Origin of the sequence: Aquimarina sp. MAR_2010_214 (assembly GCF_002846555.1) — a bacterium.
Classification (GTDB): domain Bacteria; phylum Bacteroidota; class Bacteroidia; order Flavobacteriales; family Flavobacteriaceae; genus Aquimarina.
The window spans coordinates 4493187-4550857 of sequence record NZ_PJMS01000001.1; the positions used below are offsets into that span (position 1 = coordinate 4493187).

At 30.7% G+C, this 57671-nt stretch carries 52 protein-coding genes (3 of these 52 running past the window's edge); 46 read left to right on the forward strand and 6 right to left on the reverse strand.

The genetic code is table 11. The features are described 5' to 3' along the window. Positions 1-18, forward strand: the 3' end of a protein-coding gene (locus ATE84_RS19265) for a toprim domain-containing protein (RefSeq protein WP_101449511.1). Its footprint begins 843 nt before the window's first position; the window shows 18 of its 861 coding nt (coding positions 844-861); its start codon lies beyond the left edge, outside the window; its stop codon occupies positions 16-18. Beyond that, positions 1-508: the 3' portion of a mobilization protein MbpA gene (gene mbpA / locus ATE84_RS26640; RefSeq protein ID WP_233195849.1), read on the forward strand. 5 nt of this gene lie to the left of the window's left edge; 508 of the gene's 513 nt are visible here — the last part of the coding sequence; the start codon falls outside the window, past its left edge; the stop codon is at positions 506-508. The genes ATE84_RS19265 and mbpA overlap by 23 nt, the downstream gene beginning before the upstream one ends. Next, the gene (locus ATE84_RS19275; RefSeq protein WP_101449512.1) at positions 508-1365 is read left to right on the forward strand and encodes a relaxase/mobilization nuclease domain-containing protein; all 858 of its coding nucleotides are present in this window, start codon (positions 508-510) and stop codon (positions 1363-1365) included. Before mbpA ends, ATE84_RS19275 begins: the two co-directional genes overlap by 1 nt. 16 nt (positions 1366-1381) lie before the next feature. After that, complete coding sequence (locus tag ATE84_RS19280) at positions 1382-1696, forward strand: DUF6730 family protein (RefSeq protein WP_101449513.1); 315 nt, start codon at positions 1382-1384, stop codon at positions 1694-1696. A gap of 460 nt (positions 1697-2156) precedes the next feature. Then, positions 2157-4868: a DNA methyltransferase gene (locus ATE84_RS19285; RefSeq protein WP_101449514.1), complete on the forward strand. Its 2712-nt coding sequence runs from the start codon at positions 2157-2159 to the stop codon at positions 4866-4868. Positions 4869-4871: 3 nt separating this feature from the next. After that, a complete protein-coding gene (locus ATE84_RS19290; protein ID WP_101449515.1) occupies positions 4872-6815 on the forward strand; it encodes a DEAD/DEAH box helicase in 1944 nt (647 codons plus the stop codon). Then, complete coding sequence (locus ATE84_RS19295) at positions 6808-7998, forward strand: GIY-YIG nuclease family protein (RefSeq protein ID WP_101449516.1); 1191 nt, start codon at positions 6808-6810, stop codon at positions 7996-7998. Before ATE84_RS19290 ends, ATE84_RS19295 begins: the two co-directional genes overlap by 8 nt. A gap of 201 nt (positions 7999-8199) precedes the next feature. Then, complete coding sequence (locus tag ATE84_RS19300) at positions 8200-8493, forward strand: hypothetical protein (protein WP_101449517.1); 294 nt, start codon at positions 8200-8202, stop codon at positions 8491-8493. Positions 8494-8506: 13 nt separating this feature from the next. Beyond that, on the forward strand, positions 8507-8944 hold the full coding sequence (locus ATE84_RS19305) for a hypothetical protein (protein ID WP_101449518.1): 438 nt from the start codon (positions 8507-8509) through the stop codon (positions 8942-8944). Between the two features lie 9 nt (positions 8945-8953). Continuing rightward, complete coding sequence (locus tag ATE84_RS19310) at positions 8954-9679, forward strand: AbiV family abortive infection protein (protein ID WP_101449519.1); 726 nt, start codon at positions 8954-8956, stop codon at positions 9677-9679. Then, positions 9676-11991 carry an ATP-binding protein gene (locus ATE84_RS19315; protein WP_101449520.1) on the forward strand — a complete coding sequence of 772 codons (2316 nt, stop codon included), beginning with the start codon at positions 9676-9678 and terminating at the stop codon, positions 11989-11991. The genes ATE84_RS19310 and ATE84_RS19315 overlap by 4 nt, the downstream gene beginning before the upstream one ends. Beyond that, complete coding sequence (locus ATE84_RS19320; RefSeq protein WP_101449521.1) at positions 11978-12979, forward strand: hypothetical protein; 1002 nt, start codon at positions 11978-11980, stop codon at positions 12977-12979. Before ATE84_RS19315 ends, ATE84_RS19320 begins: the two co-directional genes overlap by 14 nt. A gap of 190 nt (positions 12980-13169) precedes the next feature. Then, complete coding sequence (locus ATE84_RS19325) at positions 13170-13550, forward strand: hypothetical protein (RefSeq protein ID WP_101449522.1); 381 nt, start codon at positions 13170-13172, stop codon at positions 13548-13550. Positions 13551-13577: 27 nt separating this feature from the next. Then, entirely contained in the window at positions 13578-16358 is a 2781-nt protein-coding gene (locus ATE84_RS19330; protein ID WP_101449523.1) for an McrB family protein, read from the forward strand. Next, positions 16351-17712, forward strand: a complete 1362-nt coding sequence (locus ATE84_RS19335) for an McrC family protein (RefSeq protein WP_101449524.1) — start codon at positions 16351-16353, stop codon at positions 17710-17712. Before ATE84_RS19330 ends, ATE84_RS19335 begins: the two co-directional genes overlap by 8 nt. A gap of 67 nt (positions 17713-17779) precedes the next feature. Then, positions 17780-18928, forward strand: a complete 1149-nt coding sequence (locus tag ATE84_RS19340) for a hypothetical protein (RefSeq protein ID WP_101449525.1) — start codon at positions 17780-17782, stop codon at positions 18926-18928. 136 nt (positions 18929-19064) lie between these two features. Next, complete coding sequence (locus tag ATE84_RS19345; protein ID WP_101449526.1) at positions 19065-21980, forward strand: hypothetical protein; 2916 nt, start codon at positions 19065-19067, stop codon at positions 21978-21980. A gap of 2 nt (positions 21981-21982) precedes the next feature. Beyond that, positions 21983-23185 carry a serine protease gene (locus ATE84_RS19350; protein ID WP_101449527.1) on the forward strand — a complete coding sequence of 401 codons (1203 nt, stop codon included), beginning with the start codon at positions 21983-21985 and terminating at the stop codon, positions 23183-23185. 18 nt (positions 23186-23203) lie between these two features. Beyond that, complete coding sequence (locus ATE84_RS19355; RefSeq protein WP_101449528.1) at positions 23204-23986, forward strand: serine protease; 783 nt, start codon at positions 23204-23206, stop codon at positions 23984-23986. A 356-nt stretch (positions 23987-24342) separates the two neighbouring features. Then, entirely contained in the window at positions 24343-24654 is a 312-nt protein-coding gene (locus tag ATE84_RS19360; protein WP_101449529.1) for a helix-turn-helix domain-containing protein, read from the forward strand. 172 nt (positions 24655-24826) lie between these two features. Further along, entirely contained in the window at positions 24827-25525 is a 699-nt protein-coding gene (tssD, locus tag ATE84_RS19365) for a type VI secretion system tube protein TssD (RefSeq protein WP_101449530.1), read from the forward strand. 5 nt (positions 25526-25530) lie between these two features. Further along, positions 25531-26670 carry a hypothetical protein gene (locus tag ATE84_RS19370; protein WP_101449531.1) on the forward strand — a complete coding sequence of 380 codons (1140 nt, stop codon included), beginning with the start codon at positions 25531-25533 and terminating at the stop codon, positions 26668-26670. A gap of 1 nt (position 26671) precedes the next feature. Then, on the forward strand, positions 26672-26956 hold the full coding sequence (locus ATE84_RS19375) for a hypothetical protein (RefSeq protein WP_101449532.1): 285 nt from the start codon (positions 26672-26674) through the stop codon (positions 26954-26956). Here the strand turns inward: ATE84_RS19375 and ATE84_RS19380 are convergent. After that, on the reverse strand, positions 26953-27513 hold the full coding sequence (locus ATE84_RS19380) for a hypothetical protein (RefSeq protein WP_101449533.1): 561 nt from the start codon (positions 27511-27513) through the stop codon (positions 26953-26955). The two genes, ATE84_RS19375 and ATE84_RS19380, sit on opposite strands and share 4 nt — an antisense overlap. Positions 27514-27618: 105 nt before the next feature. Here ATE84_RS19380 and ATE84_RS19385 point away from each other — a divergent pair, with 105 nt between their 5' ends. Both ATE84_RS19385 and ATE84_RS19390 read left to right on the forward strand, forming a co-directional pair. After that, positions 27619-28413: an HNH endonuclease gene (locus tag ATE84_RS19385; protein WP_101449534.1), complete on the forward strand. Its 795-nt coding sequence runs from the start codon at positions 27619-27621 to the stop codon at positions 28411-28413. An 18-nt stretch (positions 28414-28431) separates the two neighbouring features. After that, positions 28432-29259, forward strand: a complete 828-nt coding sequence (locus tag ATE84_RS19390) for a hypothetical protein (RefSeq protein WP_101449535.1) — start codon at positions 28432-28434, stop codon at positions 29257-29259. A 382-nt stretch (positions 29260-29641) separates the two neighbouring features. Here the strand turns inward: ATE84_RS19390 and ATE84_RS19395 are convergent, their stop codons facing one another. Next, positions 29642-30448, reverse strand: a complete 807-nt coding sequence (locus ATE84_RS19395) for a Fic family protein (protein WP_101449536.1) — start codon at positions 30446-30448, stop codon at positions 29642-29644. Between the two features lie 710 nt (positions 30449-31158). On the opposite strand from ATE84_RS19395, the gene ATE84_RS19400 reads away from it, so the two are divergent. The 21 genes from ATE84_RS19400 to ATE84_RS19500 all read left to right on the forward strand — a co-directional run bounded on the left by ATE84_RS19400 (position 31159) and on the right by ATE84_RS19500 (position 53240). After that, positions 31159-33480: a TonB-dependent receptor domain-containing protein gene (locus tag ATE84_RS19400; RefSeq protein ID WP_101449537.1), complete on the forward strand. Its 2322-nt coding sequence runs from the start codon at positions 31159-31161 to the stop codon at positions 33478-33480. 18 nt (positions 33481-33498) lie between these two features. Then, positions 33499-34191: a family 16 glycoside hydrolase gene (locus tag ATE84_RS19405; RefSeq protein WP_101449538.1), complete on the forward strand. Its 693-nt coding sequence runs from the start codon at positions 33499-33501 to the stop codon at positions 34189-34191. Positions 34192-34306: 115 nt separating this feature from the next. Beyond that, a complete protein-coding gene (locus tag ATE84_RS19410; RefSeq protein ID WP_158237303.1) occupies positions 34307-35227 on the forward strand; it encodes a sensor histidine kinase in 921 nt (306 codons plus the stop codon). Further along, complete coding sequence (locus ATE84_RS19415; RefSeq protein ID WP_101449540.1) at positions 35224-35913, forward strand: LytTR family DNA-binding domain-containing protein; 690 nt, start codon at positions 35224-35226, stop codon at positions 35911-35913. The genes ATE84_RS19410 and ATE84_RS19415 overlap by 4 nt, the downstream gene beginning before the upstream one ends. Positions 35914-36037: 124 nt before the next feature. Beyond that, positions 36038-36904 (forward strand): M48 family metallopeptidase, encoded by an 867-nt coding sequence (locus ATE84_RS19420; protein ID WP_101449541.1) that lies wholly within the window; start codon positions 36038-36040, stop codon positions 36902-36904. A gap of 158 nt (positions 36905-37062) precedes the next feature. Continuing rightward, positions 37063-38076 carry an AraC family transcriptional regulator gene (locus ATE84_RS19425; protein WP_101449542.1) on the forward strand — a complete coding sequence of 338 codons (1014 nt, stop codon included), beginning with the start codon at positions 37063-37065 and terminating at the stop codon, positions 38074-38076. A gap of 91 nt (positions 38077-38167) precedes the next feature. Then, a complete protein-coding gene (locus ATE84_RS19430) occupies positions 38168-39319 on the forward strand; it encodes a histidinol-phosphate transaminase (RefSeq protein WP_101449543.1) in 1152 nt (383 codons plus the stop codon). A 389-nt stretch (positions 39320-39708) separates the two neighbouring features. Continuing rightward, a complete protein-coding gene (locus ATE84_RS19435; protein ID WP_101449544.1) occupies positions 39709-40305 on the forward strand; it encodes a Crp/Fnr family transcriptional regulator in 597 nt (198 codons plus the stop codon). A 77-nt stretch (positions 40306-40382) separates the two neighbouring features. Beyond that, a complete protein-coding gene (locus tag ATE84_RS19440) occupies positions 40383-40667 on the forward strand; it encodes a hypothetical protein (RefSeq protein ID WP_101449545.1) in 285 nt (94 codons plus the stop codon). A 12-nt stretch (positions 40668-40679) separates the two neighbouring features. After that, positions 40680-41189 carry a hypothetical protein gene (locus tag ATE84_RS19445; RefSeq protein ID WP_143273672.1) on the forward strand — a complete coding sequence of 170 codons (510 nt, stop codon included), beginning with the start codon at positions 40680-40682 and terminating at the stop codon, positions 41187-41189. Between the two features lie 764 nt (positions 41190-41953). Beyond that, positions 41954-44137, forward strand: a complete 2184-nt coding sequence (locus ATE84_RS19450) for an Ig-like domain-containing protein (RefSeq protein WP_101449547.1) — start codon at positions 41954-41956, stop codon at positions 44135-44137. 119 nt (positions 44138-44256) lie between these two features. Then, a complete protein-coding gene (locus ATE84_RS19455; protein WP_101449548.1) occupies positions 44257-45195 on the forward strand; it encodes a leucine-rich repeat domain-containing protein in 939 nt (312 codons plus the stop codon). Positions 45196-45213: 18 nt separating this feature from the next. Beyond that, entirely contained in the window at positions 45214-46146 is a 933-nt protein-coding gene (locus tag ATE84_RS19460) for a M43 family zinc metalloprotease (protein WP_101449549.1), read from the forward strand. A 4-nt stretch (positions 46147-46150) separates the two neighbouring features. Continuing rightward, a complete protein-coding gene (locus tag ATE84_RS19465) occupies positions 46151-46717 on the forward strand; it encodes a GNAT family N-acetyltransferase (protein ID WP_101451107.1) in 567 nt (188 codons plus the stop codon). Positions 46718-46970: 253 nt separating this feature from the next. Further along, entirely contained in the window at positions 46971-47570 is a 600-nt protein-coding gene (locus ATE84_RS19470) for a Crp/Fnr family transcriptional regulator (RefSeq protein WP_101449550.1), read from the forward strand. A 66-nt stretch (positions 47571-47636) separates the two neighbouring features. Next, positions 47637-48005 (forward strand): SnoaL-like domain-containing protein, encoded by a 369-nt coding sequence (locus ATE84_RS19475; RefSeq protein ID WP_101449551.1) that lies wholly within the window; start codon positions 47637-47639, stop codon positions 48003-48005. A gap of 25 nt (positions 48006-48030) precedes the next feature. Continuing rightward, positions 48031-48630 carry a YceI family protein gene (locus tag ATE84_RS19480; RefSeq protein ID WP_101449552.1) on the forward strand — a complete coding sequence of 200 codons (600 nt, stop codon included), beginning with the start codon at positions 48031-48033 and terminating at the stop codon, positions 48628-48630. A 55-nt stretch (positions 48631-48685) separates the two neighbouring features. Next, on the forward strand, positions 48686-49126 hold the full coding sequence (locus ATE84_RS19485; protein ID WP_101449553.1) for a carboxymuconolactone decarboxylase family protein: 441 nt from the start codon (positions 48686-48688) through the stop codon (positions 49124-49126). A gap of 383 nt (positions 49127-49509) precedes the next feature. Next, positions 49510-51276, forward strand: a complete 1767-nt coding sequence (locus ATE84_RS19490) for a CocE/NonD family hydrolase (RefSeq protein ID WP_158237304.1) — start codon at positions 49510-49512, stop codon at positions 51274-51276. A gap of 169 nt (positions 51277-51445) precedes the next feature. Then, positions 51446-52468 (forward strand): sensor histidine kinase, encoded by a 1023-nt coding sequence (locus ATE84_RS19495; RefSeq protein ID WP_101449555.1) that lies wholly within the window; start codon positions 51446-51448, stop codon positions 52466-52468. A 4-nt stretch (positions 52469-52472) separates the two neighbouring features. Then, entirely contained in the window at positions 52473-53240 is a 768-nt protein-coding gene (locus tag ATE84_RS19500) for a LytTR family DNA-binding domain-containing protein (RefSeq protein WP_101449556.1), read from the forward strand. 112 nt (positions 53241-53352) lie between these two features. Here ATE84_RS19500 and ATE84_RS19505 read toward each other — a convergent pair whose 3' ends face one another. From ATE84_RS19505 to ATE84_RS19520, 4 genes are all read right to left on the reverse strand, one after another. Continuing rightward, positions 53353-53976, reverse strand: a complete 624-nt coding sequence (locus ATE84_RS19505) for a hypothetical protein (protein WP_143273673.1) — start codon at positions 53974-53976, stop codon at positions 53353-53355. Between the two features lie 438 nt (positions 53977-54414). Further along, the gene (locus tag ATE84_RS19510; protein WP_101449558.1) at positions 54415-55263 is read right to left on the reverse strand and encodes a cadherin repeat domain-containing protein; all 849 of its coding nucleotides are present in this window, start codon (positions 55261-55263) and stop codon (positions 54415-54417) included. A gap of 1264 nt (positions 55264-56527) precedes the next feature. After that, a complete protein-coding gene (locus ATE84_RS19515; protein WP_101449559.1) occupies positions 56528-57082 on the reverse strand; it encodes a hypothetical protein in 555 nt (184 codons plus the stop codon). Between the two features lie 7 nt (positions 57083-57089). After that, on the reverse strand, positions 57090-57671 hold the 3' portion of the coding sequence (locus ATE84_RS19520; protein WP_101449560.1) for an RHS repeat-associated core domain-containing protein. Its footprint extends 10146 nt past the window's final position; 582 of the gene's 10728 nt are visible here — the last part of the coding sequence; its start codon lies off the right edge, out of view; it ends in the stop codon at positions 57090-57092.

Below are 57671 nucleotides of genomic sequence, written 5' to 3' on the forward strand. Positions count from 1 at the left end.
AAAAGAAAAACCACTTAATTTTAGATCAAAAGATAAAAAGGAGCAGTATCTAAAGATTCCTACTGATTTACTAAATCATTCGGATAGTGTGGAATTGGATTTTAACGAAACTTCATCTGAAATGAAAATGGTCTTGAGTAGGAATTCAAGATGTGTGTCTGTGGACACATTCTTGTTTACTCCCCTTGGTCGCAAAGAAAAAAGAGTGTTTAAGGGGAAGGATGATCTCGTTAAGTTTCGATGTTCTGTTTATGAAAAGAAGCTTCTAAAAGTTAAAGCATTAAGAAGTGGATTAACCTTAAGTGAATATATACGGCGTAGTCTATTTGAAAAAGAAATTACAGAGCGCTTTACCGATGAACATATAGAACTTTATAAAATGCTGATTAAATATCACAATAATTTTAAATCCATTGGTAACATGTACAGAAAGCGAAATCCTAAATTGACTGAAACGATATATGATCTAGCCAATGACATTAAATCTCATCTTAAAAAATTTCAGTGATGATAGGGAAAGGAAAAAGTATATCACATACCAGAGCTTCCATGTCCTACGGATGGAATCAGGAAAAAGATGCAGAAATTGTATTAAAAGAATTCTTGCATGGCGATTCGCCAGCTGAAATAACCAAAGAATTTGAAATGCTCCAGGATCAAAATTACCACTGTAAAAAGAATACCCTCTCATTTGTTATAAGTCCAACGATTGAAGATGGTAAAAGTCTAAATAAAAAAGAATTAGAAGCTATAACAAGACTATTTATAAAAGAGATGCAATTAAAGGAACGACAAGCCATAGCTTTTGTGCACCAAGACAAAGAACACAAACACATCCATTTGTATGTCAATCGGATCGACTTTAAAGGCGTTGCTTATAACGATAGTTTTATTGGGAAACGGAGTCAGCTTGCAGCAGAAAAAATCGCTGAAAGCATGGGACTCACAACCGTTAAACAAGTACAATTTGAAAAGGAATTTAACCTAAGGGAAATACGCTCAGAAATCAAACGACGTCATGATCTGACCATGAAACAATTTCAGCCCAAATCCTTTGATGATTATGTAAAGACGATGCAAGTAAATGGCGTTAAGGTGATACCAACTATAAACAATCAAAATAAATTACAAGGCTTTCGGTTTGAATTTGATGGTCACAACCTTAAAGGCAGTGAGGTGCACCGCAATATGTCACTCGGGAATATTGGCAAACAAATGTCTGGAATGAATGAAGCAAGCATATTGAAAGGAAATAAAGTAAGTATTAATCTAGCTGGGAAATTAGTCGACTTGACGCCAAACTTAGCCTTAAAAATAACCAAGTTCATTATTAAAAAAGCAATCGATAAAGGAATCGGTTATTAAATTAAATAGAAAAATCATGACAAAATTAGAAGAATTAACAGCCTTACTAGTAAATGAAATTGATGACTTTAAAAATGGTGTTGAGAAACTAGAGAAAATCAATGACCAATTAAATGAAACCAAAGTCAAGATGGATTTATCAGAATATAAAACTATGTTTTTTTCACACCAAAAAGAAATGGTATCTCACTTAAAAGCTATTGAACGTTTTGAAAATCGATTTAATAATAAAATTAGCCAAGCTAAAATTTATCCTAATTGGGCGGTGGTGGTTTTTATAGCTGCATTATTATTTGGGGTGATTTCTGTTTTGTATGTTTTTATAAACTAGCATATTATTTCGAAAGAAATTTTAGTAATCAAAACCGTTACGTTTATAAAAACTCATAAGGGCTGGGAACTTTACGATTAAAATAGGTCTTAAAAAAAAGAATACCCAAATAAATTTTATCAAAAGACACCTTAGGTGTTAAATTTAAAAATACTAACTTTTATACTAAATAACGCTTTCCTTTTTCTGCTAGGACTTATTTTTAAAACCTTCCATTATTTCAATTAAAAAAATAGTTTTAATACTAGTTATTAGTGAACTCTTAGAGCTTAAAAATCTTTAAGCTTGAGGTGATTTATTTAATTTGATAATTGAGGAAAAAAATTTGATAAGTTTTTCTCGTAAAAGTAATTTTATGTGAGAAAGGATTTATATTTTAGAGTTCTCCTAAGAATTAATTAGCAATTTTATTGAATTAACCAAACCCAAGAGGATTCATTGTATTTGAATCTGTTAATATATGAACGCATCCCAAATAGAAAAAAACGTAACAGAATTAGTTGAGAATTTCAATAAAGAAGAATTTGTATTCGACTTACTGAAAGCCTACGGTATCTCTAAAACATCTATAACACGTTTAAAGAAAGGGGATTTTAATTTATCTAAAGTTGAAGGAGAAGTACTTTATAAAAGTAAAATGCTTTTTAAAGAAGTAGCATCTGGTACACTTTTAAATACTATTGATGAATTAACAAAAGATACAGATTCATTAAAACACAATCCACGCTTTGTAATTGTAACAGATTATATAACCTTATTAGCAAAAGATATAAGAACAGGCTTAGCGTTAGATACGCCTATTCTCGAAATACATAAACATTTTGGTTTCTTTTTACCTTGGGCAGGACAAGAAAAATACGCTCAAAAAAACGAGAATTATGCAGATAGAAAAGCGTCATACAAAATGGCGAAGCTTTATGATATTTTAGTTACAGAAAATCCAAAGATCTATGATGATGGTGGGCATAACTTAAATATTTTTCTGTCTCGTTTACTATTTTGTTTTTTTGCAGAAGATACCGACATATTTCCTGTTGAGGGTATGTTTACAGATACATTAGAGCAACATACTCAAAAGGATGGAAGGGATACACATGCATTTTTAGATAGACTTTTCAAAGTTCTAAATACAGAAGACAATAGTAATGAAGCATCACATTTTAAGGAGTTTCCATATGTAAACGGTGGTTTATTTAGAGATACTATTGTATCACCAAAGTTTACTAAAGAAGCACGTAAAATAATTATCGAGTGTGGTGATTTAGATTGGAGCGAAATCAATCCAGATATTTTTGGTTCTATGATACAGGCGGTAGTAAATCCTGCATATCGTAGTGGTTTAGGTATGCATTATACGTCTGTGCCTAATATTATGAAGGTTATTGAACCTTTATTTTTAAACGAATTAAATGAGGGATTTGAGAAGAATCTAAATGATGTTGGTAAACTTAAAAAGCTTATTAATCGTATAGCAAAAATTAAAATTTTTGATCCTGCTTGTGGTAGCGGTAATTTTTTAATTATTGCTTATAAACAATTGCGACGTTTAGAAATAAAGATTTTATCAAGAATCTATGAAATTAACCATCAACTTAATTTAGGTTTTCCAGATGTGTACACCAAAATTAAATTATCTCAATTTTATGGTATAGAGTTAGATGATTTTGCACACGAAATGGCAATCTTATCTTTATGGTTGGCAGAACATCAAATGAATAAAGAGTTTATTAGTGAGCTTCACGATTACGGTAAAGCTGAAGATATTTTACCTTTAAAAGAAGCTGGTAATATTACACAAGGCAACGCGACGCGCTTAAATTGGGAAGATACTTGTCCTAAAAATGAAAACGATGAAATCTATATTTTAGGAAATCCACCCTATTTGGGCTCATTCCTTCAAACTAAAGAACAAAAATCAGATTTAGCACTTGTTTGTAGTGGTTTTAAATCGTATAAAGATTTAGACTATATCTCCTGTTGGTTTATTAAATCGGCTCGTTTTGTTCAAAAAGATAATGTGAAGTGTGCGTATGTAACAACCAATTCAATTTGTCAAGGAGAACAAGTTTCATTATTGTGGCCATTTATATTATCAAAAAATCTTGAAATATTTTTTGCTTATAATTCATTTAAATGGACGAATAATGCAAAAGGCAATGCGGGAGTTTATTGCACAATAATTGGTATTCAGAAGAAGTCTAATACAAAAAAGAAAATATTCAATCAGACTTCCTTTGAAGTAGTAGATAATATTAACCCCTATTTAACGTCAGGTAGCAGTGTAGTTCTTAAAAAAAGGACTAAGCCTCTTTCAGTAATACCTCCTATGAATTATGGTAGTAAAATTGTAGATAGCGGTCATTTAATATTTTCAACTGAAGAGAAGAATAAACTTATAACAATCCATCCAAAAGTTGAAGTGCTTTTTAAAAGATTACTTGGGTCAGCAGAATTCATCCGAGGGAAACAAAGGTGGTGTCTATATATAAAAGATGACCAATTAGAATTTGCTCAATCTATTCCACAAATAGCAGAAAGGTTTGAAAAGGTAAAAGAATTTAGAAATAAGAGTACTGAACCTAGCACTAGGGAGATGTCCAAACAACCGCATAAGTTCTATTACTCAGTACATAATAATTCAAATTCCATTATTATCCCAAGAACTTCTTCTCAAAGGCGTGAATATATTCCTATGGGATTTTTGGATGGAGATACTATTGTTTCCGATGCTGCAAGTGTAATCTTTAATGCTACTATTTGGAATTTCGGGATTATCACTTCTAAAATGCATATGAGGTGGGTTCAGGCCGTTGGAGGGAGATTAAAAACAGATTATAGATATTCATCTCAATTATGTTATAATACATTTCCATTTCCAGAAATTTCTCAAAAACAAAAAGAACAAATTAACTTGCATGTTTTTGAAATACTAGAAGAAAGAGAAAAACACTCAGGTAAAACTATGGCACAACTTTACGACCCCGACAAAATGCCTAAAGGTTTAAAAGAAGCGCATCATCAATTAGATTTAGCTATTGAACGTTGTTATCGTTTAAAACCATTTGAGAGTGATACAGAGCGTTTAGAATATCTTTTTAAGGAGTATGAAAAGATGATAAATAAAAATACCTTGTTAGAAAAACCAAAAAGAACACGTAAAAAGAAAGCCTAATATATGCCAGATATAGTACACGTAAAATACCAACAAACAGGTAAAAGTAAAAGCACCAACGAATATGGTATGCGAGAAATGCAACAAAAGGCATTTGAGGCTCGTACTGCTCAATACTTATTAATTAAAGCACCACCAGCTTCTGGTAAATCTCGTGCATTAATGTTTATTGGATTAGATAAACTGGTAAATCAAGATATAAAAAAAGTAATTGTTGCAGTTCCTGAACGGTCTATTGGTAGCTCGTTTGCTAAAACAGAATTAAAGAAGTTTGGGTTTTTTACAGACTGGGAGCCTAATCCAAGATATAATTTATGTACGCCTGGTGTTGAAAAAAGCAAAGTAACTGCATTTCTAAACTTTTTAGAAAGTGATGAAAAAATACTAATCTGTACACACGCTACGTTGCGTTTTGCTTTTGAAGCCATAGACGAAAAACAACTAAATGATTGTCTATTGGCAATAGATGAATTTCATCACGTATCTGTAGATGGAGATAATAAGTTAGGTATTGTGTTAAGTAGTGTAATGGAAAAATCTACTGCTCACGTAGTGGCAATGACAGGTTCTTTTTTTAGAGGTGATTCTGTGCCAATTTTATTACCAGACGATGAAGAAAAATTTATTAAAGTAAAATATGATTACTACCAACAATTAAATGGGTATAATTATTTAAAGTCATTAGGTATTGGTTATCATTTTTATCAAGGAAGATATACATCTGCAATTCACGAGGTTTTAGACGAGGATAAAAAAACAATTATTCATATTCCAAGTGTTAACTCTGGTGAATCTACAAAAGATAAATATGAAGAAGTTAATAGAATTATTGATGGTTTAGGGGAGTTAGATTATCAAGACCCAGATACAGGTGTTTTATATGTTATAAGTAAAACAACAGGAAAGACTTTAAAGATTGCTGATTTAGTTCACGATAATCAAAAGGATAGGGATAAAATACAAGAGTATCTGCGCAATGTAACAAGTGTAGATGATATAGATATTATCATAGCATTGGGTATGGCTAAAGAAGGGTTTGATTGGCCATATTGTGAACATGCTTTAACTGTTGGTTATAGGGGTTCATTAACGGAAATTATTCAAATTATCGGTAGAGCAACAAGAGATAGCGAGAATAAATCACATTCACAGTTTACCAATTTAATTGCACAACCAGATGCAGAAGACGATTTGGTCAAATTATCTGTAAATAATATGCTAAAGGCAATTACAGCATCTTTATTGATGGAGCAAGTATTAGCGCCAAATTTTAAGTTTAAACCTAAATTTCCAGAAGAAGATGAAATAGATGGCGTTGAGGAAGAGGGAGAAGATTACATAGCTATAAGAGGTTTCAAGTTACCAAGTTCACAAAGAGCAAAAGATATTATTGAAAGTGATATTAATGACTTGAAAGCAAAAATAATGCAAGATGATACAATGCTAAAGGCAATGCCTGGTAATGTAGATCCCGAAGTAATTAATAAAGTATTGATACCTAAAATTATTAAAGAAACCTATCCAGACTTATCAGATGAGGAAGTAGAAGCTGTACGTCAACATATTGTGGTAGATTCTGTAATAAAAAATGGTACTATTGAAGAAGTAGGTGATAAACGCTTTATTCGTATGGCAGATAGTTTTGTGAATATTGATGATATTAATATTGATTTAATAGATACAATCAACCCATTTCAAAAAGCATTTGAAATATTATCTAAATCAGTAACTGCATCAGTATTTAAAGCCATTCAAGAAACTATTGATGCTACAAGAATAACAATGACTGACGAAGAAGCAATTATATTATGGCCTAAAATAAAAAACTGGATAGCAAAAACAGGCGAACAACCAAGTATTCAGTCTTTTGATCCGCAAGAAAGACGTTTAGCAGAAGCTATTATATTTTTAAAAGAACAAAAGCGTAAAGCAGCATCTAATGAGTAAAAAGAAAACATTAGAAGATATATTTAATGATGATGAGTTTGGAATTTTAGATTCTAAACCCAAAAATTCTAATGTAAAAACTGAGGATGAACGACTAATTGAATCGTTCCAAGAAATTAATGCCTTTTTCGAAAAAAATAATCGTGAACCAGAAGCAACGAATGTAGCCGAATTTAAACTTCTATCAAGATTAAAAGCTTTAAGAAAAGATGCTAAAAAAGTAGAGATTCTTAAATCATATGATACGCACAATCTTTTAAATTCTAAAGAAGAAGTGAAATCGGTAGGAGATATTTTAAATGATGATGATTTAGGCATATTAGACACAGAAGAAACCTTATCTATTTTTAAATTAAAGAACGTACCAAGTTCAACAGAAAGAGCGGAATCTGATTTTACTGCAAGAAGAAAGGCAATGAAAGACAAAGATTTTGAGCATTATGAAATACAATTTAAAAAAGTACATAAAGAATTACGTGAGGGTAAACGTAAATTAAAAGAATTTAAAGATGTAGAGAAAAACCTTGAAGAGGGTAAATACTATGTCTTAGATGGTGTATTATTGTTTTTAGAAAAAGATGGTTTAGAGGATAGACAAATAGGTGATAGAACTAGAAAAGACGGAAGAACTATAACTATATTTGAAAACGGTACATTAAGCAATATGTTTTATCGCTCACTAGCTAAAGCCTTGTATAATAATGGGAGTATTGTTTCAGATACAGATATAGATGCAGAAAAAGAGCTTTTTAAAAATGCAAATATAGTTAGTGAAGAAGATATTCAGACAGGATGGATATATGTGTTAAGGTCTAAATCTACTAATCCAAAAATTGCATCAATTAATGATTTGTATAAAATTGGTTTTTCATCTGTAGATGTCAATGAGCGTATTAAAAATGCTTCTAAAGAATCTACCTATTTATATGCAGATGTGCATTTACTTGATAAGTATGCTTGTTATAATATGGATGCACAAAAGTTTGAACATCTAATACATCGCTTCTTTGCAGATGTTTGTTTAAATGTTGATGTATTTAATGATAAGGGAAAAAGAATAACACCAAGAGAATGGTTTGTTGCTCCGAGGCCAATTATAGATAAAGTAGTTACATTAATATTATCTGGAGATATTGTGGATTATAGATATGATAATACTAATATGGTGTTGATTAAAAAGTAAATAGAGATTAAACATAAGATTAAGAAATTTTTTTTTTTAAATGATTGGTTATTCCCTATGTTAATGAATGGGCAGGTTACTGTTGGTGGAGTAGAAAGTGAATTGAGGATGGCTGGAGAGGATATAGAAGATTATAATTAATTTTTTAAAACCTATTTACTTTTTTCGTTTTGGTAGTATGTTATAAGAAAATATTAAAATATGGAGTTAATAAATGTATTAAAAGTAAATGAAAATTCAATATTATTTGAATATTACGAAACAAGAATAAATCAAAGCTTATTAAATAGTCACACGACAGAAGCTAATATTTATAGATTTTCTAATCCTGAAAATGGAACAGAAGAAGATCGCTTTATAATGATGTATTCAGGTAATATACAAAGTAATTTGGAAACTCAAATTGCACATTACATATTTCAAAAACAAGATGAAAGGACTATGTATATAATTAGATCAGACAGGTTTAATATTGATTTAGAATTAGTGAAATAAATTTAAGACGATTATGAAAAGAATAATAATTCTAAAAGGAGTAAGTAATACAGGTAAGACAACAAAAATCAACCAAATAGCTGATTGGATTATTAGAAAATATTCTATTCCTAATACAATTGGATTAGATATTATAGATTTTGAAAAAGACACAATGGGTTTGTTAAAAGTAAATAATTTAATTATTGGTATTAATACAGCTGGAGATGATGATGAATGTATTAAACAAATAGATACTATTGCTCCTAATTGTGATATTCTTATTTGTAGCTGTAGAACAAAAGGAGTTACTTATCAGCATATTTATAAAAATTATAATCATAATTCTGGATGGCTGGAAACTAAAATAATTGTCGATAAAATAGATCCTCCAAGTGTTGTGCATCAATCAATAAGAGACGCCAATATTATTGACGAGATCCAGACTTGGTTAATAGGTATGGAGAAATAAAAGCATATAATGAAACAGTTCATTCATTTAACACCAAAAGAGTCTAGAGGCTTAGATATACCTATTTATAAAAACGCATTGCAATTAAAAAAAGACGCCATTTTAATAGCTAATACAAGAAAGTCTTATAGCTCTGCAACTTCTTTGTTAATATTAAGTTCTGAAGAAGCGATAAAATCTGTTTTAGTTAGGCTACATGCGGAGCAATACAATATTTATAAATTAAAGGAATCGAGTAAGTTTTTTAGAGACCATAAAATTAGGCATCAAATGGCACAACTCATAGAAATGGGCTCAGGTCTTATTGAGTCTATGATGAAATATGACGAGCAAAAACCAACTGAATTTTTAAAAACAAAAGTAAGTTGGCTTGATGATTTGGTTAACGGCGCTATTGATTTAGTTAAAGCCGCAAGCCCATTACTGGATGCTACCGAAAGAATAAAAGAATTGCAAGAATTTAACGATTTAAAAAATAAAGGCTTCTATGTAGATTATAGAGATGGTTTAATATTGCCTCAGAATGAGATAACAGAAACTATTTACAATAGAACGTTGTTTATTACTGAACGTGTAGTTAGGTTTAGTAAACTAATTAGGATTTTAAGCCATGAGAAATTAGAAAACCATATGCCAAATGAAGAAATAAACAAAAATAAGGAGCTACTAAAAGATTTCATAGATAATGCTATGCAAGATTTTTCATTTAAGGATTTAAATAAAAGTATGGCATGAGGTTAGTTGCAGTGTACATATTAGAACATTACCTTTTTGAAGAACCTCAAGTGATCAATATAGTTGGTCGTTATTTATATGATATCACGCTTGAGTATAAAAAAATTATAATAAATAGGATTAAGAATACTGAATATGTTGATAATTTACATTCTAATAGTATTACTGAATTATCAGCTATAGTAGGTGCTAACGGAAGTGGTAAAACAACAATTTTTTCCATAATCAATAAAGATCATGATACAACAAGAGCAATTTTCCTATATGAAGATTTTAATCATGAAATAAAAATAGTAAATAGAACAGGAATGTTAGATGAAAATGGAAATTTCACTAAAAGGTCTCAGGTTCCTGTTTATTTTAATGAATCAAAAGTTCATTCAGTACCCAATATAGATATACAAACTTTATATTATTCACCAATCCCAGATGAAGATTTAAGCAATTTTGGTTCTTCCATTTCAAAGACTTACCATTTTAAATCAACTTTAATTGATTATCACTTAGATAATATAGAGCGTTCAATAATGTTAATGACGGATGATGTGGTTGATGAGATCAAACGAGTTTATCCAGAGCTACCTTTATATAACCATATAAGTTTATCTGCAAAACCATTATATAAAAGAGATTTAAGGAACACCTATGGGGGCTTTAAAATTGAAGGTGATATTGAAAAATCTCAAAAAGAGGCTTTAGAGAAATTATGGGAAAGTTATCCAACAAATAATGAGGATAAGAAACATTTAACACATGACGGTCTTAGTTTTTATAGAAATATTGAGATCAATATTTTATCATACCTATTAATTGATAGCACCTCAATGGAAACTGCTTTTAATGGCAAGTATAACATTAGTTATTATGATATAATTAAAGAAGAAGATTTTTATGAAAAATTAAAGCATTTATTTTTACATAAAATTGCTTATATAGACAAGTATATCTATTATTATTTAAAAGATTTGTTAACTGATTATGATTATCAATCATTACTTTTTCATTTTGAAAGCACCAATTTTGATGAGAAACTAAAGGAAAAGCAAAGTAATCTAATTTCTTTGATTAGAAGTTATAAATTATCTGCTAGGAGATTAGAGAAAAATGAATGGAACGAGTCTTTTAGTGAGTCATTAGATTTATTACTGAATTCTGAATTTGAAGGAGAAGAATTTAAAAATATAAGAGAAAACCTTGAAAAATATCATAGCCATATAAGTATTAAAATTATTGAGAATAAAAAAAATATTCTAGATTATATTATTACTAGCTTAGAGAAAGTTGAAATTGGAATAAATAAATCATTTGATGCAATTTTTGAAGCAAGATTCGAAATAATAGATCAACTGAAAAATGGAGTAAAAAAGGCCATTAAATTATTTAGTGCAATCCAGATTTTTTATACGTTTACAATCAATTTTGTTGAAAAAGAAGGTGTCGAGTTGATTGAGGGGAAAATAAATCTAAATCTTAGGATCATTAACTTTAATGATTTTAAAAACTTGATTCAGAAATATAAAAACGTCATAGAAGAGTTTAATGGAAATTCTTTAATTAATGCTCAAATATTAGAATTTAGACCAGATAAGAGACTGTCATATGGTGAAAAATCGTTATTAAATCTATTTAGTAGTTTTTATGAGTTTACTATTCGGAAACACCATCATTTTAGAAGAAAAGAACACTACATTATTTTATTAGATGAGGCTGATTTGGGGTTTCATCCTCTTTGGAAGAAGAAATTTGTTAGTGCAATTGCCAAGATTATTCCAATAATTTTTGAGAAGCTTAATGCAAATGTTGACAATTCTGGTAATCCTGAGTTAGAAACTAGAAAAACACAAATTATAATATCAACTCATGATCCTTTAACACTATCTGACATACCTAACTATAATATTGTTTATATAGATAGACTTAAAAACGGTAAGTCTGATGTAATAAGTATACTAGATGATAATTACAAACCAAAACAATCTTTTGGAGCAAATGTTCACGATCTATTAGCTCATAGTTTCTTTTTAAAACATGGTTTTATGGGTGAGTTCGCAGAAGAAATCATCACGGATTTGGTTAATTATTTAACATTTAAAGAAGATGAAAAAGTTTCAGATGAAAATGTTAAATATTTTAGAGAGTGGGATGAACTAAAGGCTGAAAAAGTAATAACTATAATAGATGAGCCTTTAATAAAAGAAAGAGTGCAATCCTTATTTATTAAAAAATTTCTATATAATGAAAAAGAGTTGTTACGTTTAAAAATACAAGAATTAGAAAATCAAATAGCAAGATTAGATAATGAGGAAAATTAAAATAACAGATGATCTTCGTAAAAATGTAAAGACTTTTAATGACAATCTCTTTATCAATACAAGAACTAAAGGCTTTGAGATTCCAATTAATAGATTAAACAGTTTTCTTAAAATAATAAAACCTCGTAAGCACAAACAGTATAAACTTTATGTTGAAAAAATAATCGATGAGTATGAAGATATTTTAAATGCCGATCCATTAAAAATGGAAAAACTGATATTGGAATTTGATGCAGTTTTGCATAACTCCCAGTTAAATAGTAAAATAACAAGCAGAAGGTTTAGTTTTCATGAAAAGGTAGTTGAAGCTATGCGCTATGAAGATCTTAGAGCTAAAGAATTTCCAGATTACTTATTAAATTCTAATTTAAAAACCTGTGTATATTGTAATGCTCAATCCACATTAGTTATTGAAAAGAAATTTTATGATAAAAAAAAGAGGAGGGCAAAGCAAATTTTGGCTAAACTTCAATTAGATCATTATTATCCAAAATCAAAATATCCTTTTCTATGCACTTCTTTTTTTAACTTATATCCAACTTGTGCCAACTGCAACCTTGCTAAAGGGAGTAAAGAAGCATTGTTTGAGCTTTATACTACAACTAATGATTTAGATTTATTTAATTTCAAAATTGATGATAAATCGATATTAGATTATTTAATTAAGTTTGAGCTAAACCATTTAAAAGTGGATTTAGAATCTATGACTGGAGACTTTACTTTACTTAAAAATCATAATGAATTATTTCAAATAGAGGCAGTTTATGAGAGCTATAAAGATGTTGCAGAAGAATTAGTTTTAAAGGCTAAAGCTAATCCTCATTCTTATAGAAGTACATTAGAAAAAAACTACTCAAAACTGTTTCCAGACCCAACGATAATAGACAGGCTATTGGTTGGGAATTATACTAAACCAGAGGAATTAGGAAAAAGACCATTGTCTAAATATACTCAGGATATAGCTAGACAATTAAAAATTATAAAATAGAATATTTGGTATGTCCAATAATAAAATAACGATTATTAAGGAAAAAGCAAGCCTCTTAAACAATTTAAGTAATAACGAAGGAGCACTTTTTGAATACACAGACAAAACCTGAAAATCAATTGAATCTGATGATTTTGATCTAATGAGTAATTTTGATGAAGTAAAGGGCGGATAAATAAAAGAAATAGCTATGAATAAATATGGTACAGCTGCAATAAATGCAGCTAAAAAAAGTCAAAACCCAATTGAATCATGGAAAACAGCCACGAAAAAAAATTTTAATAGTAAGGACTCCCAAGATAAGTCTTGCCCTAAAAATGCGTTTTTAGGTTTATGTGAAGCTGGTTTGATTAAGAACATTAAGGCAGGTTCATATTTTAAAACGTCTAAACCTAATGTAAATAAACAATATGCTATCACAGCGGTAAAAATACTAAAACGCACTCCTACTATTTCAAGAAAAGAATTATGGAAACAAGTTAAAATAGAATTACTTATAGAAAAAAAAGATCATAACTCTCAAATGGATGTTGTTTTGGCTCTATGGAATGAGGGATTGATTGTGAAGTAAGAATAGGTTTAGTTTAAAAAAACAGAAATGAATACATTAGAAATCATAAAACAAAAAGCCAGTTTCTTAAACAATTTAAGTAATAACGAAGATGCACTTTTTGAGTATATAAATAACAATCACGAAAATTTAGACGAGGTTATACATCAGTATAAACCAGAACGAGGGTTTAAGCCAGTAAACACTTTACGCTTTTTAATAGCTAGCGAGCTTAAAAAAGGAAATAGAGTAACAGTAGAAATTGTTAACAGTTTAAAACAAGCTATAGAAAATAGAGATGTGTCCTCATATTATAGTCTTAACGATGCAGTACAACAAAGTCTAGCAAATTATAAAGACAGCAAAAAAGGAATGTTTCCCAATTGGAGAGATGCCTTCAAGGTTTTATTCCCATTTATACATAGTATATCAGATAATAAAGAGGTCAAAACACTGCTAGATCAATTAGTTAATCAAATTGTTGAAACAAATAATTTGCAGAATATAAAGAAACACCCTATAAGTTTTCAAGGTTCTCAAAATTATGGTTCGGATCATATTTGGGTTGCCATCTATCCAAAAGCTTCACCTAATGTACAAAGTGCCTATCAAATTTTTTTTAGTATTGATCATAATGGAATAAAAGGTGGAATCCATAAAGGGCATAAATTAGAAAAAGGTATTTATTCTTATGACGATGAAGTTTTTAATAGATGGGAAGCATTTTTAGAGAATACAAAAAGTTGGGTAGATGAGTGGCAGTTGTTAAACTCTAGATTGGATTTCAGCTCTTTAAAACAATCAAAATATTATTTAGTTGGAGCATATTGGAAGGATACTAGTCCTAAAGATCAAACAGATCGTTTTGTGAGAGAAGGTGTATGGGTTAATGGATATGAAGAAGATAAATCTCTATCGGTGGTCAATAAAGTTAATATTGGTGATCATATCGCTATAAGGTCTGTAGATAAGCGTGGAAATAATATGTACATAAAGGCTAGAGGTATTGTTACTTCTAACTTAAGAGATGGGAGACATCTTGAGGTGGAATGGGAAAAAGAGTTTGAAGTTTTTAAGTTGAATTTTTCAGGTGGTTATTGGGATACAATTAGAAAATTAATTAAAGAAAGTCATATTAATGCTGTTTGGTCAAATAATAAAAATATGGAAAATGTTAAACAAGAATTTATTGATTGGTATATAGCCAATCCAAGATCAAGTTATTTCAATAATCAACCTGAAAAAATTGACGATTATTTAACTAAATCATTAGAATTTTTCTCTAAGGATATTTTTTTAGTTAGCCGAGCTACTTATAAAGAAATGGTTGAATTTATAGAAGATACAATCAATAATAATAAAGCTAAGTTTTTAAAAAATCATGGTGCTCCTGACTCAGGGAAGCTTGCAGCTATTGTAGGAAAAAGAAATTATCAAAAATTTTTATTGGGATATTTCGAAAAAAAAGAAGAGAATGCATCAAAAAAAGAGGTTGGTATGGAATATAAACGAGCAATAAACCAAATTTTTTACGGCCCTCCAGGAACAGGAAAAACCTACAGTACAATTCTAGAAGCAGCTAAAATTATTGAACAAGAAGAGGTAATTTACTATGATGAAAGTCAGAAGATATTTAATGAACATTTAGGAGGACGTATTGAGTTTATAACATTTCATCAAAATTATAGCTACGAAGATTTTATACAAGGTTTGCGTCCAGACATAGAGCAAAAAGAATTGAGTTTTAATAGAGCAGATGGTGTGTTTACTAAAATGGTCACTAATGCCTTGTTTGAATATTATAAAGTCTATCAGCAAAACCAAAAAGAAACTTTAGATGATACCGAAGTAAAAATTGATTTAAACGACGCTTATATTGAGTTTTTAGGCTCATTAAAAGAAGGTCAAGAGTTTGAAACCAAAACAGGGTCAAAAATAAAAGTAGATAATTTTACAGATAGGCAAAATATTGAATTTAAACCTTTAAACGGTGTGAAGTCCTATTTGGTGTCTGGTAATAGGTTATTGAAATTATATGACGTATTTAAAGATATTGATGAAATCAAACTTGTTCATGAGGATATTAGAGGTGCTATAGGCGGTTGTAATTCTACGATCTACTATGTCGCATTACGAGAGTTTATTTCATTTTTAAAAGTATACGAGGATACCTTAAACGAGTTTGTTGATATTGAGGAAGATTATGACGACGATAATATTACGTATCGTAGAAAAAAGGAATTATTATCAAATATAAGTCTGGATGAATTAAGAACGGTTTCAGAAAATGACGTTCCTAAATATGTCATTATCATTGATGAAATTAACAGAGCAAATATTTCAAGAGTTTTTGGCGAACTTATTACATTGATTGAAAAAGATAAGCGTTCAGGTGGTGACATACCTTTATCTGCAACTTTACCATCTGGAGAGAAGTTTATCGTACCATCTAATTTGTATATAATTGGCACAATGAATACTGCTGATAAATCTATTGCACTTTTAGATATAGCGCTTAGACGACGTTTTGAATTTGTACCGATGTATCCTAAGGTAGAAATTATAATAGACGGAAATAATATTGTTAATGATGCCGAGATTCTACAAAAATTAAATAATGAAATAGTGTCTAAAAAAGGCCATGATTTCACTATTGGGCATTCTTATTTTATGGGTAAAGAATATGTGCTCAAAAATACCGTCGATAATAAAGTGATTCCATTGTTACTGGAGTACTTTATGAATGATTTCGGAGAGGTAGAAAAAATACTGAAGAAGGCAGGGTTAACTGTTGAGGGTTGGCCTATGAAATTAGTGAGAAATGACTAATCTTTTTGAATATGAAAATACCGAACCATTTGCTGAAGGTCATTTTGAGGATCTGGAAGTATTTTTAGATGAAATTTGGTCTAAAAGAGAGAAATCGAGTTATTATACGGAGGAAGATAATAGAGTAGAAACACAACGGTTTATTCAGTTCTTAAATAAGACTAAAACATTAAAATCTAATAAATATGTAGGTGTTATTCATTTTGAGGGAGAAACAATAAACCTACTTCCTAAGATATTCTTTAAAGGAGAAGAGGCAACAGAGAATGATGTAAAAGCTATTAATAAACATATATTATGGTGGTTAAGCTATTGTAGGAAATTAAAGTTCCCAAATTATCTTTCAGGACTAAATAGTGAAAGAGCAGATTTTTTTGAAATTCTCATTTACCTATTTAGTAAATACACAAGAGAACTTTTAAACTCTTCCATATATCAAAAATATACTGAAGTAAAGAAAGAGTTGTCCTTCGTGAAAGGAAGAATAAATTTTAACACCTATATAAAAGATAATTTATCAAGAGGAAGGAATCATAAAATAAGTTGTGAGTTTGATGCTTTTGAGATGGATAATGAGTTTAATAGATGCGTGAAATTTGTCTCTAAGCTTTTGTTGTCAATCACGAAGGAAAATCAAAGCAGACGTTTTTTAAGTGATATTTTATTTATTCTCGATGAGGTGAAAGACGTAAATGTTTCCTCAGAAAGAATGCAACGTATGACATTCAATCCGATGTTTTCAGATTTTGAAACCATACGTGATTATTGTGTGCTCTTTTTAAATAATAGTGTTTCTTTTAATTATAAAAACTCATTAAAACTATTTGCATTTTTACTACCAATGGAATATGTTTTTGAGGACTTTGTTTTTGGTTTTATAGATAAAGAAATTGATGCTATAAAAGCAAAAGCAAAAGCTCAAGCGGGGTCTAAGCATTTGGATGTGGAAGAAAATTTTGCTTTAAAGCCTGATTTATATTTAAAATTAAATGACAAGAATGTAATTGCTGATACGAAATATAAAATTGTATATACGAATGATACGGATTCTAAAAAAGGAATCTCTCAAAGTGATTTGTATCAAATGCTAGCATATGCTGTAAGGTATAAAATAGATGAGATTGTTTTATATTATCCTAATACGATTAACAAATATGACCCTAATATTTCTGAAATAGTTATCATCGACGAATTAGCAGAAGGCAAGAATATAAAAATTCGTTCATATCAACTACCTATAATTAATTATGAACTTTTTAAATTCAATAAGGAAACAGAAGTACCTTTAATAGAATTATTTGAGTCCACAAAAATTGAACTTATAAAAAGCATAAATAGCTCTCTCCTACTATAATTCTTATAGCCTCCACACTATAACAGTCAGCTATACTTATAAATCAAAATCGCAAATTGAATTTGGTATGCAAAACAAAACTTTAACAAGACTAGAAATCTACGAATTAGTATGGTCTAAAACTATTCGTGACATACTAAAAGAGTATGCTTTAACAAATACTACTTTTAAATATATTTGTTCAGAAAATGATATTCCGGTTCCAAAAATGGGGTATTGGCAAAAGTTAAAACACAATAAAAAAGTTTTAAAACCACCTCTTCTCGAAACGAACAAAACATATAAAAACATTAAACTTCCTATTAGAATAAAAGGTCAAGAAAGCATTACTAAAATGACTGAAATCAACTTGTTGGTTCATGAGATTAAAAACAACAAGAAACTCCTTATAAAAGTCCCTGAAAAACTTTATAAGCCAGAGAAAATAACAGCTGCAACAAAAGATTATTTTAAAAGAAAACAAAAAAGCAAATACCCTTATAAAGTTGAAGAACCAAAAGAAGGTTTGTTAAGTCTTTCTGTTTCAGACAATCTAGTTAATAGAGGATTACGTTTTTGGGACACTTTAATTAAACTGCTAATCCAAAGAGGTCATAAGGTTGAGGTAGTAAGAAATCACAAATACACTAACTATAACGGAACCAAGTTTGTTATTCATGGTGAATATTTTGATATGCGGCTTAGAGAAATGGATAAAAGGGTAATGGAGGAATCAGACTTTAATTGGAAAACAGCCAAATATTACCCTACAGGAAAACTTAGTCTAAAAATAGATAATTATCCTAGACATGAATGGCAAGACACTAAAACTAAACTTATAGAAGACAAACTTCCAAATATCGTAGCTTATCTAGAGCTTAGTGCAAAAAAGGAAAAAGAAGATCGTATAAAAAGCGAAATTCGCAGAAAAGAGCAAGAAATAATTGAAGCTAAAAAAAAAGCTATTCAAAAGGAAAAGGATCATGAATTTGCGCAATTGAATAACCTATTTGAATCCGCATCGAGATGGCATAAAACACAATACCTTCGAGGTTATATCTGGGAGTTTGAAGATTTTCTTAAAACAAACAACTCTTTGGATTCGAAAAAAAAAGAATGGATAAACTGGGCAAAAGAAAAAGCTGATTGGCTTGATCCCTTTGTTGAAAAGGAATTGAAGTTATTAGAAGATATTGATAGAGATTCATTGAAACCTACACACAAGACATATTACTAGTCCTTATGTTATTAATGTTAGGTGTAAATTGTAAGATTTTTTTTGTTATATTTATAATCTCTCCTATAATTAATAGCACGTTTTTTATTGATAATTATTGCATTCAAATTATACTAACCAACCAACCAATATTAATATGAGATCATACTTTTTGATACTTTGTTTTACAGCTTTTACTATTTCATCATTTTCTCAAAAATCATCTCCCGTAGCTGGTGATGCAGCAACACTAATTGATCTCTTAAAAAAGGATTATAATAGTATTAATCCAGAAACAAAAGCAGAAGAAATTATTCGAGATCGAGCTAGAGTTTTAGGTGTTTTTAAATCTTATTATGACGGAGAATTAAATCAAGAGCTTTCCAAAGATTCGTTAATTGGAAATAGTATTATAACCGATGAAAATAGTGATATTTTGGGTCTTCCTGATTTAACATACAAAATATTAGATACTAAAAGAAATGAATACCCTAAAGCTTTTAATGATTATAATAGATCAAAAAAAACATATAATAATTTAAAGAATATTGATCATAATTCAACTACTATAAATAAATTAGAAATAGCATCTAACGAGTTTACAGATAAACAGGAAATCTATTATAATACCAAATATTATTCAGATTCTTATGATCTAATCGGCCTTTACTCTTCTTATAATCAAAACACCTATTTAAAACATATCATAGAAATATTTATTAAAAAATATAATTATTTACAGAATTCAAAAACTGACGTTTATTCTGAAGTTAATTACCAATCATCCATTCAAAAAAGCCTACCCTTTCTTGGGGGAGATCTATCCTTTGAAACTGTAATTGATGGCTTGAGCAGGTTCTTAGCTAAGCGGATCAAAGAAGAATTAACTACGTATGTAATAAATAAAATAAAGGAGGATTTAAATGACCCCAAACCGCAAAGTTATTTAAATGAACTTATGACACTTTTACCACGTACAACCGATTATATAAAAGGGTTTGAAGCAGACCAAGTTCTCAATTTTATTGACGAAATAAAACAATACATAGAGGATGATCTAAGTAAACTATTAGAAAATGCGAGTAACCTAAAAGAGACACCTCGATTTAAAATTTTAATAGAAAATAACCCTGATTTAGATTTTGCTTTTGAAGCTTTAGAGATTTATCCTCAATTATCTAAAATTAAAAACCCTGTAGATTATTTCGATATGCTTGACAATAGCAGAAATATTTCACGATGGGCAGAATTAGATAAAGAAAAAGTGAAATTTAATATAGGTAATAGTTTAAGATTATCTTCAATGATAGCTCATAGTTTAACAGTACTTGAGAATTCCGAATTAAAATTTGTTTCAACAGATTTCATGAGTAATTATGGTTCAGAAGTCAATTTTTACTTTTTATATATAGGCTTCTTAAACCAACAAAATTTAAAATATTATAATGTTCGATTTGTTACCAAGACCAAGAAGGGTCCTGACACACTAGCATTTGATAAACTAATGAGTTCCGTCACACCACAGGATATAGATAAAGTTAGAACAAAAGTTAAATTTCTTAATAGTGAGCTAACCAAAATTGCATCCAATACTGAAAAAATATATAATGACGCATTGGCAATTAAAAAAGCAAAAAACAGTAACGAAGATGTCGCAATTGAAGATATTCATAGTTTTATAGAAGGTATAATTAATCTAGGGCAACAAATTTCTATTAGTGCTGATGAATTATTATCTCATGACAATGAGTTAAATTTAATTTCAAAGGATTTAGAATTTTCGATTGAAAATAAAACATCCCCTTATTTCAAGACAGCTCATGCGTCCAATGACATCATGCTAGACTTACATAACAAAAAGTATAGTACTGCCATTATAAAGACACTAGAGATTCCTACAAATTTCACTAACTCTCAGTTTTCTATCGATAAAATTTTAGAAATAAATAATCAATTTAAAATTGCTTCAAATTTAATACTACTACAGCAAATATTGCAACATAATAAAATCCCCTCTGATGAAGACAAGTTAGATGATCTTAAAAACACTTTATTATATCTAAAAGCTGCATTATCAAATATAAATAGTACGACGAATACTTTTATAAGCTTGAAAAAACAAATAGATAATATACATTCTATTGTAAATGGCGATGTAAACAATTCTTTAAATTACATTACATATCGTCAAGAACTAGAAAATAACTTAAGGACTAACTATGAAGAAATACTATTAACTATATCAGGTATAGATTTAGATGATTTTATAGTTAATCCAATTAATACGTACTTAGTAAATCATGGATATGATGATGCTACAACTAACGGAATAATAAGCAAAGTTGACACCTATCTATCAAAAGTTTTTGAACTTATGATAATTGACGGTCAGATGAGTATTAAAGCTCTTAAAAGTAATAATGACTACAAAATTGCAGAAAAGGAATTAATAAGAAATTTAGGTGCCTATTTACCTGAAATAGCAAGCAATGTTTTTAAGATAAAAAGTAAAAATGTCATTAAAACAATTCATTTTATAAATGATATTGCCTTATCGGAATCTGCAGAAGATGTCGAATCTGCTATAGATGCGTTCGCCCTACCTTCTGGAAGTTACTCTCTTAAAAAGAAAAAGGGATCGTACGTATCCATTAATTCCTTTCCGGGTATACTGGGAGGATTTGAACAAAGAAGTATTGGTGAGGCAAAATTAAATTCAATGGGTTTTACGGCTCCAATTGGACTTTACACGAAACTCTTTAATATAAAAGGCGTTGGCTTATTTTTACCAATAATTGATATTGCTGCTCCTGTGCGCTTTAGATTGGACAATGAAAACAATACTAAAACCTTACCAGAATTCACCTTTAAAAACATAATATCTCCAGGTCTTTATCTCACATATACCCCTTGGGATTCGCCTGTTACTTTTAATTTAGGAGCTCAATATGGCCCTGAACTTCAAATAGTAAATGATGATAATACAACGACTAAATATGACGATTCCTTTAGAATAGGTTTGGGTGTTACCCTAGACATTCCTCTTGTTACATTATTCAATAAACCTCAATAACAATGAGGAATATTGTAACTGTACTGTTGTTACTATTTGGTTTTTCTGCGTTTTGCCAAACCAAAAGTGATTCAATACAAAAAATGGATTCTTTGCTTAAAAAAAAGGAGGTCAACAAAATCATTGAAGAACTTGAATTTAAAAAAAAGGCTACGCTAAAAAACAAAAATTTCAAAATCCAAAATCTTGAATTTAACTCAATTCAAAAAAACAAGATCATTGATTTAAAAGAAGCGCAAAAGAAAATCGATTTGCAAGAAATTCAAAAGATAAATGAAATTGAAGGCCTTCAAGAAGTAGAAGAATTAGTAATTAAATCTACCTCAATTCCATTTCAGCAAGAGGCATTATACATTGGTGAAGATGAACTAGAGGGTTATAATAATGATATTAATGGAACACCACGTCTGCATGGACCTTCGCAATTTGACAGTAGAATTGAACTTAGAGAGCTAAACCCAGACATAGATTGGCAGTGGCTTATTTTAAGGCGTAATGAATCTGTTGGTATTATCATTGAAAAAGAAAAAATCAATAAAATTTCTGAAGATATATATCAACTTGACATTTCAAATAGTTTAGAAAGAACATATAATCTTTGCAGTAATATCCCTTTTAGAACTCAGCCGACAGTCGGTATTGGTACGACCTTTATAATTGGAGAAAATGAAATGATAACTGCAAACCATGTGTTTAATAAAAAACTTGAAGATTATGTTATAGTTTTTGGATTCGAGATGCTGAATAAAAATGGCATTATCCAAACGGTAATCAATGTAAAAGATATCTATTATCCTCAAAAAAAGATATACAACTCAGAAATATATGATGTTGTTATTTATGAATTAGATAGACCTGTCAAACGACCTGTTTTGGAATGGAAAAGATCCTCTTCTTTAAAAGAAGGAAATGAAATCTACATGATTGGACATCCTAGTGGAATTCCAAAAAAAATAGCAGTAAATGCAAGTGTAATTAAAAATAGTCATGACCAATATTTTTATACATCTCTAGATAGTTTTCAAGGCAATTCTGGATCTCCTGTATTTGATTTTAATACGCATAAGGTTATTGGAGTATTAGTGTCAGGCGAATTGGATTATACTTTCAATGGTAACTGTAATGAACTAAATCTTTGCAAATATCCATACTGTAAAGGTGAAAAAGTAATCCGTATTGAAAATATTATGAATAATCGTTATTAACCAAATAAAACTCATCAAATGAAAACATTATTATTACTAAGTCTTTTAATTATTACACCAATTGTAGCACAAGAAGTTGAAGTAAATGAATTAAAAACAATTGAAAACACAGAACTAAGTCCCTTTAATCAAATTTGCTATCAGCATATTCGCCGTAATAAAATATTATGGTACGGAGGGTGGGCCGAATCTACTGGTTTTTTTATTGATAAAAATTTCGTTTTGACAGCTGCTCATAATGTGCATTCACAGTTTTTAAGTAGGGTAAAAGAAATAAAAATAAAAATTGGTAGAAATGGTGATTCACAAATATATCCAACCATACAAATTAAAGGAAAAGACATCATTTCCAAGTATGTAAAAACAAGTGAAAACTATGGATTTCTTAAGGGTTACAAGAAAAAAGTTCAATGGGATTTTGCATTAATATATATACCAGATGAGCTTTTACCAGAAGGATATACTTGGAATGAAGAATTTAGTCTTGGCAATGATGAAACATTAGTAAATGAAACGATAGAACTTGCTGGCTATCCTGCTGCAGGACAAATAGGTGACACTGATTATTCCTATGATGGCAGTAAAATGATATTTCAATCTGGGAAAATAGAACCTAAAGGAAAGTGGTATAAACACGACTTTATAACCCATGGAGGTAACAGTGGGTCACCACTATGGGTAACAAAAAATATGAAAAACATTATTGTTGGTATTCACACTTTTGGTGGCTCTGGAACATTGATTGATGATGAAAGCCTCCAACTGATAAAATCTTGGATGTTGGAGATTAAAAGCAATTAAAATTAATATTATATTTATAATTGAAGTGAAAAGGATAACGATTTTTGTGTCATATTTGCACCTCAAAGCAAGTAAAGCCTTATAAATAAAGGATAGTTACATATTGTATCGGGAAGTAACCCTACAAAACAAACAAATACCAATCACACAACAAACCCTATAAACTATTGATTATTAGGCATAATTGTTAATAATTACTATTTCTTCGTTAATATCTATTACCTGTTCCTTATGCATCTATTTGTACCTTTGTTGTACCTCGATACGTTTGAGGTACAAATTTTTGGTATAAGGGCGAAATTATGGCACTTATTTCTTCTTAATACTACTTAATGACACTTAGGACTTCTTAATTTATGAGTACAAATATTAGAGTACAACGAATTTGCCAGCATTGCGGAAATGATTTTACCGCTCGTACTACGGTAACTAAATATTGTGGAGACAACTGTGCTAAAAGAGCCTATAAGGTTCGTAAACGGAATGAAAAAATAAATAACAGTAATAGAGAAACTAAAGAAATAATACGCAAACCTATCGAGCAGATTAAAGCCAAGGAATTTCTTACTGTAAATGAAACAGCAATCCTTTTAGGTTGCTCCAAAAGAACCGCCTACCGATTGATTGAAAAAGGAACTATAAAGGCAAAACAACTAAGAAGTACTTGAAACTAACAGAAAAAATTAATCGTGGTGAGAGATTTTCTTTGGAGGAGATTGAAAGGTTATTTATGATTTAACTAAAAAATCATAAGTGTTTGACTAGTATCAATCAGAAAAAAATAAAATAGGGAAATTATCTTTTTTTAATCTATTTTTGGTAAATTAATTTTGACCAACTATGAGTATTCAAGCCAAACTTTTTGTAGACAACAAAGAGTTTATTGTAGAACAACATTATTTTAGTTTCTTTCAAAAAACAGATTATACAGGCAGACCCACTAGCAAGCCTATGAATCGTACTTTTGATTTTGTAATACATGGAAGTCAGGATAACACCTTTTTTGAATGGTCAATTCATCCAAGTATGATGAAAAATTGCAAAATTGTATTTTCATCTCGTTTCGGAACAAGTAAGAGTACTACTATAGAACTATTAGATACTTATTGCTTATATTATAAATTACACTATGTCCATAATAGTACTAGTGCTTTTATGGTGTATTTTAGTTTATCCCCTGCAACGATTCTATTTAATGAACAAGAAATATTATCGCATTGGTGGCGCAAAACTGATCCTGCACTATTAGGGCAACCTGTTATAGAAAGAGAAGATGAAGATATTAAACCAAAAGTTGTAGACTATTATATTACTGATTTAGAAGGAAACAAAAAACCTGAATATGAAGTAGGTGACAAAATTTATGTCGTGGTAAAGACTAAGAACATGATAGGTAAAGAGTTAACTCTTAATTTAGCTGATAAGACAAAAGATTTTAAATATGAAGATGAAATACTTCCTAATGATAGACTAGAAAATTATCAAATAACAAGCAATACAGAAAAAATCAAACTAGAAGTAATACCTGAACAAAATTAAAACTAATGGGTAAGAATACTTTTGAACTAATCATAGATGGAAATTTAGAAGCAACTACATCTATAGAAATAGCTGACTGCTGTTGCGAAAAGTCAAAGCCCGCAAAAAGTTTTGCACAACTAGTCGCTCTTGTCAAACACAGTGAAGACAATCTTATCATCAAAGGTTATGACGATATGGGTGATAGGATTAGTATTATTAGAGGTATTTATTATGGAACTGAATGGAGTTTAGACTATTCCAAAGAACAAAGTAAAGCTCGTAATTTTGCATTTAATGAGTATACCAATAGTAATGTAGAAGCAGATGCTAGAGAAGCTCTTAAATGCTCTGAAGACTGCAAAGCAGACTTGTTTAATTCATTATTTAACAGCTTCGAGATTTTTGATTCACCCTACAAAGCTGTAGACTTTGGGCATTTGATTATAGGTATGGATTCCAGAAGAAGTTGGCGTGCTAAAAGTATTGGTATCCCAACACAAGGGGGGACAGGTTTAGAACTTAACACTTGGGTTGGTGATCTTGGTGGGGGAGTTGGAAAACTGTCTTTAGATCGTGTTAGAAACCCTAAGAAGAGAGCGAAATCTCTTTTTCCAATATCAGGCAGTAGTTATGGTGCAATGGTAAATTTAGAAGGCGATATAGCTTCTTATGTTTGTGGAATGGATAGCAACAATGAATCTAAAATCGATGATCCTACGGACAATTTTGAAACCATACACGAAGCTCTACAAGATTACTTTGACACTAAATGGGATAAACGAGCCACTTTCTTTTTAAAAATGTTAGATGGAGAATTCGAAGGAAATGAGCTAAAAAATAAAGATGAGGTAGTCGAATATTGTGCGGAGGCACTAAGTGATTTTTCATACTGGTATTTAGGTATAAGAATGAAAGAAAAAGGCTTGGGCGAAATAGAAGAGTTTACCGCTGCTTCTGGTAACTTTGAACCCGTATCAAAAGAAGTTGCAACCATTTTTATAGATGGATTGCTTCACGTGATTGAAAAACCACAGGATATGATTACAGCTAGAACCAACCCCAACCCTACTCCAAGAGAAGAAACTACGGTTGATAAGGCAAGTGAGCTTTTAGAAAAGCTAAAAGACAAATTCAAAAAAATGGACTTAAACCCTTTTGATTAAAATGAAAAAAATTTGGATTTACAGCATATTAGTTTCTGTAGCTTTGGCTATACTATTTTCTATTTTTCTATTTGTGGGCATCTCAACTGATAACCCTGCATATCTTTCTATATCTAAAATGATTATTAATATTGTAGTAGTTCAGTTTATTGGAAGTATTGTATTCGCTATAGTCAAATTTAAAACTCAGACCTATAAAACTATCTTCTTTATTCTCGGTATTTTTATAATTCTATGTTATCAAGTATTTCTATATTTCGGAGCATTATCTGGCTTATTAGGTTAGTTTGATCGTATTGATACGCTATCTATTCCTAAATAATCAGAGATTGTTGGGTCAATATAAATCCTTTCACCTGTATTAGAGTTTTCTACAATAACGAAATCGTGGTTTTTAAAGAATGGAGAATCGAAGTATTTATGTATATCTACGCCTAAAAAGTACAGCTTACTTGCATAAGCTTTTGCTTTCCATTCAACAGGCAACTTTGACCTTTTTAATAAATAGTTACACGTGGATGCATAAAAATAGGCATACCCCACACAATGCGTTTTTGATGAATTAACTAGTTTATTTGGGTCTACATCACATTTGGATGAGGTAAATTTTAATTTTTCATTCGTAAGCTTATTAGACTTATCTATTATTGATATTATACCGGATAAGTCACTATTTATAGTAGAGTTTTCAATATAACTAATGAGTTCTGAATTATGAACAGAATATTCTTTTCTTTCTTGTATGGATTCATACTTTACAAAAACTCGATAGACATAACCTTTAAAAACATAAAGCAGAGCTATTAGTACAATAAGAGTGTATATTTTCTTTGATATTTTCATTTAATCTTAAAGGTGTAATTTCCCTAAAAATATTTCTCATAAATTCTTTTTTAATGGAAACTTTCATATTTTAACATCAGCACTAATAAACAATTTTTTCCAAAGATGAAAGTTACCAAAGAATTAGTACATATTACTTATGATATAGCAAAAGAAGTCTACGAAGGTAAAATTAGCAGAAAAGAAGGTGTTGAAATAATTGTAGGTGATGGCAGAATGAACCCAAATAGTGTTGCGGATTTTATTCACAATCTCAAATGTCTATTAGATGGTAAAAAGTTTACTAGAACCAATAACACCTACTCTATGGAATATTTCTTTGAGAAAATCTATAAGGACTATGGTATTAAAGGGTTATCGAATGCTTTACGAGCATTAAACCTACATATTAAATACTATGAAGGTTACCAAGATGTTACTATGCATTCTATGCGTAAAATTTATTCCAAGTATCTTAAAATTTATGTAGATAATCCCGACCAAGATGAGCAACAAGAAATAACAACTATTTTACAAAAAGAAAATAAAACAAAACTGCAATTAGCCCAAGAGCTAAAAAATCTAAAACCTACCGATCCAGAATTCATTGTCATTAATAGCAAATCCTATAAAAGAGATAATGTAACTATCGCAAAAATAAAAGAACTACGAGATTATAAATGTCAAATCTGTTCTCATAGTATTAAAAAGAAAGACGGCTCGTATTACATCGAAGCAGCCCACATAGAACCAAAACACTTAGGAGGAAATGAATTGCCTAATAATATAATTTTACTATGCCCAAATCATCATAAAGAATTCGACTATGGTGAAACAAAAATTATAGAAAGAACCTATGAATTCGTTAAATTTGAACTCAATGGAAAAATTCATACCATCACATTGAAAATTGATTTATAATGTTGAAGAAATAATAGAATGAACATAACAGTCATAAAAGCAAATGGGCTTGAAATAATAAAGCTCTATATCCCCAACCTTTTATTATACTTAACGAAAAGAGAGATTGAAGATTTTATCGAAAAAGGATATAATTATTCTTTGACTATTGAAGAAGGAACACATATTAATAATTTCCTTGGATTGTTTTTACAACTTGTAAAGAGCCATTTTGGAAAGGGTTCTGAAATTTTCTTAAATGAAATTAAAATTTTTGATTATTTAATCGGTAAATTTCATTCTGTTGTTGGAGAAAACAAAGGCTTTAAGAGTCTCCTATTAGGCAATATAAATGATTTTAAGCAAAATAATTTTCTTAATTCTTTAAGTGAAATAGCTGCTCTTTTGGAATTGACTAAACAATATTCTTTTTTGAATTACGAAGCTCCTTTACCTAATGGAAAAACTATTGATTTTCAATTAAAGAATATAAAAACTGGTAAAGAAATACTGATAGATGTTGTTAGTATCTATTTTGATCCTTTACGCTATGAAAACAAAAAGGGTATTAGAAAATTTATAAATCATCGCATCAATACCAAATATGATTCCAAAGTAAATGGATTAGGAAAATCACATAAATCTGATATTTATATTTTTCCTGTATATCACGATGTATCAGGATTACATAAAAAATCGCAAGCAATTTTAGAATCAAACAAAAAGTTTTTACTGTCTATAAAACGGAAGAATTGTTTTCTTATTAAAAACAAAACTTTTAAAATACACTTTTTTGTAAATTCAAATTTTGAAAAGTACAACCTTGTAGCTGCAAGTGAATATTTCAAATTACTCCCCAATAAGTGAAGTTCGGCATAACTTCGTACCTTATTTGTACCTCAATCACCAAAAACCATTTATTTTAAAAGAATAATACTTTCTGTATCGGCAAATAGATTTTCTTGCCTTTGGTATACTTTTGGTTTCCTTTGTTAGACATTTTGCAAAAAAGTGAGATTTACTTTTACTTTTGATGGGTCTTTTCTTTCTTTTATTAGCTACAAATTTTCTTTTATTTCTATTGCACAATTTAGAAGTACTAAGCGCATAGTTTCAAAATAAGATTATCTTCGTGATACTATCAAATGATGCTATCATGATGAACTAAAGTTTATCTAGAATTTAATTCCCTAAAAACTTCTTCTGACGTATATGTTTAGGGAAGCCTACACACAACCAAAAGATGATCTTAAAAAAGAAATGATATTCCTTTATTTCCTTTCTGACTTGATTTAGGCGAGTCACTTAAAGTTTCTATCTCTTGTAAAAGGTGTTTTTTAGTTTGATCCAACATAAAACCTCTGAATATAGAAATATCTTCATTTATCCTAGTCTCTTCTAGTGCTTTATAATATTCATTTTTATCCTCTTGAAAAACTACAGATAAAGGCATTTGATGATAGCCTTGTATATAATTCATTAATAGTCTTGAAACCCTTCCATTCCCATCAGCAAAGGGGTGAATAGTCACTAATTGATAATGCGCATCAAAAGATAAATTAAAAACATCTTCAATAGTTTTAGTTTTAGTTATCTCTGAATTAACTTGATTTATCAAAGATTCAACATGCCTAGGAACTTTTTGATAATCCATAAAAGTTCGAGTTCCAGCCCTTACGGTTAACTTTCTGAAATCACCTTTTGAAGAATTAAAATCACCAGCAATTGAAGATATTTCAGAGCCAGTATTTTTCATTACCAAAGCTGATAAATTCTGTAATATCTCTATTGATAAAGGTTTATGATTAAAGGATAATTCAAAAACATATTTAAGGGCTTCCAAGTGATCTAAAGCCATTAATGTATACTCTAAAGGCTTGGTATTTGGTGTTAGTTGCTCGTCTAGTAATAAAAACGTTTCTTCCTTAGTTAAAGTAGAGCCTTCAATTGCATTAGAATGATGAACTATTGCATACTGATTAAATCGTTGATAATCGAAAGTATCCCCTTCAATCAACTTATTATATTCATCAAGTATATTTTTCAACTCATTCATATCACAAAATTACAAAATTTAAAAACGATACATTTCTGTAAAGTATCTTATTAGGTAAGTTTATTCAACAAATTAAAGATACGACTTATCTTTTTACATTGGATTACTACATTATAACAATAATAAGTCAAAAAAAAACCCACCAAAAGCAAACAAAAGCTCTCACCATTAGCACACCTCCTGCTCTCTTACCCCCTTTATTCAAAAGGGTTTGTCATATATTGTATCGGCAAATAATCCAGAATACATTGCTTTAATTTATATAGTCAAACATCATAAATATGTTTTTAAAATCATGCTCTTTCTAACTGTAAACACATCTTATTTATTAAAAAATTAACACACAATAATCTTCGGAAGGATAAACCCTAGGATAGGGTACTTATATAAGTACTCTATCCCACTTTCATAAGTGGGTTTTGAGTGATTTTAAAGTCAAAAGGTGTTTTACTTTTAACTAAAACACAACTAATATCTGATCTTTTTTGATGTCTCATAAAACATTCGTTTTATCGAATCACATCGATTAAACAAGCCTTATGAAAATTGGAGGTTTTTAATTCCATAAACTATTGAAAAAGAAACAACTATAGCAAACACGTTTCGCAACATGATTAGACGTCGTTAACAGAAAAAACCAATACACTAACAGAATAAAATTAGTATGGTAAGCACATTAAATCATATTTGTTGAAAAATAACATCAACTTATGCGATTAAAGCTTCTCTTGTTTTTCATATGCTCTGGTATTTTATTTGTTAATGCTCAAAAAACGCAGACCTATAAAGGTTCTGTTATAGATAGTACCACAAAAGAAGCGATTCCCTTTGCTACGGTCGCAATATATCAAAATAATATTTTGGTAGATGGAACTACAACAAATGAATTTGGAATGTTTAAAATCAACCTTCAAGAAGTGATTACTCATTTCGAAATTAGTTTTATTGGTTATAAAAGTAAAACTATAAAACGATCAGAAATTACAGATATAGGACAGGTTACTTTTATGCTTACCCCATCAGTTTCTAAATTGGAGGAGGTTGTTGTTCAAGTTGAACAAACCACAACAAAATTAAAAATCGATAGAAAAATCATTAATCTTGGTGCCGACTTACAACAAGCGGGAGCAACCACACTCGAAGCTTTTGACCAAATTACCGAAATACAAACCGATTTAGGCACCAGAAGTTTATCCCTTAGAGGAAGTGGTAATGTTCGCCTTCTTATCAATGGTAAACCATCCAGCATGAACCCTACAGAACTACTAGAACAGTTGCCCGCATCATCTGTACAAAGGGTGGAAATTATTACATCACCTTCGGCCAAAAATCAAGCAGACGGACTTTCGGGCATCATCAATGTAGTTCTTAAAAAGAACAGCACAAAAGGATTGAATACCAACTTAAACACTGGAATTGGTACGAAGCGCTACAGTTATGGCATAGATGGCAACTTTAATTTTTCTTGGATAAACTTTAGATGGAATCTCTCACAGTCTGGTAGAGGCATGGACAGTAAACAGCATATTTCTCAATTATATGAAAATGGTAATACCAGAGATTTCTTTACGCCTCATGACTTTTACGGTTTATCAAGAAAATTAGATACTGGATTGGATTTTTTTATCAACGAGAAAAATGAACTCTCTATTGGCTTGGATTATACCAAGGACTTTCATAGATTTTTTAATACTACGTTTTATAGTAATGTAACCAATAGAGACGATTTTAAATATACCCGTAACTCTTCGCACGAACACGAAACAACCAATTTTAACTTAAATTACAGGGTAAAGTTTGATAAAGAGAATCATTTTTTAGAGTTAGATTATCAATTCTCCAAGAATGATAACCTTTTGCCCGCAATTGATTTTGAAGAAGAAATTTTCCTTTTTAATGAAGAGCGTAGAAATGACAATATTCTAAATGCGGTAGCGCTAGATTATTCTTTACCCATAACGGATAATATACTTTTTGAGGCAGGAGGATCTTGGAATGAGAGAAATTTGAAAAGTTCACTGTTTTTAAATCCAGCCCAAGAAGAGGAAAGCTTGCAAATTTTTAAGTATGATGAATCTTTGTTTGGCATTTATGGGCTAACAAATATTAGTCTGGGAAAGCTAACCTGGCAATTGGGGTTAAGGTATGAAAACTTAACATCTAATTCGATTAACCTTTCAAATAACCAAACCACAGATTTAAAATTTTCGAACGTGTTCCCCTCCCTTCATGTATCCTATGCTATTGATGATGCAAATAAATTAAATTTAGGATATAGTCGAAGGGTATCACGTCCTAATTTCAGGAATATCAACCCTTTTCAGGCGAGGAATCAATATTTTGAATGGGTGGCGAACCCAGGCCTTCGTCCAGAATTCAGTAATAATCTAGAAACCAATTATCAATACAAGGGGAATAAATTAGGTCTTTCTGGAGCCCTATTTTATAGATACAGAACCGACGTGATAGAGCTTTTACAGGATGTTGATGAAGAAGGTGTACTCCGAAACGTTTTTGATAACATAGGCGAAAAACATTCATATGGAATAGAGGCAAATATAAGCTACAAACTATCAGATTTCTGGAACAGTCAACTCTCTACCAATTATTATCACACCGCAATAGACCAAGACATTTTTTTGACTTGGGATGAGTTGTATTCGGCTAATTTAATTTTCAAAAATACGTTCAAGATAAATAAAATCTTAAGTGCAGATATTTCATACAGACAGAATTTCAAAACACAAAATACCTTTGATTTTATTGACCCTAGAAATCGTGTAGACGTTGCGGTTCGTATCAAACTTTTAGAGAACAGGCTGGCTATGAATTTACGTGTAGTAGATCTATTGGATAATAATTTATTCTACAGAACGACAATTACTCAAAACGTCACTCAAAATGAATTATGGCGGTTTCAATCACAAACCTTTGGTTTTCTTTTAAGCACGAGTTACAAGTTATTTCAAAATAAAGGAAAAACTAGAAATAGAAAAAACAGAAACTATCAATACGGGGGTACAACAGACTAATTTTTTTAAACCTTACATATGAAAACTAAATTACTAATAGCAGGAATTGCCGTTTTGAGTACCATAGCTTTTCGCTGTGGTCAAACCAATATCAATCAAGAAAAGATAACACCTAAAGAACTGGCTACATGGCAAACTTTTGACAAGGGAAAGAGCGCCGTTCAGGGTGATGAACTTATTGTAGAAGAAACTGAAGGCTCGGATGGGTATTTTATGATAAGCCCGAAAAAATATCCTTCCGATTTTAAACTAAACTACAAAGTCAAAGCGATGTCAGAATCTACCGTATTAATTACTCTGTTTTCCGTTTTGCAAAATAATGGCACAGAAGGTTTTCAATTGCCTGCTGAAACGGCAACACCACAAGAGGTTTGGAATTGGAGGAGTGAAATGACACATTACAACTTGACCATCAATAACCGTTCACATGGCATTACACCTTTCTTTTTCAAGAACATCCCCCCTAGTTCTAGAGGTTTTAATGAAAGGTTACAAGAAAATATCATGGAAGTGGGGCAATGGTATGATATAGAAATTGGTAAACAAAAAAATCGATTATGGTTTAAACTAAATGGGCAAAAATTCTTTGATGTAGAAGATGCTGATCCATACAAAAAAGGGAGGCTCATCTTCAGAATTAGTGGTACCACAGGCGAAAAGACCATTTTTGCCAAAGCTGCCTTTAAAGACATTGTGATTTCATACGAATAGTATGTACCTTTCAAAATTGGAAAATCAGAATACATACCAGAAGTTCTTGAAGATAGAGCCATACTTTCATGGACTACTCTGGTGTATGGTACTATTTTATCCCTATATAAAATATATGGGGAAAGATGGCGGTTATCCGATGACCTTTTTACATGAATTGAATTCGCTCTTCTTCAAAATGGCGATTTCATATTTTTTGTATCTCTGGTTTTTTCCAAAGAAAAACAAGACAAAATATGTTCCGTTAGTACTCATTGGTTTTGTTGTAAATGCATTTGGATATGAATTTACAGACCATTTTTTTCATCCAGAAGTACATAATTTTTGGTTAGATTTTGTATCCAATACATTGACTTATTTGAGTTTTGGAGTTGTTTTCTTTACCATTTACATTGTAAAGAATACCTATAAAAAGCAATTACAAATAGATAGATTAATACAAGAAAAACAACGTGCAGAAATCGACGTATTAAAGGCAAGGGTAAATCCACATTTTCTTTTCAATACGTTAAATACAATATATGCAAATGCCTTAAAGAAAGACGATAAAACACCTGAGCTTATTTTAAAACTCTCAGATAATTTTAGATACGTTTTGCACCAAGGTCAAAATGAATATGTAGCCATCAAAAAAGAAATACGACACATTAAAGATTATATACATCTACAGCAGGAACGATTGGCCAACAAGGTCGTTGTACATTTTTCTGAGGATATTGATGAGCTAAATCAACAAATAGCACCGCTGTTATGTATTGGTTTTATAGAAAATGCCTTTAAATACACCAGTATTTTAAAGGGAAATAACCACAAAATCGATATCAATATCCAACTAAAAAACAAACAATTCATCTTCTTTTGTAGTAATCCGTTTAATAAAAATGCCATAGAAGAAATTGATTTGGAATGGAAAGAAAGTGGTGTCGGTATTCACAATACAAAAGAACGCTTACAACTTTTATATCCTCTAAACCATACCTTAGAAATCCGAAAGGAAAACTCCATTTTTGAGGTACAATTGAATGTGCAACTATGATACAATGTTTAGTTTTAGAAGATGAGCAATCCGCCCAAGAAATACTGAAGGCTTATATTGATAAAACTCCTTTTTTAAATTGTGTGGGAATCTATGAAAGCGGATTAGATGTTCCGCATGACCAACTCCAGCTTACGGATGTATTGTTTCTGGATATTCAATTACCAGAACTAAACGGATTATCTTTTCTAAAAACCCTCAACAATGCTCCTTTGGTGATTGTTACTTCCGCCTACCCAAGCTATGCAATTGCAGCCTTTGAAGAAGCCGTAACTGATTATTTGGTAAAACCCTTTTCTTACGAACGTTTTTATAAATCACTCACTCGCGCGCAAACCCTTTTGAATAATAGAAAACATGAAGGGAAAAATCAAGTTTTATTATATGCGGATAAAACGATATATAAGACAACTATTGAAGATATCCTTTTTCTAAAAGCAGAGGTCGATTATGTAAATGTAGTCGCTACCGGAAGAGAAGTACTTGTTCTGGATAGTCTTCAAAATTGGTCTGAAAAATTAAGCCAATTTAATTTCGTGAGAACTCACCGTTCTTACATTGTCAACTTAGACCAGGTAGAAAAGGTATCGGGTAATCAAATTTTCATAAAGGAGAAGGTACTTCCTATCGGTAGGACCTACAAACAAGATTTTTTAAAAGCACTCAAGAGAACAGGACTTTTTTAAGTTCGTCCACAGTTGTCAACTTTCCATCTGCACTTACGGCTCTCATAACCACTCTAATGAAATTGAGCAGGGAATTACCTTATTTTTCATATTGAATTCAATCATAAACAATTAAATTATTTATATGAGTATCCTTAAAAATGTAGTTTTAGCTACAATTACGGTTAGTATTTTCTCTTGTGAATCTCAAAAAACGGAACGAGAGATTGAAGATGAGTTTGTAGAAAAATATGCTCCGAAAGACCTGAAAACATATGGGTTCACATTACCCGTAGATTCAAAAGTAGCAGAAGTACACCAACTTTTTAACGACTTAGAAAAAAACTTCTTTTTCTATGGCGATAAAAATGAATTTGAAAAAAAAGCTGCCAAAATAATGAAGTTAGACCCTTCTTATCCTAGTGGTTTTTTATTTGGAGGTTTTTATGAGCAAGACCCCGAAAAATATAAAGAAAAAGTCACCAAAGCCTATGAGCTATCCAAAAAATCAAGATTACAATCAGAACGGGATATTATACAGGCAGAGTATTATCTATTGGTTAAGGAAGACTACCTTAAAGCGCAAGAATACTTTCAAAAAGTAGTAGATATGTACCCAGATAGTGCTGCGGCCATCTGGTCTTTAGGAATGTCATATTACTATAATAGCGAATTTGACAAGGCCTTAGAATGCTATAAAAAGAGTACAGAACTAATCCCTAATTTACCTAAAGGATATGAGTTTATGTCTGTAATACATTACTCTAAGAAAGAGTATAAAAAAGCACTAAAGTATCTCGAAAAAGCAATACAATATGGTGCCAATCCTAAAAATGATTTTTACTATGCTGAATATGTAGCAATGGTTTATAACAGAAATAAAATGTATGAGAAAACTATAGATTATATTGAAACTGTGCGTACCTACGGCAAGTTATACAAGAACAGTGAGATGTTAAAAAAAGTATCCGAAATTGCTACAAAAAAATTAGATTCTATCAAAGGGACGTAATTTTAGATAGTTAGATACCCCATATAATAAGGTCTTTTAAATAGCTTAGAGAACCTTTTTGCCTTTTTATAGTTGTCTTAACAAAAGGCAAAAAATAACGGTGAAATTCAATTTTTGTGTTCTGATAAGTTTATCTTTAAGGATAGCTTTTAAAAAATATGATAATCAAATTATTAATAGCAATTATAAGTGGTATTGGACTTGGAATAAGTTTATTCTTTGGAATTTATTTACTTAGAATTAAAAAAGTCCAGAACACAATATTAGGAATATTACTTATCGTGCTAACTTTAAGGATTACCAAATCCGTTTTTTATAATTATATAGAGCTTCCAATTTTTATTAAGAACCTTGGATTAGCTGCAAATTTGGCAGTAGGCCCTTTATTATACATCTATGGATATTCACTCTTCATTAAAACAAGAATCCAATTCAAGTCAGTAATATTTCATTTTATTCCTAGTTTTATTTATGTGATTTTTTGTGATCATATCCCTAATGAAATTAATAGTAATTTTTGGAAATTAAGTTATAGTTTCATCTTAGTACATTCATTTTCTTATGTAATAGCAAGCCTGTTTATCTCTCAAAAAAGACAAATTACAGTTAACAAAAAAGTGAGAGAATGGTATATTCTATTGGTTTTGGCTCTTTGTTTAGTGTGGATAGTTTATGCTTTAATATTTATTAAGTTAATCCCCGTCTATTCTGCTGGTGTAGTTGCATTCTCAATCTTAATGTTTATTATTCTTTTTTTAGCTTTCGATAGAAAAGGAATATTTGACAAAAACTATAAAGAAAAATATCATAATTCGAATATTACTATAGAAGATGGTGAGGTCCACCTAAACCGGATAAGAAAGTTAATAGAGGAGGATAATCTTTATTTAGATCCTGATTTAAAATTAGCATCTTTATCTTCCAGGCTTAATTTATCTCCTAGAGATATTTCTATGATAATAAATAAACACGCCAACAAAAATTTTTCAAGTTTCATCAATGAATATAGAATAAAAAAGGCAAAGGAGTTTCTAAGTACCAGTCATCCAAACACAAAAATTTTAGCTATTGCTTTAGATTCAGGTTTCAACAGTCTTTCTTCTTTTAATGTGGCATTCAAGTCATTTACACAATCTACACCATCTGAATATCGATTAAAAAATATTACCTGAATAGTTTCTTAATATTAAATCTCTATTGGATTCATGAATTCGATAGACAGTATGCCAAATTTTTAGTTGATTTAGAAAAAACTTTAAAATTATGGATACAATAAATAGAAGACAATGGTTAAAAAACTCTTTGGCAACATCTGCAGGTTTAAGTCTATTTCCCTTGAATGCTTTTTCTGAAATTAACGGAGACTATTATAGAACAGATCACGATAATAACAATAATGCTATAAGAAGGTTACTTTACAATGAAAATCATCTTGGTCCGAGCAAAAGTGTAGAAAATATAATTAAGCAAGTTATATTTCGTAGCAATCGATACTCAACTTTTTATGAATATGATGCAAAAGCCTTAAAACAATTGATAGCAAAGCAAGAAGGCTTGAAGCCCGAGAATGTGCTACTAGGTCATGGATCTTTTGAACCCTTAATATGGGCAGCAACTCATTTTGGAAGTAAAGGAGAACAAATAATTGTTCCCAGTCCAACATTTGACGTAATTGGGCTTTTTGCCAGAAAGATTGGAGCAAAAGTCACACCAGTTGAAGTAGATTCAGATTTCAAAATGAATTTGACAGAAATGGAATCCAGAATTAGTTCTAAAACAAGTCTTTTAACTCTCTGTAATCCTAATAACCCGACAGGGACCGTCATAGAAACCGAAAGGTTAAAATCGTTTTGTAGGCTTGTATCTGATAAGACTACCGTACTTGTTGATGAAGCGTACATTCATTTTATGAACTCCTGGCGAAATAAATCAATGGCACCTCTCATTGCAGAAGGAAAAAATGTTCTTGTTACTCGTACTTTCTCTAAGATATATGGTTTAGCGGGTTTACGAATTGGTTTCATGTTAGGGCCAGAATCGCTTATAGCAGAAATGGAGAAAAAATTCACTTTAGGATTTCCTGGTAATATGCCTAATTCACTTAGCGTTGCATCCGCAATTACTTCATTAAAAGATGATGTCTTCTTAGAAACATCAAAGAATAACAATATCGAAACACGAAATGCATTTTGCAATGAACTTGAAAAACTTGGCTTCAATTACATTCGCAGTGAAGCTAACTTCGTATACTTTGATGTTAAAAACTTTAAAGCTTACAAAGAGCTTATGTTGAAGAATAAAATTTTGCTTGCCGGTGGTTGGCCAACGAAATCGAATTGGGCACGAGTAACTATGGGGTCTAAGGATGACATAAGTTTCTTATTTGATAAAATGAAAGGAAAGAAATGGTTATAACCATTTCTTTCCTTTCAGATTTTACTTTTTTGGATCGTGTCCAATATACTTGTTCTCAATATTTCCAATAATTCTAAAATATCTCAAAGTCTTGTTTGTTTTTGGTTTTCCAACCTAAATAACATTACATTAAAAGCAAACAAAAACTCTCATCATTAGCATATCTCCTATTCTACCTCCCATATTCATAAGGAACTCATTCGCACTGCACCAATAAGCATTTAATTATCAGCGCTTCATATTATTTAAATTGAAATCAAACCAATTTTGAGTAAAAAATAAGGGTAAGAAATTCTTTAGTTTTAAATGTGATTGCTCTGATTTTAACAACTCCATAACTCACAAAATAACTTCCAAATTATATCTTTATTTTTTTGTAAAAGTTTGCTATGCAAGAAGTAAGAAAATACCTAAATATGGTATCTCCCATATCCAAAAATTCATGGGATCAGATCAAAGAGATATTTATAGAAAGAACATATTACAAAGGAGAGTTTTTTGCAAAAACAGGGCGTGTAGAAAGTAAATTAGGAATTCTTCTGGATGGTGTTTTTAGGGCCTATATATCTAAAGATGATGGCTCTCAATATACCAAGACTTTTTTCACTCCAATCCATTTTAAAACTCCTATATCTTTTGTGGGAGCACTCTCATCTATGACCACTAGTACTATAAATCAGGTAAACATAGAAGCATTGACCAAAGTAAAGTTGTTAGAAGGTAAATATGAAGATTGGTTAGATTTAATAAATAAAAATAGAGAAATTTCTGAATGGAGTCGAAAGCTTACAGAACTTTTCTTCAGAGGGAAAGAACAAAATGAATTTGAATATTTCACCCTTCAGGCAGATAATAGGTATAAATTATTTAAGGAAAGATATCCAGAATTAGAAAATTTAGTCAATCAATATCATATAGCACAATTCATTGGTATCACTCCCACCCAATTAAGTAGAATCAGGAAAAAAATTCTTCTGGATAAATGATTTCTTTACATATGTAGATAGAAAATAGATAAGCCAAGCTTAATTTTGAGGATCATTTCTAATAAACCCTATAAATTATGAAAAAAGCTTTTACTCTATCCCTTCTTATTTTATTGTTTACATCTTGTAGTAATGATGATGATAATCCCTCTAAAGATTGTTATGAATGTAAAAGAATCATTCAGACCAAAGATGCAGATGGTGTTCAGATATTAAGGCAAGAAGATGAATTTAAATTATGTGACAAAACAAAAGAAGAAATATTGGATTATGAATTAAAAAACACCAAAACTGAAGAAACAGATAGCGGTGGAACACAAGAATTCTTTACTAGCTGTCAACTCTCACAATCACAAAAATAAAATCTAAAACACATGAAAATACTTAAGATAATATTGATTACCATTCTAATGGTATTGACAATAACGCCAAGTATGGCACAAAAAAAGAATCGTAAGAAAAAAAATAAAATCACTGTTCTTAAATTATATGAAGGACCCGAACTCCCTGCAGAACAACTAGTGCGTATTATAACCGTCAACGAGAAAAAAAAGTATGCCTATTTTATCGAAGTAGATGGTAACGATATACCAGGCAATAGTCTAATGAATGGTGCAAAAGGAATTTTGCTTTTACCCGGGGAACACAAAATACAACTTAGGTTTGTTTCCAAAGGGCAGATTGCCATTCCGATAGAATCATTTGACCCTTTTTCTTTCGAAGCAGGAAAAGAATATCTGGTAAAATTTGAGTATATCCATGGAAAAGGAAGCTACCCTGGTAATTTAGAAAAAACTAGTATAAAGCTTTGGATTGAAGAAAAAGGAGAAGCGGGTGTATTAATGGAAAAAACTGTTAATGGATATGGTATCAGTATTAAATAAAAATCACTTTTACTTATTTTAATTTTCTTTATCTCACTAAATTACCCAAAAAATATAGTTTCTGTTTTAGTACTATAAAAAACGTATTGACCATATATCTGATGTAAGTACTAAAAATGGTAATAAACCCAAATTTAGCTCAAGTTTTGCTACTCCATATCTAAATTGATGTAAAAGTGATCATGACTTTTTGAAAGTAACAACCTCTATTTATTTAATAAGTTACACTTTCTGTATTCTCAGGACTTTGGGTCGAGCCTTTCTAAACACAAAATCATATAAATTCCTAAAACTATCAGAAACTTTAGGAATTTATATGATCTTCTAATTTTTACATAGCTGCTGTTCTTGTAGCTCTACACTTCACCCAACACAAACCTTTGTCAAGTAAAGCTTTCTTAACTGTTATTACAATATTACATTAATTAACCTAGGTGAATGCATTAGATATAATTCACATACATCTTTGTGCTTATAATTCAAAAACTATATAGGCATGATCCAAACAAAAAGATCTTTTTTAAAACTGACCTCTTTTTAAAGAACATCTAAAGAAGTAAATAGCATGAAAAATTGATCTAGATCAATTTTTATTCATTGTGAATTTATCAGTTTTGCTTTCATCAAAGCCATTAAGAAATCTTTGAACCTTAACATCTTATTCATCATCAATTTATTTAACTCATAAAACGAACAAGTAGCAATATATAATCAATAGAAGTAAACGTAATGCGTCATCTATGAATATATAAAATTCAACACCTATGCTAAGCAAAAAAAAACATTTTAAAACCATTTACTATTTACTTATTCTAATCCTCTTACAATGTTGTAGCAGTGATGATTCTAATAATTTGGTCGAAAAAGACACGACTCCTCCTTCGATCAATTCATTTACGATAAATAACGTATCTGGAAATAATATAAATACTCCTATACTAATTAGTACTACTCTAGAGCTTGATATTGATATTACCGATGACTTGGGAGTAACTACTATTGAAATTTTTATAGATGCTATTAAAGTAGCTAATAATACCACTCCTCCATTTAATTTTAGCATAGATGTTTCTCAATACAATTCTGGGAATCATTCTGTAAGAATTAAGGCCTATGATGCTGCAGGAAACTTCTCTTCTACAAAAGATATAGCAATTATTATAGACAATACATTACCAGCTATTACTAATGTTTCAATTCGCAATGAATCAATACTTGCTGGCAATATCAACATATTATCCTTTAAAGTTAGTGATGATAAAGATATAAGTAGTGTCGCAATATCTGTAGATAACGTTACTATTGCTACCATAACAGATAAGAATTATAACGTAAACATAGCTACATCTAATCTAAATGATGGTAGACACAATATAGAGATTATTGCTTCTGATTCGAATAATAAAATCGCTAAACTGACGATTAGTTTTATTGCGGACAATACGGGCCCTAAAATCACTATAGATGCCATTAATGAAGGAGAAACAATATCCGAAATCATTCAGTTCGAACCTAAACTTAGTGATGAATTTTCAGAAATAAATTCGTTGGAAGTTTTATACAGAAATGAACGTATTCATTTTTTTGAAAATGGTGCCATTACTGCTTTCAGTTTTAATCCAGATGACTATACATCTGGAGATGGAAGATTTACATTTATTGCAAAAGATGCTTTGGATAATGTTAGTGAATTATCCATCAATACTAAAACAACACAAGTTCTTATTCGTCTTAAAATTCCTCAGGATTATTTATCGACTAACATCATGAAATCTTGGGTATTTGCATCAAAATCAGACGGAAGCCCTATAAGTATAGTTAAAATCGAATCAGGAATGACAGACATTGTACTATATGCTACAGAGAAAATTGATGACTCAGAAAATTTTATGATTACATTTTATGAAATTGAAAATAGCGGTTTTAATCGAATCTCCACTATTCAAAACCTAACGATAACCTCTCCAGGAACCTTGCACCTTGCTCCTCGTAATACATTTTCTGAAGAATCTGAAACAAGTTATACCATGAATGGTTTTTCTGCAAACGACATCGTTAAATCCCAAGGAGTAGATTATAAGGGAATAAAAGCAAATGATAGATTTAAGCTAACACTAATGCGGCCTCAAAAAACAAATCAAATCTATTTCTATACATATGACAACAACGCTCCCGAGACAAGTTACCGTTATCAATTTTTAAACCGTCCAATTGGTAATAGTTTTGCGCTTAACAGTACTGCATTTGGCGATCAAAATGTAGTACTTAATAATTTTGTACTTCAGAGTTATTTTCCAGAAGTTGATTTGCAGCCTATACTTTCAATTTTTGGGTATACCAATCAAAATGATTATTCTAATAACGTGTATCACGAATTATTTAACAGCGCTCTTACATCTAAAAACACTGATATCAACTCCTCTATCTCTTATCCTCTTCATACTACTTTTGAGACATATAAGCACCGCCTTGTTTCTAAAGACTATATTACCGAACGAAAAGGTATACCTCTAACCAATTATAGCAAACCTAATTGGGATATCGATTATGATACATCTTCTGGTAATACTATAAAAATTGTCACAAGCGGAACTACACATAGTGTTGGTAGGTTATGGCTAAAAAATGAATACTCGATCGAACCTTATTATGATTATAGCTGGACATTGGTTTATGATAGCCAGAAAAACAAAAGCGAAGTAATTATCCCTAAGTTTCCAGATGAATTGAGTGACTTAAACTTTTACAAATTTAGTTTAGATCTTTTTTGGCAAACAGAACAATTAGAGCTTAGTCGTTATCAAAACATATCTAATTATAATGACTATGTTAATAAGGTACTTAAGAACAATGTGAATTATGATAAGGTCTCAGATTTTGTAGAATCACTATATCATGTTCCTGATTTCAGAAAGTATCCTGTGTTTTTAAAGGACGTATTTAATTAACAGAACTACTCATATTAATATAGATGAGTTGGAAATTATAATATCAATACTTAAAAAAGTTAATGGAATAATTCGGTCACATAGTAGTAGCACTATTGTCCAAAAAATAAAAACGCTTAATGAAAACAAAACACCTATTGTCCCACAAGTATACAACGCTTTTAAAATCGTTACTATTTTTAATTACCTCATTATATCTAGTTATTGCTTGTTCCTCTGACAATAAAAATGAAGATGAATCAGAAGATGTTATTTACCTCAATATCCCTGATGTAGAATTTGAAAAAAAACTGATAAACCTAGGAATCGATTCTGACAATGAGATTAACCACCGTATGTTAAAAGTTGATGCTGGTGAGGTGAGCAGTATAGATTTAAGTAGCTTCAATGCTAATAAAATTAGTGATCTAACAGGAATTGAAGGCTTTATAAACCTGAAAAGACTATATGCAGGAGGAAACAATCTAACAGCAATAGATTTAAAATCCAATACGCAATTGGATACGTTAGTCCTTTCCTCAAACAATATAAAAAGTATTGATATTGGCAACAATACCGAATTGATTAAGTTAAATCTTAGCGTGAATAACCTTAGCTCAATTACTGGGTTATCTAAAGCCATTAAGTTAAAATGGTTAAGTTTATCTACTAATGTATTAGAAGAGCTAAGTGTTCAAAATGCCACGTTAACAACGTTATTTATAAGAGATAATCATATAACAACCCTGGACACTCAAGGTGCTGTAAATTTAACCACCATCTTAGCACAAATCAATAGAATCTCTAAGTTGGATCTTAGTACAAATATCCTATTGGAAACAGTAGCACTTTCAGACAACAAAATTAAGAGTATTAACCTAGAAAAAAACACTGATATTCATACACTTCATTTTTCTAGTAATTTACTTACTGAATTCGATGTAAGTAATCTTCAAAAATTGATTTTTCTAACCATAGATAGAAACCCAAATCTATTCTGTATTAAAATAGGCCATGAACAGAACATTCCTAACCTCACAAAGGCTGATTATCAAGAATTAAATACCAATTGTAACTAGTTTATAAAAACATATCCAATGACCAGGTCTACCACTATTTTAACCTTCCTTTTTTCTATACTTTTTTTTAATGCTTGTGACAAAACTAATGTACCTACTCTTCCTGAAGAACCAACGAATGTTCCTCCTGAAGAAATAATTTCAATTCCGGTAGTAATTCATGTGATTAACTACAGTCCAGATCCATTTGTGATTAGCGATGAAAAAATACATTCTCAGATCGATGTATTAAATCAAGATTTTAGAAAGCTAAATCCCGATCATATAAACACGCCTGACGAGTTTAAGCATTTAGTAGCCGATGTAGGTATCGAATTTAAATTGGCAACCATAGACCCTAACGGAAACCCGACTACTGGTATAATTAGAACCGAAAGTATGGTTATTGCCTCTGATGGACATGAGGACATAGAAAATATTGAAGAGCGTTCATTATATTTTTCTGATAAAGGTGGGCAAGATGCCTGGCCAAACGATACATATCTAAATATTTGGATAGCTGATTATTCAAATCGTTTAGGTAATTTAGCACTTCCCGGATATGCTAATCCTCCTGAATCTGACCCAAGAATCGACGGGGTAGTTATGGATCCAAGAGTATTTGGAACTCTGGAACCTTTGGCTGATGGTCATAAGTTTGGAAGAACTGCTACTCATGAAATTGGGCATTGGTTACATCTTAAACATATTTTTGCAAAAGACAAAGATTGTGTATCTTCTGATCTAGTAGAAGATACACCTTCACAATATGAATCAAGAACAGGCCATCCTGTTCATCCTCAAATTTCTTGCAACAGTAATGATATGTTCATGAATTTTATGGATTATGTACATGATGATGCTATGTTTATGTTTACCAAAGGACAAAAAGAGCGAATGCGCGAATTGTTTAATGAAGGAGGTGCAAGACGAAAGTTATACCTTAATAATAAATCTAATTATAAAAATTAAGAAAATGATTAATGATATTTATTTTCAAAAGTTTCCTCAGTTAGAAAGTGAAAGGCTCATATTTAGAGAAATTATGATGAGTGATGCTTCAGATATCCAGAATATTCGAACAGATAAAAATGTGATGAAGTATATGGATTCAAATCCTCATTCAACGTTACAAGATTCTAAAAGTTTTATTTCAAAAAACATAGAAACCTATACAAAAGGAAATGGACTATTTTGGGCTATTATAGAAAAATCAACAAACACATTTATTGGTGATTTTGCATATTGGAAAATACTTATAGAAAATCATAGAGCCGAGATAGGATATACATTAAAACCTCAATTTTGGGGTAAAGGTTTTATGAAAGAAACTATGGTTGAACTCATTAAATTTGGATTTACTCATTTAAACCTACATAGTATTGAAGCTAATGTTAATCCTGAAAATGAAAGCTCTAAGAAGCTTTTGTACAGAGTAGGATTTAGAAAAGAAGGGTATTTTAAAGAAAATTATTATTTCGATGGAAAATATCTAGACAGCGAGATTTTTTCATTATTGGAAGTAGATTTTAAATACTCATAAATATTTTAGGAGTAATATAGTATCCATAGAAAAAATAGTACAATTTTTAAACTATATCAACTCAAAAAGATAGTACATTTAGACTAACTAAACCTATTGTGCATTTAAAAATTAATAGCATAAAAATTCGTCAATTCGAGTGCTTCGACCAAAGGAAGAAGTATATCGAGAATAGAATTTCGAATTAAAAAACCTCAAATTCACAACGGGTTAACTAATCATTATTAAAACACGCAGTATATAAAAAGAGTATATGAGTCAACTTCTTTATAAAAACATTTTAGAAAAAACTACTATTACCGAAGCTGAGTTTGAAGAATTTTTAACTCAAACGAAGTCAATTGTGGTGAACAAAAATGAGCATTTCTTAAACGAAGGTGAAATGGCTAATTATATTGCTTTTGTAGTTTCAGGTGGACTATACTCATATTCAATTGATGAAAAAGGAGAAAAAAATGTAGTACAAATTGCTTTAGAAAATTATTGGATAGCTGATTTGTACAGTTTCCTTTCTGGAGAACCCTCAAAATTAAATATCGAAGCAATTGTAGAAACCAAACTCATTATTATAAACAAAGATAATTTTGAAAAGACCTGTGATACCATTCCCGCTTTTGAACGTTTTCAGAGGCTTCTTATCCAAAAAGCTTATATAAGCACTTTACAACGTATTTCTGGGTTTACAAGTAAATCTGCACCACAGCGCTATTTAGAACTCGTAACAGAGCACCCCGAAATTATTCAAAAAGTACCACAGTTATTAATTGCTTCTTATTTAGGTATAAAACCTCAGTCGTTAAGCCGTATTCGTAAACAAATCTTCAATAAAAATAGCACCTCTAACATTAGTTAACCTAAGTGAATGCATAGCTTTTAGTCTTGTTACATCTTTGTAGTATTATTAATAAAAAAGATACTCATGATAGAAGTAACAAAAACAAGTGTAAAAGAACAAGTCGTGGCTCTTAATGCCATGATCCAAAACGGTCAAATTTTAGAAGCATTCGAAGAATTTTATGCAAATGATGTAATCATGCAAGAAAATGAGAATCCTCCTACATTTGGTAAAGATGCAAATAGAGAATTAGAAGAAGCTTTTGTAAGTAACATCACTCAGTTTAGAAATGCAGAAGTAAAAAGCGTATTGATCAATGACAACATTTCTGTTGTACAATGGGCTTTTGATTTTGATCATAAAGAATGGGGGACCAGAAATTATCTTCAATTGGCTATACAACGCTGGGAAAACGGCCAGATCATCAACGAAAAATTCTATTACACAAACTAAATAAACATATCTAAATAATTTAAAAATGAAGAAATTAGCAATAGTAATCGCATTTATAGCGACAACATATTCATTTGCACAAAAAACTACATGGAATGTAGATGCGAGTCATTCAAAAGTTAGCTTTTCGGTTTCACATTTAGTAATCTCTGAAGTTGACGGAAACTTTAACTCATTTAACGGAAGTTTTATAAGTAATAAGGATGATTTCTCAGACGCCAAAATTACTTTTGATATCGACGCTAACTCTATTAATACAGAAAATGCTAAAAGAGATGGTCATCTAAAATCAGAAGATTTCTTTTATGTCGAGAAGTACCCTAAGATCACTTTTAAAAGTACATCTTTTAAAAAGAAAAGTAAAAATAAATATCAATTAAAAGGAAATTTAACCATGCGAGGCATAACAAAAAAAGTAACATTAGATGTTTCTCATGGTGGAATTATAGCTAACGATGGTTTTGGAAATACCAAAGCTGGATTTAAGGCTACCGGAACTATAAATAGAACTGATTTTGGGGTTGCCTGGAATGCAAAGACAGAACATGGAGGTATGGTTGTAGGTGAAGATATTGAGATAACTATAAAACTAGAACTCGTAAAGAAAGATCCCAATGTAAACTAAATACATTACTATCTTTCTCTAAACTCGTTACAATGACTAAAAAAAGGCAATAATTATGAATAAAGACCCACGTATTAATGTACTAGATTTAGAACCTAATGCGTATAAAGCTATGCTTGCTATGGAACAATATCTAGCAGATATCAATATAGCTCCTCAATTAAAAGAGTTGATCAAAATTAGAGCTTCATATATAAATGGTTGCGCCTACTGCATAGATATGCATACTGTAGAGGCACAAAAAATAAATATTGAAGCACGTAAGCTTTTTGCTCTAGCTGTATGGAAAGAATCTACATTATTTAGTGGAGAAGAACGCGCAGCTTTAGCGCTAACTGATGAGATTACTAGAATAGCAGAAAATGGCGTTTCTAGTAAGGTGTATAATACTGTTAATGATTATTTTGATGAACATCAAATTGCGCAACTTATTATGCTCATTGTAAGTATTAATTCCTGGAATAGAATTGCCGTTGCTACCAAAATGGAGTTTTGAAAACGAGCAGTATATATACAAAAGACCGAACTATGTTCGGTCTTTTTTTTTGAATTAAATCTACTTGGTATATGCTGTTTTTATGGCACTCTCAAAAAACAGAGAAGTTTCAATGTATAGAATGTTTATACTACAACCTACTCATTTTCTCATAACACATTAAAAGGTCTATTTTATGAATTAAAAGGGATATAACCCCATTTCGACAAAAAGTGATTTTAATACATATGTTTAGTTTTTTTATTTGTCTCACAAATCAGTCAGTGCATTAAATTGGTTGTATCTCTTATCAGTATTTCATAGTTGAAATAAACTAAATCAAAAAAGGAGAAACACATGTATTGTTTGATAAAGTATAAATCATGTTTAACAAAAATAACAATATGAAATCTAACTTTTTTGCTTTAATTTTTATGTTACTCTTTTTTATAAGTTGTAATGATGATGATGATTTTATTTCTACTCCAACTCCTGATCCCATATCACTTTCTACAAAATTCTCTCAATATGTGACAGTTTCTGATGGTACAAGGCTAGCAGTAACGGTTTATTTACCAAAAGACTTAACAAGTGATGACGAAGTGCCAACTATCTTTATAAATACAAGATATGGTAGAGAGAGTGAAGCCAGGATGCAAAGTTTTTTTACAGAATCAGGATATGCCTTAGTTGTTGTCGACGCCCGTGGTTCTTCTGCCTCTTTTGGTGTTAGACCAGGAGAATACTCTCCACAAGAAGTTTCTGATATTAAAGACATATTAGACTGGCTCGTAGATCAAGAATGGTCCGACGGAAATATTGGTTCTTATGGCGTATCATATTCGGGTACATCAGCTGAGTTATTGGCTGCAACGCAACATCCGGCTGTTAAAGCTGTTATTCCTGGTTGGTCTGACTTTGATATTTACGACAGCCCTGCTCGACCTTATGGAGCCATTTCTTCTGGTTTTATTTCCCTGTGGAGCGATTTAGTAGACAAAATTGATAATGGATTACAAGCAACTCCTGTAGATAATGATGCAGATAAATCTCTTATGAAAGAGGCCATTGCAATGCATAGTCAAAATCCAAATGTTTTTGATTTTGTTTTCAATAATAGTTTTAAAGACTCAAAAAACAAAGGTACATATAGTCATCTAGAATCGTCTCCCCTATACTGGAAAGAGAAAATCGAAGCATCTAATGTACCGATGTTAGTTTTTGCAAGTTGGCTCGATGCGGGTTCTGCTGATGGGGCTATTAAACGTTTTCAATATTTTAGTAACTCACAAAAAGTTATTTTAATGGCTGATGATCATGGCGCTGAGTCTCATGCAAGCCCATATATTGTCTCAGATAAATTGATTTCACCTTCTATGAGTTTTGAGAAAATAATGCAACTACATCTCGATTTCTTTGACACATACTTAAAGGGAATAGACAAAGGAGTACATGCATGGCCCAATGTATTGTATTACAATTTTGGTGAGGAAACCTATTTAAGTAGTGATGTATGGCCACCACAAGGAGTCAATCAAGAACGATTTTACTTTAAAAACAATTTTGAGCTGCATCAGACCATACCAACAGATTTAACAGGAAAAGATCAATATGCTGTTGATTTTACAACATCTACTGGCGAAGCAAACAGATGGCTTGGTCAAATCAACGATGGGATTATGGGGCTACATGATCGAGGTGATATGGATTCAAAAATGCTCACCTACACCACCAAACCACTTTCTCAAGATGTACAAATTTCTGGCACGCCTGTTATCTCATTACAAATGTCGTCTACTCATGAAGAAGGATTGGTCTTGGTCTATTTAGAAGATGTTGATGAAAACGGACAAAGTAGATATATTACAGAAGGCGGTCTAAATTTAATTCATGAAAAAGAAAATACCAACCCATATTTCAATCAATCAATCCCTTTTCATTCGTTTTTAGAAGCTGATGCATCTACTATGCCAATAAATCAAATTGTAGAAGTTAACTTTCAACTTTTGCCTACATCTGTAAAGATAAAAGCAGGGCATCGTATTAGAATTGCTATTGCAGGAGCAGATAATAATACTTTTGACCGAATTCCTAAGAATGGTGATCCAGAGTGGACATTCTATAGAAATAAAGGAAGTAATTCTTTTATTGATTTACCGATTGTACACTAATTGTTTCTTTCAAATTAATTTAATACCATTCCTCAAATGGTATAAGTAATAAATTAGTCATAATTGAAGAACAATTATGGCTAATTTGATTACAAAAGCTTTGTTGTTTATGGTGTATAAAGAACTATTTTTGAATTAGTAATAACCTGTTATTTACAATTACTGTCAAGTGAAAGAAAAAAAACCTGCCCTTTACCAGCTTAAGAGGACCGATAAAATTATCTTTATTATATTTTTTATAATCTTTTCTTTATTACCAATTCTAACTGATGATGATAGAAATAAAGAACCTGAAATATATCCTATATGGATAGTTCTATCAATTGATGCAATCGTCCTGGTTTATTTAATTGCTTTTAAATGGTTAAAAGAGTTCAAAAACAAATACTATCTTATTCTTTTACTAAAGATATTTGCCATTACCCTCCTCCTACTTGTTCCGCAAATATTTATTTATAATTTATTATTTGAAGCCAAATTAATTGTTAGTCAGCATGAATTTTTTGTTGATGTATTAAGTTTACTGCTCTATATCTTAATTATAAGCAGTATTCTATTTGGTCTTATTATGTTTAATAAAAATATTGAAGTTCAAATTAAATTACTTAAAAATGAAAGTACACGAAAATCTAATGAACTAAGAGTCTTAAAAAGTCAAATTGATCCTCATTTTCTTTTTAATAATCTAAACACCTTAGACGCCCTCATTGATACTGATGTTAAAAAAGCTAAACCTTATATAGAGCGACTAGCAAAACTGTATCAATACTTACTTGCAACTATAGATGAAGATACTGTGTCCTTAAATGAAGAAATAGATTTTGCCAAAGATTATATCTATCTTATCAAAGAACGATTTGGCAATGATTACCAATTTCAAATTATAAATCAATGTAAAAAAGATGAAGATAAATTGATTCCTCCCTGTGCAATTCAAACTGCATTTGAAAATATCATAAAGCATAATAATGCATCGAAACAAAATCCTATTACTATCAAAATAATTATTGAAGATGAGCATGTTGCAATCAGTAACAATATAAGTTTAAAGACAAACCCCGTAAAATCTTTTGGTATAGGCCTAAATAACCTACAATCACGTTACAAGATACTATGTAATAGAACTATTGAAGTAGCAATAGATGATCACTATACAATAACCTTACCTCTTATTCAGAAATTAACGCAATAAAAACATGAAAGTTATACTATTAGAAGATGAAATTCCTGCATTCAATAAACTTTCAAAATACTTATTAGACCACAATTCTGAAGTCAAAATCTTAGGATGGTTTAGATCTTTAGAAAATGCATTTGAAGAAAAAGAACTTTTTGCTCAATGTGATTTGATCCTATCAGATATTAAGCTCTTAGATGGAAGTAGTTTTGAATTATTTCACCAATTAGAGGTAAACTGCCCTATCATTTTTTGTACTGCGTATAATAAATATATGGAAGATGCTTTTGAAACGAATGGAATTGCATATTTGGTTAAACCTTATTCACAAGAAAGCTTTAATAAAGCCATGTATAAATATGATCAATTATTTAAAAAGTCCAACCTGACACAATTGAACATGGATGCTTTTGGTATGATAGAGCAAATGTTACATAAAAGTATTAAAAACTATAAGCAACGCTTTAGCATTAAAAAGGAAAACGGTATCATCGTTAAACCAGTTGCAGATATTATATTTTTCAAAGCATTGGGAGATTTCTGTTCTCTTGTCGATATCCATAAAGAAAAGCACAATATCAGTTATAAAATATCCAACTTAGAACAATTACTCGATCCTCAACACTTTTTTCGAATCAACAGGAGCGAAATTGTCAATATCGCTTTTATTAAAAAGGTTGAACCCTATTTCAAAAATAAAATGCAAATTATTTTATCAGATAAAACTGTTCTTACCACAAGTGGTTCTCGAACACCTGAGTTCAGATTATGGCTAGATGGAAAATAATACCATTTCTCAAATGAAATTACCTACTAAACTATATTTCTACTGAAAACAATAGATTTTGTATCAAGATGTAATACGAATAAACTCTCTACAAGAGGTAGTAGTTTGTTTATTAATTTCCCTGAAGTGCATTATACACATTGATCGGTAAAAAATGACGTCTTTGTTCATTACTTTCACCATTAGATGCGGCAAATAAATCTCTAAAATATTTCACTGCGCCAACAGAGTAGTTTATTTTTTCTATCCACTTATAGAAGTCTTCTTCTTCTTGATCTGTGTTAACATACTCAAAAACAGTACCTTTTAATTTCTCCAAACCTGCTTCTGTAAAAACAGGACGTGAAGGGAGTTTTTTAAATTCTCCTTCTTTAACTCCTAGCAAGTTTTCGATCCATTGCAAATCTGTTTGATATTGCTTAATCAATTTATTCTCTAAGGAGTGGTATAATTCATCTTCAAACACAATCCTAACAGTACTTCTTTTACCAATCATATCCCCAACCTTAAAAGTAAGGCTATTATTAATCCCTAAATGAAATTGTCCATCACTATTACTTTCTTCCAGAACTACTGTAAAAGGAATACCATTAAGACTCCTTACTTCAAACTCCTGATCACTAATAGATTGAATAGAAACAAGTTCGTTTTGTGCATTTACTTGCATAAAAAAGCAAGATATCACTAGCATAAGTAATATTTTCTTTACGTTTTGAAGGCTTATTCTGTAGATCATAGCAATTTATTTTAGGTTGTTCAAATTTATAATTTCATAAGCTGTTTTCAAAACTCTAACAATACTGATTTGTTATTATTTTACAAATTGGCTTAAATAGGGCTGCTATTTTTAATATTACATATATCATGCCACAGTATTTAAAGTGCTGTTTATAAAGGCATATAGCTCCTATAAAAATATTGCAACTACAAAACACAAAAAAGATCCAGGCTGCTGGACCGGGAAACAACTGGACGATTTATGTACTGTGTGTTTTTCTTTAGAGAACAAGTTGATACCTTCGATAATGTTGAAGGTTCTTGGGCTACTTTTATTAAAACAACAAAAGCTACTTGTTACAGTAGCTTTTATCTTATTATCTTCTTTTATTTCCTCACGAATTTAAGGCACAAACTAGCACTAGTGATCACTCTTCGTAGAGCTAAAAACAGTTTTTTAACGAGCCTCACTTCCTCCTCCATTATATGTTCCTGTTAGAATGGTATTATCAGAAAACTTGAACATAAAATGCACATTGAATATAAAATAATTGGCATTTGGATCGTAAAAATCATTATGCTTTTTCTTATAAAGTATCTTTGCTTCTGTGACGCTTTTAGTACCTGAACTCGGCATACTACTATCTGCATCAAAATCGTGATCAATTGCAATACCAACATAATCATTATCAATATCTTTCTTAGTAAAAGTATGCACTACTCCTTCTGATATATTATTTAGCTTATCAATAATAGAAAAACGCAATACATTACCCTTACCTCTAAGACCCTGACTTCCTGAGCCATATTTAACACCAGAAGACAGTATTTCTATTCCTCCAAAAGTTCCCTCTTTATACGTTTTTAAACTATAAGACTCATTTTGATATCTAAAAATCTTAGATCCTGATTCCTCTTCGTCTGTTAAAGTAATCGTTACTGAAACCTTTTTTGTAAGACCTCCTGCGGATACTTCAACTTCTCCTGTTAGTACTGGAAAAAACTCATAATCAAAATAAGATATATCTCCTACTTTTAAATCTCCACTTTCTGTATCGATACTCAATGCTCCTTCTGGTTCTTGAGATAGTAATTTATACACTATATCTTTTTGATTAGATATTGCTTCTATCTTACCTATCGAAGGACTATAATTGGCCTCCCCACGCGTCAATGTAAAATCTTTAGCACTTAGCGTTGGTACGCCCTGATTTTCAAGTTCATTACTACTATCATCCTTACTACAGGACTGAAATACTAAAACCTGAATCAATACTACTCCTATGTACTTTAATACTCTACTCATCTTTTATTCTTATTTGTTGTTTAAAATTTTACATTATTTATCCTATATACTCCTAAAAAAGACCCCGTTTTATTATTATTCTGATTTTTATGAAACTACATTAACATGAACTTGCTAATACTTAATCTGAATCTTTTGTTTCTTATGTTTTTAATACTTCCCTCTTTTTATTTTCACATGGTATAAGGAAGCTCTTCTATTTTATTACCTATTTTATTACTCTTACTCATAAACCAATCTGATACGGGACTAGTTACAACCGACCGTTAACGGGAATATCTGTGGAATTATAATAACACGATTACAAATTCGTGTTGTTACAATTAACAATGCAATAATAGTAGCTCTCAGTTTCATTTTTCGGAACTGGAAAATATTTTTTTACAATAATTATGTGTTTTGAACCTATACACTTATATATCATCTGTATTACTGTACTCTCACGCGAAGTCGGGAAACTTTGCGTAGCATTACATTTTTTAGTTAATCACTCTTTGCGGAGCACTGGGTAGCATACTTCTAAAAAACAAAAACCACCTATTTCTAGGTAGCTTTGTTATTCCTTATTTTATCTCTCTTGATCCATCCACTCACACAGCTTACTCATAACCGGTACTAGTGTGGACACTAGCACTATCAATCAGACACGCTATACCCGAGCGGGAGACATTTGCGCAGCAATACCGTTTTTTATTTAATCACTCTTCACAGAGCTGGCAAAAACTGCCCGATACCGATAGGGAACATATGCTTTTTACAATCGATGCAATGATCAGAGATGCTAAAGCTAGGTTAGCATACTTCTAAAAAACAAAAACCACCTATTTCTAGGTAGCTTTGTTATTCCTTGATTTTATCTCTCTTGCCCCATCCACTCACACAGCTTACTCATAACTGGTACTAGTGTGGACACTAGCACTATCAATCAGACACGCTATACCCGAGCGGGAGACATTTGCGCAGCAATACCGTTTTTTATTTAATCACTCTTCACAGAGCTGGCAAAAACTGCCCGATACCGATAGGGAACATATGTTTTTTACAATCGATGCAATGATCAGAGATGCTAAAGCTAGGTTAGCATACTTCTAAAAAACAAAAACCACCTATTTCTAGGTAGCTTTGTTATTCCTTGATTTTATCTCTCTTGACCCATCCACTCACACCGCTTACTCATAACCGGTACTAGTGTGGACACTAGCACTAGCAATCAGACACGCTATACCCGAGCGGGGGACATTTGCAAAGCAATATCGTTTTTTATTTAATCACTCTTCGCGGATCTGGATGATAACATTGGTTCTATAAGTAATCTACTTTCTGATAACTGCTTATAATACACTCCTAATGGTTTAAATTTATCTTGTAAAAAAACTAGAAAAAGAGGGTCATCTGAATTAACAATAAAAGTTTTTTTCTCATCCATTAATCCATCCATATCACACTTAACATTTGGAAAATAAATATTCCTAAGCGTGAAAATATTCCCTGTGGTAACTTCCTTCTTTCTTTCTATTGACTCTAATACCGATTCTAATGATTTGGGTGTATTATCAATAAGAACACTTTCTTTACCTTCTCTTATCATATAGTCTAAAAATTCTATATGATGAATTTCTTCTGAAGTCATTGTTTCTTTATTCAAATAATAAACTTTAGGAGGGCTAACTCCTGAAAGATCACCATCTTTTCTAATTTTATCTAAGTCTAAATTAACATCATCATGTATAAATAAATACACCCTATCATCGAAATCGTATTTATTAACAAGTGTTTTTCCTTCCGTCAAACTCGAAATTAAAACTTCTAATCCTCTCATTATATAATTATGGTTGTTTCTTTTCCAAAGTGTAAATATCAATACTTTCTATCAATTCTCTAAGCCTTCGCCAAGATGTTTCTATTTTTGCTTCTTGAATATCATATATTTCCCAACCACTTTCTTTGACACCATTTACCGCGTGCCCTTTAAATAAGTGTTTAAGTTGAGTTTTTTTGTTCCAATTAAATCGAATGATAGTCTGATCTATTGAACCATCAAGTGATCTAAGGAAGTTTCCCATTTCATGAGTAGTACTAACATTTTTCTTATTTATACTAAACAATTCTCCTAAGTTTTTAGTAATATAATCATCAGGTGCATCAATAGTCATTCTTGGGGCTTCTCCAAAAGAAAACCCTCCATAATGTTTAGCAAATTCTACACTTACACATAAACAATGATCTCTATAATTACCTGGGTTAATTTTTTTATGTGCACCTAATAAAGAGATATCTTTTTTTCCTCCAATACTATTAGGAGTAGCTCCCCACCCTTTACTAAATAATCTTCTATTAGATCTAGACAATAACTTCTGTTCAGGTATGCCATCAAAAGACAAAATCCCTCCCATTATTACCTGAGCTTG

Bases quoted from the DNA above. Each gene is read 5' to 3' on its own strand.
- ATE84_RS19275 (WP_101449512.1), top strand. From the start codon at position 508: ATGATAGGGAAAGGAAAAAGTATATCACATACCAGAGCTTCCATGTCC.
- ATE84_RS19280 (WP_101449513.1), top strand. From the start codon at position 1,382: ATGACAAAATTAGAAGAATTAACAGCCTTACTAGTAAATGAAATTGAT.
- ATE84_RS19285 (WP_101449514.1), top strand. From the start codon at position 2,157: ATGAACGCATCCCAAATAGAAAAAAACGTAACAGAATTAGTTGAGAAT.
- ATE84_RS19290 (WP_101449515.1), top strand. From the start codon at position 4,872: ATGCCAGATATAGTACACGTAAAATACCAACAAACAGGTAAAAGTAAA.
- ATE84_RS19295 (WP_101449516.1), top strand. From the start codon at position 6,808: ATGAGTAAAAAGAAAACATTAGAAGATATATTTAATGATGATGAGTTT.
- ATE84_RS19300 (WP_101449517.1), top strand. From the start codon at position 8,200: ATGGAGTTAATAAATGTATTAAAAGTAAATGAAAATTCAATATTATTT.
- ATE84_RS19305 (WP_101449518.1), top strand. From the start codon at position 8,507: ATGAAAAGAATAATAATTCTAAAAGGAGTAAGTAATACAGGTAAGACA.
- ATE84_RS19310 (WP_101449519.1), top strand. From the start codon at position 8,954: ATGAAACAGTTCATTCATTTAACACCAAAAGAGTCTAGAGGCTTAGAT.
- ATE84_RS19315 (WP_101449520.1), top strand. From the start codon at position 9,676: ATGAGGTTAGTTGCAGTGTACATATTAGAACATTACCTTTTTGAAGAA.
- ATE84_RS19320 (WP_101449521.1), top strand. From the start codon at position 11,978: ATGAGGAAAATTAAAATAACAGATGATCTTCGTAAAAATGTAAAGACT.
- ATE84_RS19325 (WP_101449522.1), top strand. From the start codon at position 13,170: ATGAATAAATATGGTACAGCTGCAATAAATGCAGCTAAAAAAAGTCAA.
- ATE84_RS19330 (WP_101449523.1), top strand. From the start codon at position 13,578: ATGAATACATTAGAAATCATAAAACAAAAAGCCAGTTTCTTAAACAAT.
- ATE84_RS19335 (WP_101449524.1), top strand. From the start codon at position 16,351: ATGACTAATCTTTTTGAATATGAAAATACCGAACCATTTGCTGAAGGT.
- ATE84_RS19340 (WP_101449525.1), top strand. From the start codon at position 17,780: ATGCAAAACAAAACTTTAACAAGACTAGAAATCTACGAATTAGTATGG.
- ATE84_RS19345 (WP_101449526.1), top strand. From the start codon at position 19,065: ATGAGATCATACTTTTTGATACTTTGTTTTACAGCTTTTACTATTTCA.
- ATE84_RS19350 (WP_101449527.1), top strand. From the start codon at position 21,983: ATGAGGAATATTGTAACTGTACTGTTGTTACTATTTGGTTTTTCTGCG.
- ATE84_RS19355 (WP_101449528.1), top strand. From the start codon at position 23,204: ATGAAAACATTATTATTACTAAGTCTTTTAATTATTACACCAATTGTA.
- ATE84_RS19360 (WP_101449529.1), top strand. From the start codon at position 24,343: ATGAGTACAAATATTAGAGTACAACGAATTTGCCAGCATTGCGGAAAT.
- tssD (WP_101449530.1), top strand. From the start codon at position 24,827: ATGAGTATTCAAGCCAAACTTTTTGTAGACAACAAAGAGTTTATTGTA.
- ATE84_RS19370 (WP_101449531.1), top strand. From the start codon at position 25,531: ATGGGTAAGAATACTTTTGAACTAATCATAGATGGAAATTTAGAAGCA.
- ATE84_RS19375 (WP_101449532.1), top strand. From the start codon at position 26,672: ATGAAAAAAATTTGGATTTACAGCATATTAGTTTCTGTAGCTTTGGCT.
- ATE84_RS19380 (WP_101449533.1), bottom strand. From the start codon at position 27,513: ATGAAAATATCAAAGAAAATATACACTCTTATTGTACTAATAGCTCTG.
- ATE84_RS19385 (WP_101449534.1), top strand. From the start codon at position 27,619: ATGAAAGTTACCAAAGAATTAGTACATATTACTTATGATATAGCAAAA.
- ATE84_RS19390 (WP_101449535.1), top strand. From the start codon at position 28,432: ATGAACATAACAGTCATAAAAGCAAATGGGCTTGAAATAATAAAGCTC.
- ATE84_RS19395 (WP_101449536.1), bottom strand. From the start codon at position 30,448: ATGAATGAGTTGAAAAATATACTTGATGAATATAATAAGTTGATTGAA.
- ATE84_RS19400 (WP_101449537.1), top strand. From the start codon at position 31,159: ATGCGATTAAAGCTTCTCTTGTTTTTCATATGCTCTGGTATTTTATTT.
- ATE84_RS19405 (WP_101449538.1), top strand. From the start codon at position 33,499: ATGAAAACTAAATTACTAATAGCAGGAATTGCCGTTTTGAGTACCATA.
- ATE84_RS19410 (WP_158237303.1), top strand. From the start codon at position 34,307: ATGGGGAAAGATGGCGGTTATCCGATGACCTTTTTACATGAATTGAAT.
- ATE84_RS19415 (WP_101449540.1), top strand. From the start codon at position 35,224: ATGATACAATGTTTAGTTTTAGAAGATGAGCAATCCGCCCAAGAAATA.
- ATE84_RS19420 (WP_101449541.1), top strand. From the start codon at position 36,038: ATGAGTATCCTTAAAAATGTAGTTTTAGCTACAATTACGGTTAGTATT.
- ATE84_RS19425 (WP_101449542.1), top strand. From the start codon at position 37,063: ATGATAATCAAATTATTAATAGCAATTATAAGTGGTATTGGACTTGGA.
- ATE84_RS19430 (WP_101449543.1), top strand. From the start codon at position 38,168: ATGGATACAATAAATAGAAGACAATGGTTAAAAAACTCTTTGGCAACA.
- ATE84_RS19435 (WP_101449544.1), top strand. From the start codon at position 39,709: ATGCAAGAAGTAAGAAAATACCTAAATATGGTATCTCCCATATCCAAA.
- ATE84_RS19440 (WP_101449545.1), top strand. From the start codon at position 40,383: ATGAAAAAAGCTTTTACTCTATCCCTTCTTATTTTATTGTTTACATCT.
- ATE84_RS19445 (WP_143273672.1), top strand. From the start codon at position 40,680: ATGAAAATACTTAAGATAATATTGATTACCATTCTAATGGTATTGACA.
- ATE84_RS19450 (WP_101449547.1), top strand. From the start codon at position 41,954: ATGCTAAGCAAAAAAAAACATTTTAAAACCATTTACTATTTACTTATT.
- ATE84_RS19455 (WP_101449548.1), top strand. From the start codon at position 44,257: ATGAAAACAAAACACCTATTGTCCCACAAGTATACAACGCTTTTAAAA.
- ATE84_RS19460 (WP_101449549.1), top strand. From the start codon at position 45,214: ATGACCAGGTCTACCACTATTTTAACCTTCCTTTTTTCTATACTTTTT.
- ATE84_RS19465 (WP_101451107.1), top strand. From the start codon at position 46,151: ATGATTAATGATATTTATTTTCAAAAGTTTCCTCAGTTAGAAAGTGAA.
- ATE84_RS19470 (WP_101449550.1), top strand. From the start codon at position 46,971: ATGAGTCAACTTCTTTATAAAAACATTTTAGAAAAAACTACTATTACC.
- ATE84_RS19475 (WP_101449551.1), top strand. From the start codon at position 47,637: ATGATAGAAGTAACAAAAACAAGTGTAAAAGAACAAGTCGTGGCTCTT.
- ATE84_RS19480 (WP_101449552.1), top strand. From the start codon at position 48,031: ATGAAGAAATTAGCAATAGTAATCGCATTTATAGCGACAACATATTCA.
- ATE84_RS19485 (WP_101449553.1), top strand. From the start codon at position 48,686: ATGAATAAAGACCCACGTATTAATGTACTAGATTTAGAACCTAATGCG.
- ATE84_RS19490 (WP_158237304.1), top strand. From the start codon at position 49,510: ATGAAATCTAACTTTTTTGCTTTAATTTTTATGTTACTCTTTTTTATA.
- ATE84_RS19500 (WP_101449556.1), top strand. From the start codon at position 52,473: ATGAAAGTTATACTATTAGAAGATGAAATTCCTGCATTCAATAAACTT.
- ATE84_RS19505 (WP_143273673.1), bottom strand. From the start codon at position 53,976: ATGATCTACAGAATAAGCCTTCAAAACGTAAAGAAAATATTACTTATG.
- ATE84_RS19510 (WP_101449558.1), bottom strand. From the start codon at position 55,263: ATGAGTAGAGTATTAAAGTACATAGGAGTAGTATTGATTCAGGTTTTA.
- ATE84_RS19515 (WP_101449559.1), bottom strand. From the start codon at position 57,082: ATGAGAGGATTAGAAGTTTTAATTTCGAGTTTGACGGAAGGAAAAACA.